49 protein-coding genes and 13 pseudogenes (2 of these 62 cut by a window edge) are annotated in these 57268 nt (G+C 67.5%); 34 read left to right on the top strand and 28 right to left on the bottom strand.

Annotated features, from left to right (window positions below):
• Nucleotides 1-275, top strand: the 3' portion of a protein-coding gene (locus tag OG883_RS42270) for a glycosyltransferase (RefSeq protein WP_266552987.1). Its footprint begins 961 nt before the window's first position; the window shows 275 of its 1236 coding nt (coding positions 962-1236); its start codon lies off the left edge, out of view; the stop codon is at nt 273-275.
• 158 nt (nt 276-433) lie between these two features.
• On the opposite strand, the gene OG883_RS42260 is transcribed toward OG883_RS42270, so the two are convergent.
• Entirely contained in the window at nt 434-2026 is a 1593-nt protein-coding gene (locus tag OG883_RS42260; RefSeq protein ID WP_323181069.1) for a hypothetical protein, read from the bottom strand.
• A gap of 720 nt (nt 2027-2746) precedes the next feature.
• On the opposite strand from OG883_RS42260, the gene OG883_RS42255 reads away from it, so the two are divergent.
• Both OG883_RS42255 and OG883_RS42250 read left to right on the top strand, forming a co-directional pair.
• A complete protein-coding gene (locus OG883_RS42255; RefSeq protein ID WP_266552981.1) occupies nt 2747-3679 on the top strand; it encodes a conjugal transfer protein in 933 nt (310 codons plus the stop codon).
• Nucleotides 3676-3975 (top strand): annotated as a pseudogene (locus OG883_RS42250) (hypothetical protein); the annotation flags it as partial. The gene OG883_RS42255 and the pseudogene OG883_RS42250, both read left to right, overlap by 4 nt.
• Before the next feature lie 193 nt (nt 3976-4168).
• Here OG883_RS42250 and OG883_RS42245 read toward each other — a convergent pair.
• Nucleotides 4169-4405 (bottom strand): annotated as a pseudogene (locus OG883_RS42245) (hypothetical protein); the annotation flags it as partial.
• A 50-nt stretch (nt 4406-4455) separates the two neighbouring features.
• Between OG883_RS42245 and OG883_RS42240 the strand changes: the two are divergent.
• The 3 genes from OG883_RS42240 (at nt 4456) to OG883_RS42230 (ending at nt 6144) form a co-directional block, all read left to right on the top strand.
• On the top strand, nt 4456-4611 hold the full coding sequence (locus OG883_RS42240; RefSeq protein ID WP_266552978.1) for an HNH endonuclease signature motif containing protein: 156 nt from the start codon (nt 4456-4458) through the stop codon (nt 4609-4611).
• A gap of 343 nt (nt 4612-4954) precedes the next feature.
• Entirely contained in the window at nt 4955-5506 is a 552-nt protein-coding gene (locus OG883_RS42235) for a hypothetical protein (RefSeq protein WP_266552975.1), read from the top strand.
• Nucleotides 5503-6144, top strand: coding sequence for an OmpA family protein (locus OG883_RS42230; protein ID WP_266552973.1), 642 nt, complete (start codon nt 5503-5505; stop codon nt 6142-6144). The genes OG883_RS42235 and OG883_RS42230 overlap by 4 nt, the downstream gene beginning before the upstream one ends.
• Nucleotides 6145-6856: 712 nt before the next feature.
• Here the strand turns inward: OG883_RS42230 and OG883_RS42225 are convergent.
• A complete protein-coding gene (locus OG883_RS42225) occupies nt 6857-7948 on the bottom strand; it encodes an alpha/beta fold hydrolase (RefSeq protein ID WP_266552970.1) in 1092 nt (363 codons plus the stop codon).
• A gap of 112 nt (nt 7949-8060) precedes the next feature.
• Between OG883_RS42225 and OG883_RS42220 the strand changes: the two genes are divergently transcribed.
• Nucleotides 8061-8786 carry a TetR/AcrR family transcriptional regulator gene (locus tag OG883_RS42220; RefSeq protein WP_266552967.1) on the top strand — a complete coding sequence of 242 codons (726 nt, stop codon included), beginning with the start codon at nt 8061-8063 and terminating at the stop codon, nt 8784-8786.
• Nucleotides 8787-9027: 241 nt separating this feature from the next.
• Here the strand turns inward: OG883_RS42220 and OG883_RS42215 are convergent, their stop codons facing one another.
• Nucleotides 9028-9441, bottom strand: a complete 414-nt coding sequence (locus OG883_RS42215; protein WP_266552964.1) for a proteinase inhibitor I36 SMPI — start codon at nt 9439-9441, stop codon at nt 9028-9030.
• 278 nt (nt 9442-9719) lie between these two features.
• The gene (locus OG883_RS42210; protein ID WP_266552961.1) at nt 9720-10706 is read right to left on the bottom strand and encodes a hypothetical protein; all 987 of its coding nucleotides are present in this window, start codon (nt 10704-10706) and stop codon (nt 9720-9722) included.
• Between the two features lie 249 nt (nt 10707-10955).
• Between OG883_RS42210 and OG883_RS42205 the strand changes: the two genes are divergently transcribed.
• A complete protein-coding gene (locus tag OG883_RS42205) occupies nt 10956-11837 on the top strand; it encodes a LysR family transcriptional regulator (protein ID WP_266552958.1) in 882 nt (293 codons plus the stop codon).
• A gap of 476 nt (nt 11838-12313) precedes the next feature.
• Here OG883_RS42205 and OG883_RS42200 read toward each other — a convergent pair whose 3' ends face one another.
• Both OG883_RS42200 and OG883_RS42195 read right to left on the bottom strand, forming a co-directional pair.
• Nucleotides 12314-13687 carry a PQQ-binding-like beta-propeller repeat protein gene (locus OG883_RS42200; protein ID WP_266552955.1) on the bottom strand — a complete coding sequence of 458 codons (1374 nt, stop codon included), beginning with the start codon at nt 13685-13687 and terminating at the stop codon, nt 12314-12316.
• 282 nt (nt 13688-13969) lie between these two features.
• Entirely contained in the window at nt 13970-14590 is a 621-nt protein-coding gene (locus OG883_RS42195) for a TetR/AcrR family transcriptional regulator (RefSeq protein ID WP_266552952.1), read from the bottom strand.
• An 85-nt stretch (nt 14591-14675) separates the two neighbouring features.
• Here OG883_RS42195 and OG883_RS42190 point away from each other — a divergent pair, with 85 nt between their 5' ends.
• The 6 genes from OG883_RS42190 to OG883_RS42165 all read left to right on the top strand — a co-directional run bounded on the left by OG883_RS42190 (nt 14676) and on the right by OG883_RS42165 (nt 18707).
• Nucleotides 14676-15110, top strand: coding sequence for a DUF4345 domain-containing protein (locus tag OG883_RS42190; protein WP_266552949.1), 435 nt, complete (start codon nt 14676-14678; stop codon nt 15108-15110).
• Nucleotides 15111-15255: 145 nt separating this feature from the next.
• On the top strand, nt 15256-15432 hold the full coding sequence (locus OG883_RS42185; protein WP_266552946.1) for an ABC transporter permease: 177 nt from the start codon (nt 15256-15258) through the stop codon (nt 15430-15432).
• A gap of 111 nt (nt 15433-15543) precedes the next feature.
• The gene (locus OG883_RS42180; protein WP_266552944.1) at nt 15544-16245 is read left to right on the top strand and encodes a DUF4386 family protein; all 702 of its coding nucleotides are present in this window, start codon (nt 15544-15546) and stop codon (nt 16243-16245) included.
• A gap of 69 nt (nt 16246-16314) precedes the next feature.
• Nucleotides 16315-16584 (top strand): hypothetical protein, encoded by a 270-nt coding sequence (locus tag OG883_RS42175; protein ID WP_266552941.1) that lies wholly within the window; start codon nt 16315-16317, stop codon nt 16582-16584.
• Between the two features lie 66 nt (nt 16585-16650).
• Nucleotides 16651-17007, top strand: a complete 357-nt coding sequence (locus tag OG883_RS42170) for a hypothetical protein (RefSeq protein ID WP_266552939.1) — start codon at nt 16651-16653, stop codon at nt 17005-17007.
• Between the two features lie 416 nt (nt 17008-17423).
• Nucleotides 17424-18707 (top strand): WD40 repeat domain-containing serine/threonine protein kinase, encoded by a 1284-nt coding sequence (locus OG883_RS42165; RefSeq protein WP_266552936.1) that lies wholly within the window; start codon nt 17424-17426, stop codon nt 18705-18707.
• 4 nt (nt 18708-18711) lie between these two features.
• Here the strand turns inward: OG883_RS42165 and OG883_RS42160 are convergent.
• From OG883_RS42160 to OG883_RS42135, 5 genes and pseudogenes are all read right to left on the bottom strand, one after another.
• Nucleotides 18712-18855, bottom strand: a pseudogene (locus OG883_RS42160) (IS5/IS1182 family transposase); the annotation flags it as partial.
• Nucleotides 18856-19008: 153 nt separating this feature from the next.
• Nucleotides 19009-19264: pseudogene (locus OG883_RS42155) on the bottom strand (LexA family protein); the annotation flags it as partial.
• Nucleotides 19265-19496: 232 nt separating this feature from the next.
• Nucleotides 19497-19700, bottom strand: a complete 204-nt coding sequence (locus OG883_RS42150; protein WP_266552933.1) for a hypothetical protein — start codon at nt 19698-19700, stop codon at nt 19497-19499.
• Nucleotides 19701-20658: 958 nt separating this feature from the next.
• Nucleotides 20659-21003, bottom strand: a complete 345-nt coding sequence (locus OG883_RS42145; protein WP_266553305.1) for a hypothetical protein — start codon at nt 21001-21003, stop codon at nt 20659-20661.
• Nucleotides 21004-21673: 670 nt separating this feature from the next.
• Nucleotides 21674-22879: a serine/threonine-protein kinase gene (locus tag OG883_RS42135; protein WP_266552930.1), complete on the bottom strand. Its 1206-nt coding sequence runs from the start codon at nt 22877-22879 to the stop codon at nt 21674-21676.
• A 393-nt stretch (nt 22880-23272) separates the two neighbouring features.
• Here OG883_RS42135 and OG883_RS42130 point away from each other — a divergent pair, with 393 nt between their 5' ends.
• Complete coding sequence (locus OG883_RS42130) at nt 23273-24958, top strand: penicillin-binding transpeptidase domain-containing protein (protein ID WP_266552926.1); 1686 nt, start codon at nt 23273-23275, stop codon at nt 24956-24958.
• Nucleotides 24959-25159: 201 nt separating this feature from the next.
• Here OG883_RS42130 and OG883_RS42125 read toward each other — a convergent pair.
• From OG883_RS42125 to OG883_RS42110, 4 genes and pseudogenes are all read right to left on the bottom strand, one after another.
• A pseudogene (locus tag OG883_RS42125) lies at nt 25160-25446 on the bottom strand (hypothetical protein); the annotation flags it as partial.
• Nucleotides 25426-25524 (bottom strand): annotated as a pseudogene (locus OG883_RS42120) (IS5/IS1182 family transposase); the annotation flags it as partial. The pseudogenes OG883_RS42125 and OG883_RS42120, both read right to left, overlap by 21 nt.
• A 132-nt stretch (nt 25525-25656) precedes the next feature.
• Complete coding sequence (locus tag OG883_RS42115) at nt 25657-26715, bottom strand: integrase core domain-containing protein (protein WP_266540380.1); 1059 nt, start codon at nt 26713-26715, stop codon at nt 25657-25659.
• Nucleotides 26706-27035, bottom strand: a complete 330-nt coding sequence (locus OG883_RS42110; protein ID WP_266540382.1) for a hypothetical protein — start codon at nt 27033-27035, stop codon at nt 26706-26708. The genes OG883_RS42115 and OG883_RS42110 overlap by 10 nt, the downstream gene beginning before the upstream one ends.
• A gap of 138 nt (nt 27036-27173) precedes the next feature.
• On the opposite strand from OG883_RS42110, the pseudogene OG883_RS42105 reads away from it, so the two are divergent.
• A pseudogene (locus tag OG883_RS42105) lies at nt 27174-27533 on the top strand (transposase); the annotation flags it as partial.
• Here the strand turns inward: OG883_RS42105 and OG883_RS42100 are convergent.
• The 4 genes and pseudogenes from OG883_RS42100 to OG883_RS42085 form a co-directional block, all read right to left on the bottom strand.
• Nucleotides 27533-28263: pseudogene (locus tag OG883_RS42100) on the bottom strand (ISAzo13 family transposase); the annotation flags it as partial. The pseudogenes OG883_RS42105 and OG883_RS42100 overlap by 1 nt on opposite strands.
• Nucleotides 28264-28280: 17 nt before the next feature.
• Nucleotides 28281-29558: an IS4 family transposase gene (locus OG883_RS42095; protein WP_266553303.1), complete on the bottom strand. Its 1278-nt coding sequence runs from the start codon at nt 29556-29558 to the stop codon at nt 28281-28283.
• Between the two features lie 140 nt (nt 29559-29698).
• Nucleotides 29699-30658 (bottom strand): annotated as a pseudogene (locus OG883_RS42090) (ISAzo13 family transposase); the annotation flags it as partial.
• Nucleotides 30579-31030: pseudogene (locus tag OG883_RS42085) on the bottom strand (transposase). The pseudogenes OG883_RS42085 and OG883_RS42090, both read right to left, overlap by 80 nt.
• Before the next feature lie 167 nt (nt 31031-31197).
• Between OG883_RS42085 and OG883_RS42080 the strand changes: the two are divergent.
• Nucleotides 31198-31602, top strand: coding sequence for a type II toxin-antitoxin system PemK/MazF family toxin (locus tag OG883_RS42080; RefSeq protein ID WP_266552923.1), 405 nt, complete (start codon nt 31198-31200; stop codon nt 31600-31602).
• 60 nt (nt 31603-31662) lie between these two features.
• On the opposite strand, the pseudogene OG883_RS42075 reads toward OG883_RS42080, so the two are convergent.
• Nucleotides 31663-31911 (bottom strand): annotated as a pseudogene (locus OG883_RS42075) (transposase); the annotation flags it as partial.
• Between the two features lie 1154 nt (nt 31912-33065).
• On the opposite strand from OG883_RS42075, the gene OG883_RS42070 reads away from it, so the two are divergent.
• Nucleotides 33066-33404: a MerR family transcriptional regulator gene (locus OG883_RS42070; RefSeq protein ID WP_266552920.1), complete on the top strand. Its 339-nt coding sequence runs from the start codon at nt 33066-33068 to the stop codon at nt 33402-33404.
• 149 nt (nt 33405-33553) lie between these two features.
• On the opposite strand, the gene OG883_RS42065 is transcribed toward OG883_RS42070, so the two are convergent.
• A complete protein-coding gene (locus OG883_RS42065; protein ID WP_266553338.1) occupies nt 33554-34258 on the bottom strand; it encodes a hypothetical protein in 705 nt (234 codons plus the stop codon).
• Nucleotides 34259-34414: 156 nt separating this feature from the next.
• Nucleotides 34415-35749 (bottom strand): annotated as a pseudogene (locus tag OG883_RS42060) (NF041680 family putative transposase); the annotation flags it as partial.
• A gap of 368 nt (nt 35750-36117) precedes the next feature.
• On the opposite strand from OG883_RS42060, the gene OG883_RS42055 reads away from it, so the two are divergent.
• The 5 genes and pseudogenes from OG883_RS42055 (at nt 36118) to OG883_RS42035 (ending at nt 40795) form a co-directional block, all read left to right on the top strand.
• A complete protein-coding gene (locus OG883_RS42055) occupies nt 36118-36753 on the top strand; it encodes a hypothetical protein (RefSeq protein ID WP_266552917.1) in 636 nt (211 codons plus the stop codon).
• A gap of 14 nt (nt 36754-36767) precedes the next feature.
• The gene (locus OG883_RS42050; protein ID WP_266552914.1) at nt 36768-37841 is read left to right on the top strand and encodes a tyrosine-type recombinase/integrase; all 1074 of its coding nucleotides are present in this window, start codon (nt 36768-36770) and stop codon (nt 37839-37841) included.
• 433 nt (nt 37842-38274) lie between these two features.
• Nucleotides 38275-38475 (top strand): hypothetical protein, encoded by a 201-nt coding sequence (locus OG883_RS42045; RefSeq protein WP_266552911.1) that lies wholly within the window; start codon nt 38275-38277, stop codon nt 38473-38475.
• Nucleotides 38476-38629: 154 nt separating this feature from the next.
• Nucleotides 38630-39010, top strand: a pseudogene (locus tag OG883_RS42040) (hypothetical protein); the annotation flags it as partial.
• Nucleotides 39011-39331: 321 nt separating this feature from the next.
• Complete coding sequence (locus OG883_RS42035; protein ID WP_266552909.1) at nt 39332-40795, top strand: hypothetical protein; 1464 nt, start codon at nt 39332-39334, stop codon at nt 40793-40795.
• A gap of 348 nt (nt 40796-41143) precedes the next feature.
• On the opposite strand, the gene OG883_RS42030 is transcribed toward OG883_RS42035, so the two are convergent.
• Nucleotides 41144-42265: an IS630 family transposase gene (locus OG883_RS42030; RefSeq protein ID WP_266537024.1), complete on the bottom strand. Its 1122-nt coding sequence runs from the start codon at nt 42263-42265 to the stop codon at nt 41144-41146.
• Nucleotides 42266-42344: 79 nt separating this feature from the next.
• Between OG883_RS42030 and OG883_RS42025 the strand changes: the two genes are divergently transcribed.
• The 3 genes from OG883_RS42025 to OG883_RS42015 are packed head-to-tail and all read left to right on the top strand — an operon-like array spanning nt 42345 to nt 46512.
• Nucleotides 42345-43988: a hypothetical protein gene (locus OG883_RS42025; protein ID WP_266552906.1), complete on the top strand. Its 1644-nt coding sequence runs from the start codon at nt 42345-42347 to the stop codon at nt 43986-43988.
• Nucleotides 43985-46069 carry an integrase gene (locus tag OG883_RS42020; protein WP_266552903.1) on the top strand — a complete coding sequence of 695 codons (2085 nt, stop codon included), beginning with the start codon at nt 43985-43987 and terminating at the stop codon, nt 46067-46069. Before OG883_RS42025 ends, OG883_RS42020 begins: the two co-directional genes overlap by 4 nt.
• A complete protein-coding gene (locus OG883_RS42015) occupies nt 46066-46512 on the top strand; it encodes a hypothetical protein (protein WP_266552900.1) in 447 nt (148 codons plus the stop codon). Before OG883_RS42020 ends, OG883_RS42015 begins: the two co-directional genes overlap by 4 nt.
• Before the next feature lie 1207 nt (nt 46513-47719).
• Here the strand turns inward: OG883_RS42015 and OG883_RS42010 are convergent.
• Both OG883_RS42010 and OG883_RS42005 read right to left on the bottom strand, forming a co-directional pair.
• Complete coding sequence (locus tag OG883_RS42010; protein WP_266552897.1) at nt 47720-48166, bottom strand: hypothetical protein; 447 nt, start codon at nt 48164-48166, stop codon at nt 47720-47722.
• A 682-nt stretch (nt 48167-48848) separates the two neighbouring features.
• Nucleotides 48849-49427, bottom strand: coding sequence for a Ku protein (locus tag OG883_RS42005; protein ID WP_266552894.1), 579 nt, complete (start codon nt 49425-49427; stop codon nt 48849-48851).
• Nucleotides 49428-49846: 419 nt separating this feature from the next.
• On the opposite strand from OG883_RS42005, the gene OG883_RS42000 reads away from it, so the two are divergent.
• The 6 genes from OG883_RS42000 (at nt 49847) to OG883_RS41975 (ending at nt 55210) form a co-directional block, all read left to right on the top strand.
• Nucleotides 49847-51130 carry a sensor histidine kinase gene (locus tag OG883_RS42000; protein WP_266552891.1) on the top strand — a complete coding sequence of 428 codons (1284 nt, stop codon included), beginning with the start codon at nt 49847-49849 and terminating at the stop codon, nt 51128-51130.
• A 20-nt stretch (nt 51131-51150) separates the two neighbouring features.
• Nucleotides 51151-51789 carry a response regulator transcription factor gene (locus OG883_RS41995; RefSeq protein WP_266553300.1) on the top strand — a complete coding sequence of 213 codons (639 nt, stop codon included), beginning with the start codon at nt 51151-51153 and terminating at the stop codon, nt 51787-51789.
• A gap of 292 nt (nt 51790-52081) precedes the next feature.
• Nucleotides 52082-52891 (top strand): IS5 family transposase, encoded by an 810-nt coding sequence (locus OG883_RS41990; RefSeq protein ID WP_266552888.1) that lies wholly within the window; start codon nt 52082-52084, stop codon nt 52889-52891.
• A 50-nt stretch (nt 52892-52941) separates the two neighbouring features.
• Nucleotides 52942-53712, top strand: coding sequence for an alpha/beta hydrolase (locus OG883_RS41985; protein WP_266552886.1), 771 nt, complete (start codon nt 52942-52944; stop codon nt 53710-53712).
• Nucleotides 53709-54173, top strand: coding sequence for a prolyl oligopeptidase family serine peptidase (locus OG883_RS41980; RefSeq protein ID WP_266552884.1), 465 nt, complete (start codon nt 53709-53711; stop codon nt 54171-54173). The genes OG883_RS41985 and OG883_RS41980 overlap by 4 nt, the downstream gene beginning before the upstream one ends.
• A 254-nt stretch (nt 54174-54427) precedes the next feature.
• On the top strand, nt 54428-55210 hold the full coding sequence (locus tag OG883_RS41975) for a VOC family protein (RefSeq protein ID WP_266552881.1): 783 nt from the start codon (nt 54428-54430) through the stop codon (nt 55208-55210).
• Between the two features lie 246 nt (nt 55211-55456).
• On the opposite strand, the gene OG883_RS41970 is transcribed toward OG883_RS41975, so the two are convergent.
• Both OG883_RS41970 and OG883_RS41965 read right to left on the bottom strand, forming a co-directional pair.
• Nucleotides 55457-55615: a hypothetical protein gene (locus OG883_RS41970; protein ID WP_266552879.1), complete on the bottom strand. Its 159-nt coding sequence runs from the start codon at nt 55613-55615 to the stop codon at nt 55457-55459.
• Between the two features lie 187 nt (nt 55616-55802).
• Nucleotides 55803-56417 carry a hypothetical protein gene (locus tag OG883_RS41965; RefSeq protein WP_266552876.1) on the bottom strand — a complete coding sequence of 205 codons (615 nt, stop codon included), beginning with the start codon at nt 56415-56417 and terminating at the stop codon, nt 55803-55805.
• Between the two features lie 226 nt (nt 56418-56643).
• Here OG883_RS41965 and OG883_RS41960 point away from each other — a divergent pair, with 226 nt between their 5' ends.
• Nucleotides 56644-56880, top strand: coding sequence for a DUF3732 domain-containing protein (locus tag OG883_RS41960; protein ID WP_266552874.1), 237 nt, complete (start codon nt 56644-56646; stop codon nt 56878-56880).
• 125 nt (nt 56881-57005) lie between these two features.
• Nucleotides 57006-57268 carry the 5' portion of a transposase gene (locus OG883_RS41955; protein ID WP_266553297.1) on the top strand. It continues 76 nt past the right edge of the window, so the window shows 263 of its 339 coding nt (coding positions 1-263); the start codon lies at nt 57006-57008; its stop codon lies off the right edge, out of view.

Here is a 57268-nt window from a genome sequence, read left to right as displayed (position 1 = left end):
CCACCCAGGCCGGCGCACCGCAGGTGGTGGTGCCCCAGATGGCGGACCAGCCCTACTGGGCAGGCCGGGTGGCCGAGTTGGGCATCGGCGTGGCACACGATGGTCCGACCCCGACCCTCGATTCTCTGTCGGCCGCGCTCAGGACGGCGCTGACCCCCGAGACCCGCGCGCGAGCGCAGGCCGTGGTCGGCACGATCCGCTCCGATGGGACGATGGTGGCCGCGAGACTGCTGCTCGACACGGTCAGCCAAGAAGGGCCGCCAGTATCCGTGTGACCCACTTGCAACCGTCGGGCCAAGGACGAGGCCCGGCACCGGGTTGCACCACCAACTGAGCATGCCCGGAATGCTTCACGACAGCAGCCCGACCGACGTCCTACGAACCCGCGACCACCATCTCCTGATCCCGTCGCTGGGGGATGTGAAAGGGCTGGTCATGGCCACTCGTTGATCGCTGCCAGGACCTGTCCGGGGGCCCGGTACCGGCCCTCGGTGTGGGTGCGCTTCAGGATCTGGGCGACTTGGTCGGCGAGCTGGACCATCAGCCGCTCGCGGGCGATGAGAGCGCGGGATCGCTCCGCCTCCCCTCGGCCTGGTTCGAGGGTGAAGGGATGCAGGTGCTGCGGGGGCGCGGACGGTGGTGGGGTGCGGAGCGTTTCCGTCATGAGCTGCTTCCTTCGAGTTGGTCGGTCAGGGCGAAGGCGCACGTCGCGCAGCGGCCGCCGCTGTCGGGGTGAGCGCGCCGGGGGGGTCGGCCCCGGGCAGGTGCCGCACAGCGGCCAGCAGAGGCAGGTCGGGCAGAGGTCTTCGCCGGGGGCGGTTCCGGGCACGCCGCATCCGGCGCATTCGACGAGAGCCCGGTAGGTCAGGGCCTCGCTCACTGTGTGGGCGGCGGACGCCGTCGATGACCGTTCGGTTGTCGACGGCGCGAGCGGCTCGTCCGGCGGGAGCGCGTGGTGGTGGTCTGCCACGGCGGCGGGCGGTGGGTAGGCCTGGGCGGCCCGCAGGCGGGCGGCGATGATCGCGCCGACCGTGGTACGCACCGGGTGCGGCAGGGGCCTGTCGGTGATGACGTGGCGCAGCTGCGCGGTATTCCAGCCGGCGTCCATCATCACGGTCACGACACGGCCCTGATCGGTCAGCGGTTTCCCGGTCAGCAGCAGTTCAGGACGGCTCGCGCCGATCTCGAGCAGCAGCCGGATACCCGGATGCATCTCAACCGCCGGGGGCGCGTCCAGCTGGTCCGTCCGTCCGGGCGCCCGGGCGGCTTCGCCGCGGTCGCACGGAGGGAGGGGTCTGGTGTTCTTAGTGCCGGGATCAGCCAACGCAGGATCAGCCAATCCTGGACAACCCGACTCTGGTTGTGACCTGGCGTTTTGCAGGCTGGGCAGGTCGGTGATGACGTACAGCGCCTGGCCGAGCGTGCCGTCTGCGTTGCGGTCGCGGTCGCGCAGCAGGAATCCGTGCTTCTCCAGCTCCTCCAGCCCGGTTGTCACCGTGTCCACGCTCTCGCGGCCGTGGCGGGCCAGGTTGGCGACGGTTACCTGCCAGCCGTCCCGGTGGGTGCTGATGTAGCCGAAGAGCCCCTTCGCCTTGAAGGAGATCCGGCAGTCACGGAACAACCCGTTGGCGATCTGCGTGAACTGATCAGCCGCCATCACCCCGCGCCGGATCCCCGCCCCGTACCCGGTCTCGCAGCCGGCCTGCGGGATGGACATCGGGGCCGAAGCGATTGCGCCGACGTCTGTGGTGGCAGGGCGGTCGGTGATGGAGTAGACGATTTCGTCGAGCGTGCCGTTCGGGCGGCGCAGGCGATCGCGGACGAGATAGCGGTGCTTCTCCAGTTCGTGCAGCCCGGCGCGCACCGCGTCCCGTCCGTCGGGGCCCAAGGCGACCAGGTTGGCGACGGTTACCTGCCAGCCGTCCCGGTGGGTGCTGATGTAGCCGAAGAGCCCCTTCGCCCTGTACGAGATCCGGCTGTCACGGAACAACCCGTTGGCGATCTGCGTGAACTGATCAGCCGCCATCACCCCACGGCGGACCCCGGCCCCGTAGCCGCTCATCGCGTCCAGCCCGAACAAGACGGCGCGTGGCAGCCGTGGAGGCCCACCGGTCCCACAGAAGTGGGGTGGGCGGTGGTCCCGGATGCGGGGGCGTGCGTGTGTCCCATGCCGTCAGCTCACCCGCCGACCCCGACCAGGCTGACGGCCACCAGCCCCGACCAACGGTCACGATCCGGCAACTGCCCGCCTACCTGCCGTGGTCGGGCGATGGTCGGGCCGAGACCACGCGTGCGCAGCGACGTCCTGCTCGTGCTGCGCAGCCCCGTTGCGCAGCCGCCGTTCCCGGAGTGTGCACGCGATGCGCGACGGGGCGAGGCTCGTGCGCAGTCACTTTGGGGCGAGCGCCTGCGCAACCGGGTGGGTGGCTTCGGCTTGTCCGGCTGCGCAGTCCCGGTGCCGCGTTGCGCAGCCGCCTGCCCCAGCGGCCACTGACGGTGTCTGCGCAACGGTTCCGGGAGCAGGTCGCCGCGATCCGTTAAGCCCGCACGCCGGTCACCGGCTGGGACCTCTCCCCCCGTCATGGACGAGCCGTGGTCGGGCCTGTGGTCGGCCCGACCATGACCCCGACCACGGACCTTGTGTCCCCATCGTGACCGTGGTCGGGGTCTCGTGGTCGGTGGTCGGGTCGGGGTCGCCGGGTGTTCTCAAGGTCAGCAACAGTCGTTCTGACCTGGGAGTTTGAACATGCCTTCTGGCAAGCAGGCCTCGGAGGGCGAGGCCCCCGCTGCGATGGCTGCGGGTGTCGCGCTGGAAGCGATGCGGCGCCGCGTACGCCTTTCGCGTCTGGCGGTCCTGACCGCCATCGCGGCCGGCCCGATCGCCCTGGGCGTCGCCATCACCTCCACCCCGACCGTCGTCGAGGCGGCCACCCCGACCAAGCCCACCGCCGTGCGCACCGCGGGAGTCACCGCCGACCCGGCCGGCTATGCGCAGCTGTTCGTCAGCGCGTGGCTGCGCAGCAGCGCGGATGACGCCAGGAGTGCGCAGGCCCGGCTTGCACAGTCGATGGCGCCGGACGTCGAGCTGCCCGACCCGGCCGCGGGTGCGCAGTCGAAGCCGGAGTCCGTGACGGCGGTGCGCAGTGCGCAGCGCGAGGGCGGCACGTGGTCGGTGACGGTGGCTGCGCAGTACGCCGACGGATCGGTGCGCTACTACGCCGTGCTGGTGGCCGTGGACCGCTCGGGCGGCTCGTTCACGGTGACCGGTGCGCCCGGCGTGGTGGCCGGACCGGCACGGGCTGAGGCGCCGACGTCGTCGTACGGCGTGAGCGTCCCGGAGGGTGATCTGTCCTCCGCGGTCGGGGAGTTCCTTTCCGCGTACCTCACCGGTGCCGGGGAGGTGAGCCGCTACCTCGCGCCCGGCGTGAAGGTGTCGGCCGTCTCTCCCGCCCCGTACACGACGGTCACGGTGCAGCAGGTGCTCGCTGTCGATGAGGCGGCCGCCGCCGAGCAGGTGCCGGCCGACGGCACCGAGGTGCGCACCCTCGCCCAGGTGGAAGCCCGGGACGAGGACGGGCGGTGGCCGCTGGGGTACGAGCTCGTCTTCAAGGCCCGCTCGGGCCGTTGGGAAGTCGCGGCGCTGGAGTCCGGGACGGTCCAGGACGGGGGTGCCCGGTGAACACGGTGCAGAGCCTGATGCTCGCCGGGCAGCTGGACGACCTCGGCGACTCGTGGATCAACATGTTCAAGGACTGGGCGACCAAGGGTCTGCAGGCCGGTCTGGTCTGCCTCGTCGTGGTGATCATGATCCAGAAGTTCAGCCTGAAGGCGGGAATCGGCGCCTTGCTCCTGATGATCATCGCGCTGGGTCTGTACAACTCCCGCAACAGCCTGGCGAACATGTTCGAGGACGAGGTGAAGAACCCGGCCAAGGGCGCACCCGCCGTCCCCGGCATCGTGCGCAGTTCCGATCCAGTCCCTTCCCTGTCAAGTCAGTGTGTTCAGGTTGCGGGCCTCGCGGCAGGGGCTTCTGGAGGTAGTCAACGCGCTGGGCTCGCGCGGGAGGGTGAAGCGGCTGGTTTTCCATTAATGCTCTACCCGGCCCCCATTAATGGAAAACCAATGCCGCTGAGGGCCCTGGAACTTAAGGGCCTGTGTGATGTCGTGATCAGTCGGCGACCTTCAGGAGGTCGTCGATCCAGATCATTGCGGCGCGGAGGTGGAGGCCGGCGAGGTAGCTCTCGGGCACCTTGTCGTAGCGGGTGGCGATTCCTCGCCAGGCCTTCAGCTTGTTGATCAGGCGTTCGGCGGTGTTCCGTTCCTTGTAGAGATCGGCCTCGTGGCTGACGGGCCGGCCGCCTCGTGCGCCTTCCCCCTTTCGGTTCGCGGCCTGATCTCTCTTCTCGACTCCGTGGGCGGATACAGGAGCGCGGTCACGCGTGGTGTGACTGGTGCATGGACGACTTCCTCGCGTCCGCTGTGGATGTGGACCACGTGAAGCCCCTCGCCCTCGGCGGGACGGACACAGACGGCAATGTTCAAGTGCTGTGCCGGGGCTGCCACAAGCTCAAGACGAGTACCGAATTCGGGGCCGCTGTTGCCCCGCACTGACACCGCCTCGCACGGACCCTGACCAGGTCCCTACGAGCGCGGAAGGGATGCAGTGCAGGCGCTCACACTGTGCGACCATGACCGGCTTCCCCCTCTGACCAGTTGCCGAGCTCGGCTCACGGGCAACGCTCGCGGCTGTTGGACACCGGGTCAACTGCCGCACCCCCAGGGCGAGAAGGCTTCTCCCAGGCTTCCGCGGAGGTTCATGTGTGCGATGCTGTCACCGGGGCGCAGGTTCGCATGCGCTACCGTGCAACGCGTTGCAGTGGACGGGGAACGAGGGGGAAGCATGATGCGTGAGATACAGGATCGGACCGGTCTTGGGCGCCGAAGTCGGCATGGTATGGCGCAAGTCGGGGCGAAGGTGGGCGCCGTCGGCCTCGTTGCGGTCGTAACGCTTTCGCTGAGCGGGTGTGGGGGTGGCGACTCGGGCGGTGCGCCGGACGGCAAGAAGAAGCAGGCAGCCGAAAAGCCGGCCGCCGCGGACCCCAAGGGCATGGGTCTGGAGATGAAGGGCGCGAACGGTGCGGTGCTCACCATCGACTCCGTGCAGCGGTTCGAGGGCGGTGTGGTGACCGTCCACGGCGAGATGCGCAACGAAGGCAAGGCGGCCCTGAACCCCGATCACTGGACCGGCGGCAACGATCTGTCGCTGAAGAACGGCTACTCCTCGTCGGGTGCCTCCCTGGCGGACCTCAAGGGTAAGAAGCGCTACTACCCGCTGCGGGACACCCAGGGCAACTGCCTGTGCAACCGGTTCCACACGGTCTTCCAGCCCGGCGACACGGCCCCGGTCTTCGTCCAGTTCCCGGCGCCGCCGGAGGGCACCACGGAGGTCGACTTCGCCATGCCGACCTTCGGCACCGCCCCCGTCAAGATCACGGTCGCGCAGTGAGGCCGGCGACGACGGTACGCACCGCTGCCGCCCGGCTCGCGGCCTGCGCACTCACCGCCGTATGCCTGACGACTTTCCCCGGTCTGTACAACGCCCCTGCGGCCCGTGCCGCCCCCTCGCCCAGCGCCTCGCCCGAGCCGCCGCCCGTTCCGGTCGATCCGCACGCCGAGGTCCTGGAGCTGGAGAAGGGCGCGGAGCTGGCCCCTCCGGTGGTGGTCGACATCCTCTCGGTCTCCGGAGACCTGTCCGGTGACTCGGGGCGCGAGGAATCGAACGAAGACATCAAGCTGACCCTCCAGTCCGAGGTCCTCTTCGCCAAGGACAGCGCGGAGCTGAGCGGCAGCGCCGACACCCGGATCGCCGAGGTCGCCGAGGAGATCAGGGAGAACGGCCCGCAGAAGGTCACGGTCCGCGGGTTCACCGACAACCTGGGGGCGTACGCCCACGGCAAGACCCTCTCCACGAAGCGCGCCGAGGCCGTACACAACGCGCTCGCCGCGAAGTTGGGTGCATCCGGGATCGCCTACGAGGTGGTCGGCAAGAGCGAGGATGACCCCATCGCGGACAACTCCACCGAGGAGGGTCGGAAGAAGAACCGACGGGTGGAGATCTCGTTCGGGCGGGGGACGGCGACGTAGGCGCACCCGGTCGACGGATTGTCCCCGCCGGGGTTTCACCTCGGGACACCAGTGCGCCTAGTGGCATTTATCCTGGGCTACATGGAAACCTGATGAACTGCCCCAGGGTCTGCGTGATGTCCTGATCGGTTGCCGGGTTCTGCCTTCTTCGTGGGGTGGAACCCGGTAGGGCATTGGCCGTGACCCGTAGGCAACTCGCCGAGGCTCAGTGGAGGTTCATCGAGCCCTACTCTGCCGATCGGCTGATTCGGCCCATACCCCGAACGGCTGCGAATGGCGGCGCCCTGGCCGACACCGTGGTCACGGGCAACCCATCTGGGCCAGCTGGAGCCCCTCCGTGGACTTGCCGACATCGTCGGGTGTATCGAGTCCAACGTCGCTGGGCCGCTCCTCCCCGCCGCCCTGCGAACACTGGGCCCAACGCCCGGACGCAGTCCTTGGCAGAGAGGGCCTCAACGGGCGCGCCGTGGGTGCAGGGTCAGGCGGGGAGGACCAGACGACGTCGGCCAGGCGAGACCGTGCTCGTCGACCACACTGACCCGGGTGGCCAGCGGCGGACACCGTTGATGGCGCTCTTTTGAATTGAATCTCCCCAGGAGTCTCTTCAGCTGGCCGAACCTGCTCGGGTGATCTCCCCACACTTCTGATGCTTTCTGGCCTGTCTGGGTGGCTCGATGTGGCCCGGACAGCTGGGTGTCTGACCGGTCCCCGGTCAGACGCCTGTTGCAGCAGCCGACGCGCTGACGACCACCGGACGCACATGGGCCAGCAGAAGTTCCAGGAACCGCTCCGGCTGTCGGAACGCCGCGAAGTGGCTGCAGTCCTCGATCAGCGCGAAGCCCTTGACCGGCGCCTGGACGTCATCAAAGAAGCGGCGGGCGAGCTCCGGCGACGTAAGCACGTCCTTCTCGCCCTGAACGATGAAGAAGGGGAGTTCGAACTTCGTCCCGTCCGCCCAGTCGTCGGACCCGGCGGTGGCGTGAGTGATCTGCTCCGAGAGGGTCATGCCCTTGACGAAAAGCCCCAGTTCGCGCAGCGAGTGCAGCGGCGAGACCCACAGGGACCCCATGACGACCTTTTTCATCGTGTCCAGGGTCAGCGGGTCGCTGGTGGCCAGCAGCTTGGCGTGCATCGCGCGTTCGCGGGCTGTCCACTGCTGCTCATCGGGGTGGAGCGCCTCGACTGCCGCCAGTTCCTTGCGCTTTCCGGCCCTACGCAGGCGGGTGAGCAGGGCCTGGTGCACGGAGCCGTCGCGGCCGGCGTCGTGGATGTTCTGGTCGGTACCGACATATGCGGAGTAGCGCTCGGGGAACTCGCGGGCGAGCCGCAGGCCGAAGGCGCTTCCGTAGGACTGGCCGAGCAGGACGACCTTGTCGACGGCCAGGCGGGTGCGTATGTGGTCGGTGACCTCGATCGCATCCGCGTAGATCTGGTCGAAGGTCATCTCGCCCTGCGCTTTCGGACCGCTGCGGCCGAGGGTCTTGAGGGCACCGCGCATGTCCCAGCGGACGATCGTGAAGTGCTTCTCCCAGGATCGGGTGCGCGGCCCGAAGATCCCGGTCGAGGCTCCGGGGCCGCCGTGCAGTTCCAGGACGACCGGGTTGGCCAGATCCTCGCCGCGGATCGAGATCCACTGGTCGATGCCGCCGATGCGGACGAAGCTCTGCTCGTCGATGCCGTTCGGGGTGTCGATCTTCATCAGGGAGGCGTTGCGGGATCGCTTGAGGGCGCGGTGGCCGAGGACACCGGCCGCAGGTGCGGCGAGGAGGGCGGCTGCGGTCGTGGCGGCGATGGTGGCGATCATGACGACTCCCTGGGTGTCCGGTTCAAGTGAACTGTATATGCCGTAAGCGGTTAGCTATACGCTATAAACAGTTAGGGTGAGGTGTCAACGGGGATCGGCAGAGGAGGCGCGGGTGGCCGCGAAGAAGGTCGGGAAGCAGGCTGGCGTGAAGGCGAGCTTTGCGCTGCTCTGGGGCGAGCAGGAGCTGCCGAGCAGGGGCCCGAAGCCCTCGCTCAGCGCGGGCCGGATCGCGGAGGCGGCTATTGGGATCGCCGACAGGGAGGGTTTGGACGCGGTCTCGCTGGCGCGGGTCGCCAAGGAATTCGGCGTCACCGCGATGGCGCTCTACCGGTACGTTCCGGGCAAGACGGAACTCCTCGACCTGATGGTCGACCTCGCGATCGGCCTCCCGGCCCCGGTCGCCGACGTCCCCGGCGGCTGGCGCCCGCAGCTGACCGAGTGGGCCCGGCAGTGCCTGGCGATGTACCGCCGCCACCCATGGGTCCTGACGGCGACGGGCATGCGCCGTCAGATCATGGGCCCACATCAACTCGGCTGGCTCGACTCAGCCTTGGCCGCACTGGCCGGAACGGGGCTGCCGGCCACCCAGCGGCATGACACGTTCCTGCTGCTAGTAGGCCATGTTCGCAATATCGCCCAGCAGCACGTCGACCACGACGAGGCGGCGAATGAAGAGTGGGCGCACCTGACGGCCGAGGTCTTGCAGCGGCACGAGGAGCGCTTCCCCGCCCTGACGGAGGCGATCGCGGCGGGCGCGTTCGCTCCGCAAGGTGGGAACCCGCTGGACTTCGGCCTGGAGCGGATCCTCGATGGGGTGGCAGCCCTGATCCCCTCGTGAGTTGGTCTGGAACTGCCAATACTTGAGCACTCACCGACCAAGCGATCGTGAGCAGCACTGGGGAGAATCCGAGATCGGCATCAACGTCGCCGGGCCGCTCCTCTCCGCCGCCCTGCGAACACTGGGCTCAACGCCCGGACGCCGTCCTCGGCAGAGAGGGCCTCAATGGGCGCGCCGCTTCACCGCCGGGTGGTAGCCCGGCCTGCCCCGACGATCATTGGCGGCAGGCCGGGCAGCCGGCCTAGAGCACGGTGTTCGGGTTAAGGCCGCCGGTGCACACCGCGCCACGCCATCCGAAGCGGATCACCGCTGAGGTGTCGCTGCTGAAACCCCCGGGACGGATCGTGGCCTCGTGGGTGTACGGATTGTCCGAGGACCTGTTGTAGTAGTAGACCTCGACGGGTACGGAGAGGTTGTTCACGTAGGAGCCGATCCCCTCGTAGAAGCCGGATTCTCCGTAGTGGCCGAGAGGGAAGCACGCCTTGGTGCTGGACGACGACAAGTCCATGTCGACGTAGAACCGGTCCTCGTAGAGGCAGAGCTTGCCCGATGCGCAGCCGCCCACTGCTGCGGCCGGGGTCGCGGTGGCTGCCAGGCCGGCGGTTGTCAGCGCGACGGCCGACAGAGCGAGTGCCGTTTTCCGTATGAAGTTCACTGGTTTCTCCTGTGGTTGACGGTGTGCCATGTGGCGGCGCCCGTGCTGGGCACCGTCGTTGCCCGGCTGTAGTCCGGGCACGTTCAAGGGGGGCTCGGCCGCGAGGGCGCGCCATGGGGTGCCGCATGCCGACATTCGGGGGTGACCCAGTGGCGAGCGGAGCCGCGATCGGAGAGAGCAAGTCGAAGCGCGGGAGAGGCGAGGGGCCGGTGCTTCGCTGTAGCGCAACAGTTTTCTGCTGCGCTGGCGCGGACCGGCGCGCGTCATATCCGGGCTGCTTATGGTGTGGTGAAGGCGAGTCCGTGGGTGGCGGCGATCTGGCCGGGGGCGTAGCCGGTGTGCAGGTTGACGGGGTTTCCGTCGACGTTCTTGATCTCCAGGGTGGTGCGGATCTGGGTGCAGCCGCCGAGCTGGGACTTCGTGAGGCGCAGTGTGTTCGTGGCGGTCTGGTGGTGCTTGGCGTTGGAGATGGTCCACTTGCCGACCGCCGACTTGATCGGTTCGCCGCACTTGGCTCCGTCGGGGTTCTGTGGCTGCGCCTCGATCCAGGTCTCGGCCTGTGTGCCGGTGTTGGCGGTCGACCCGCCCTGACAGATCGATGAGCCGGCCACGCAGGTGGTCAGGGCGGCGTCCTGGACGACGGTGATGGTGTCGCCGCCGCTGGGGGTGTACGGGTAGCCGAGCGTGGTGTGCGTCGTTCCACGCGCGATCACGGTGGTGTTGGCGGGAAGCGTCCAGCGGGCTGCCGACGGATACACGGCGCGCGCCAGCTCCGCCCCCGCCGGGACCCGCATGGTCACGCTGCGCCCGTTCTGAATGATGCTGGAGTAACTGGTCACCGAAAGACGGCAGTTGTACGTCCCGGCCGTCGGCGCTGTGAACGCCCAGCGCAGCGCGGGCGCCACCGACTTCTCACCCGGCGGCACCTGGTTCGTAGCCCAGTACGCACCTGCCTCCGCGGAAGCAGGCAGGGTGGTGCCGTCGGAGTTCTTGCAGCGCACGGCAACGGTGGAGCCGATGTTGTCCCCGCTGCCCAGGGGGGTGAAGCTAGCGACCGAAAGGTTCCGGGACCACAGGTAGGACTTCTCACCCGCCGCGGCGGCGAACACCACGTCCGTACCGGGAATGTCCCGATAGCCTTCCGCCCTCCGGGTCACCTCATACGTGAACTCCGCAGAGGCCGCCGAGGCACCCGACGCGAACGTCAGCGAACCCCCGGTCCCCACAGCAAGCGCCGCCACCAGCAGCGATCCCGTACGCGTCAACCCCACAACATCCCCCTGTGTCGATGATCTTCAAAGGCAAGTGAATCCCTCAGGCTTCGGACGCCCCTCCCGATGGTGATCGCGCCCGGATTGGGCGGCCACTTCAGGGTGTCAGCGCCGGAAAGGTGGATCAACAGCCGTCTGCGAAGGCCGTCGATTACCTTTCGCTTATCGATCCGGGCGCCGAGCGCGGATCGGGTCCGGTGTCTGACCAGGCGGCGGGCGCAGGAAGCACCGGGATGGGGACACATGGAGCTGCGAGACATCGAGATCTTCTTAGCCCTGGCTGAGGAGTTGCATTTCGGGCGGTCCGCCGAGCGCCTTCATGTGACCCAGGCCCGGGTGAGTCAGTCGATCGCCAAGCAGGAGCGGCGAATCGGCGGCGCGCTGTTTCGACGCACCAGCCGCCGGGTGGAGTTGACCTCGATCGGAGCGCGCCTGTACGCGGAACTCAAACCCGCCTACCAGCAGATCCTGGACGGCACCCGATCCGCGGCGGCCGAGGCGGCACGCGGCATTCACGGCACACTCAAGATCGGCACGATGGGGGCGCTGGCCCAGATCCTCACCGCCGCCAACGCCCGTTTCCGCGGCCACCATCCCGGCGCGGAACTCGACTTCGTCGAGGTCCAGCCCACGACGCCCTTCGCCGGGCTGCGCTCCGGTGAGGTCGACCTGGCCCTGCTCTGGCTCCCCGTCCGCGAAAGCGACCTCACCGTGGGCCCGGTCCTGAGTGAGCGCCCTCTGGTCTGCCTCGTCGGATCCGAGCATCCGTTGGCGAAGCGGGACTCGGTATGCATGGAAGATTTCGGCGACTACGAGGTCCCCTCGTCCCAGCATCCTATTCCGGCGTACTGGGAAGAGGCGCTGATTCCCTTCCATACGCCCAGCGGACGCCCCATCAGACGAGGCGCCAAGGTCGCCACCTGGCAGGAGACACTGAACGCCGTCAGTGCCGGACGAGTAGTCCAAGCGATCCAGGCCGAGGCTGCCGACTACTACCCGTGGCCCGGTGTCAAGTATCTCCCCATCGACGACGCGCCGATAGGCCGCTGGGCCCTTGTCTGGCGCACCAACGCCGAGAGCCCTCTCGTGCGCGCCTACGTCGAATCCGTGGAGGGCCACGTGTAGTCCAGCGGCACGACGCAGCTTGAGCCGCTGCCCTTCGACCGCAAGAGGAGTCTCGTGTGAGCTCCAGGGTGGCGTCCTCGATGTACACGGTGTCCTTGCGCGGTCGGCGCGCGGCCGCGTGCTGTCGGCTGTGGCGGCTCGGAGGCTCATCGCGGATGGTGTGGAGAGCCTGGCAAGCCCCGGGTTGCTGCGGCGGTGAAGTGAGTTGGGTGCAGATCCTTTGAGGGTCTTGCTCACCTGCGATTTCGTTCGAATTGAGTCCGCCGTCGGCACCGAGCCGTCGCCGACGACCTGCCCATCTGTGCGCCACGGCACCCGCTCGGTCGCGTCCGCGCCGACTGGCCGGGCGTTACTGCTGCGGCGTAGCCGTGGTGAATCATGAACCCGCAGGTCAGGCTCGTGCCAGACACCCTCAAAAGATCTGCATCCAATTCAAACCCGTGTACGGGGACTTGCCGCTGCGCCTGACGGAGACCTCACGCCGGCACCGCGTCGACCCCCGCGTCCGTGAGCACGTACAACCTGTTGCCGGCGACCAGGGGGACTCGATCCGCACCCGGTTCGCCTTTCACTCGCCAGCGCGCCGCTCCCGTACGGGCGTCATAGGCCCACAACTCCGAGGTGTGGGCCACCAGTACGGACTGCCCCTCGGCCAACGCCGGTGCGGAGGTGCAGCTGTTGGATTTTGTACGCCACAGCTGCTTCCCGTCGGAGGCGGCTCTTGCGGTGACATAGCCGTCGGCCTTCTTCGCTCCGTCGGCGAAGGGGTTCTGGAAGCCGGAGTCTATGGATTGCGCGGCCCGGCAGCTGTCACTGGTAGCCAGAAAGACTGCGGACCCGCCCGGCGCCGCTTCGGGAGCCATCGTTGAATCGACCGTGGCGCGCCAGCGCCTGTCGCCCGTCGCGGCGTCGTAGGAGTACACGGCTCCGGTCCCGCTCTCGCAGGCGTAGACCGTACGCCCGTCGGCGGAGAGGGTGATCTGCGCGCCGATGCCCTCCGCCGACTCCTTCGGTGGCGCGGGTGACTTCCAGCGCCGCTCCCCGGTGGAAAGGTCGTACGCGGCCAGTTCGTTCGCCTTCCCCGCCCCGGTCGCGTACAGCAGCTTCGTCCCCAGCACCACGCTGTCCTGCTTCGGCAGCGACCAGCGCTCGTCCCCCGAATCCGCGTCGAGTGCGACGAGCCCTTCGCCGCCCCGGGACTCCGCGATCAGCTGTCCGTGGGAGCGGTCCCCGAGCAGCACCCGGTTCCCCTCGGCCCGCCACGTGACGCGCCCCGTGTCCGTGGCAAGACCGCACAGCACGCCCTCGATCAGGGTGCGGGTGCCACCGGCCTCGTCCGCCGACTTCTCCGTCTTCATCAGCACGCACACCGTGGAGCCGATCACCACGGGCGCCGCCGGATAACCGCCGCCCAGCGGCTCACTCGCCCAGCGCCGGCTACCGTCGTCGTCCGCGAAGGCGTTGACGTGTCCGCCCCTGGCCGCGACATAGACGGTCCCTTCGGCGACCGTGACCGGCCCGAGCGCCGCCTCCCCCTGCTTGCCGCCGGTCACTTCGGCCACCCACCGCTCGCGTCCGCTTCCGGCGTTCACCGCGTGCACGTACAGCGGGCCGTCGGAGGTGACGTAGAGAGAGGTGCCCGAAATACTCAGCCAAGTCACCCCGGTGGCGGCCCCGTCCATCGCGTACGTCCAGGTCGCCTGTCGCTCGGGCGGCGCCGGAATGGCCTCCTCCTCCCCGCCGAAGACCTTCCAGGCCACAAAGGCCCCGGCGCCTACGACCCCGGCCCCGAGCACTGCCCGGCGGCTGACGTGCCGTCCCTGTCGTCTGGCGTGACCCTGTGCGTTCACTGCTTCACCTTTCGCGTCCAGCGGCTTCCTGGCTTCCTCGCGTATGTGCGACGCGAACCCGGCAGATCACCCCCTCGAACTGTTCCCGCAGCCGTTCGGGGTACGGGCTGAACCTGCCGATCGGCAGGTAGAGCTCGATGAACTTCCACTGAGATCGGTGACTTGCCGACGAGTCACCACCAATGTCCTACCGGATTCCACCCCACAGAGAGGACAGAACCCAGCAACTGATCACGACATCGCACAGGCCCCAGGCCCGCCGGTCTTGCCGGTCGGGCCGGGTCAGGCGGGCAGGGCGGGCGGCCAGTCCGGGGCGGGGTCCTCGGAGAGCAGGGGGCGCAGGGCGCCGACCGCCGCGCCGATGCAGGTGTTCCGTAGCTCGGTGCGGGTGCAGGTTTCGCGCGTGAGCCAGTCCACGCACAGGACTTGGACGAACACGAGCCAGGCCTTCAGTGCCGCGGAGACGGCGGCGTGCGTGCGTTCGTCGGCGAGCGGGAGTCCACGGAGCAGGCGTGAGCGCAGGGCGTCGAGTTCGTCCGTCATGATCGTCTGGATGACGGGGTCGCCCGCCAGGACCCGGTTCGCGGCCAGGACGGCGTGGCGGTTCGTGATGAAGTAGTCGAGGTGGGCGTCCAGGCCCTGGGTGAGCTGCTCGACGAGCGTGGCGCTGGGATCGAAGGTGGTCGCCTCCAGCAGTCGGTCGGTCGCCTGTTGGTAGACCGCGGCGAAGAGGGCGTGTTTGCTCGGGAAGTGCTGGTAGAGCAGGGCGCGGGATACGCCGGCCTGCCGGGCGACGTCCTCCATCAGCACGTCGTCGTAGGGGGCGGCGGAGAACAACTGGGCTCCGACGGTGAGCAGTTGGGCGCGGCGGTCGGCGGGGATCAAACGTCGGCGGGGCGGCATGCACCCAGATTACTACTTGACATGCATCTACTAAGGAGGGCTACCCTCGAGCTAAGTAGACACACGTCAACTAAGGGGTGGAATCGTGGCCAAGACGCTCCGGGGGTTCGCATGGGTGATGGGCCTCGCCTGCACGGCGATCGGGCTGTTCCACGTGGTCGGCGGCAATGCCGCGATTCCGGGCGAGGCTGACGCCGGACCCACTCTGGACAGCCTGGGCCGGTTCTTCGGCGCGATCTTCGCCGGGTACGGGCTGGCCTGGCTGTGGGCGGCGCGGCAGGACCCCGTCCCGGCGAAGGTGGTGCGGTGGCTTGCGGCGGTGTTCCTGCTGGGCGGTGTGGGGCGGCTGATGTCCCTGGCGGTGCACGGCTGGCCGCACTGGTTCCAGGTGGCGCTGACCGCGATCGAGCTGGTTTTCCCGCCAGTCTGGTTCTGGCTGGCGGATGCCGACGAGCGGGCGTCCCGGGAGCGGCGGCCTTCGGGTGCGCCAGCCAAGGCGTCCCTTCCGGATCTTGCCTGACCCGCGCCACTGGGCACCGCACCCCGCCGTGTTGTGGAGACACCCGAGTCCGTCCAGTAATCGGGCGCCTCTCTGCCTTGCGATGCACGGCACCGGCCGACGCGGGCTCAACCGGAAAGATCCGGACGAGATGGCCTAGATCCTGGTGCGGGCCTCGGACACCGATGGCGCCAGCGCCTTCGCCCTCCCGGCCCTGAGGCTCGGGCTGATCCTGGCGGTGGGCCTCCTCGCCGGTGTGCTGGCGGGCCTGCGCCCGGCTCGGCACGCGGCCCGGCTCAATGCCCTGCGGGCCATCACCCAGGAGCAAGGGACCCCCATATGACCGAACCCGTTTACCCGGCCCAGGACCCGCACACCCGAACCGCACTCAGAACCCCAGTCCGTACCGCGATCCGCCCCATCCCCGTCCGAAATGCCGTTGGAGGCACGTGAGATGTCAGCTCAGACCACCCCATCTTTAGGTGAGCGCGAGAGGGCGGGGCTGTCCGCTCCGGCAGCCACCGGCGGCGTCATCACCATCGCGCTGTTCATCGTCCTGTTCTTCGTCAGCGCCTTCCTCAACGCCGAGATCCCCAAGCCCGACGCACCGCTGAAGGAGATCACCGACTGGCGCGGGGACAACGGCTCCGCCATCCGGCTCGCGGGTGCCCTCTTCATCACCTCCGCCCTGGCCTTCACCGCGTTCAGCGCCTGGCTCGCCTCGGTGGTGCGCAGCGTCGGCCGCGCCCAGGACTCCCTGGTGATCTTCGCCGGCGGTCTGTTCTCCGCGCTCGGCCTGTTCCTCAACGGTGCCCTGCAGTGGGTCGCCGAGCGGCCGGAAACGCTCACCAACGACCAGGCGGCGCAGCTGCTGCACCAGATGCTCTTCGTGCTCGGCGGCCCCGTCGTGGTCATCGGCAGCGCGCTGCTCGTCATCGTCGGCGCCGCCTCCCTCCTACGGGCGAAGCTGCTGCCCACCTGGCTCGGCGGCCTCGGCGTCGTCATCGGCCTCATCGACTTGACCGCCCTGGGCTCGGTGCTGCCCGAGAGCGTCGACATGATGATCCTGCTGCCCATCGGCCGGTTCACCTCGATGGCCTGGCTGCTCACGGCCGCCATCGTGGTCACGCGCAAGCTCGGCAAAGCCCGCACCTGATGTTCCGCGGCCCCGGGCACTTTTCCCGGGGCCGCCGGGACCGGGACGAAGTTCTGGCTGACCCTCGCCATGATCGTCGGAACGTTCCTCGGGTTCCGTGACGCCATTGTCAATGCGTACACCGACGTGACCGCCGGCCACCCGCTGGCCGACGCCGGCGACGTGCTGCTCGGCCCGATGGTTTCCCTGACCTCGTACGTCTTCATGGTGACGCTTTCGATCCTCAAGCCCTGGGGTCTGACGAAACGTGGCCGGAAGCAACGCGCCGTGTCCCGTGGAGCGGTGGACGACACAGCTGTCCTGTCTCACCGATTGTTGACCGATCTCACCGAAGTTTGACCACGGGGCGGTTCGCCTCATCGAATCTCGATGGATGGAACGATGCAGGCCGGATACGGTGCAGGCATGCCTGAGGTACTCCCTGCCGACGTGGCCGACGTGCTCGGTTTCCTTCTCGGCGGGGAGGACCCCATCCACGTGGCGCTCCGAGCTCACATCCCCCATCTGCGGGTCCGGGATCGGTGCACGTGCGGGTGCGGCACCGCGTACTTCGATCTCGACAGGAACCTGGTTTCGCCGGCACCGTCCGGGTCGGGCACGGTGGTGGCGGCGGAGGCCCAGATCGTCACGGAGGACGGGGAATGCCCCGGTGAGGTCTTGGTGTTCGCTCAGTCCGGCTACCTGGCATGGCTGGAGATCTGTTCCTGGAGCGACGACATCGAGGTAACGCTGGCCCTGGCCCGGCAGATGCTGCAGCGCTGACGAAGTCACCGTGCGCCGGGGTCCGGACTGCACCACGGTCAAACTTCGGTGAGATCTGTCAAAGATCGGTGAGACGGGACAACAGCGGTACGTCAGCTGGTCTGACTGCTGCTGACCGCTCTCGTCCAATCGAGGCGTTTACTCAGCGAACCCAGTCGTTCGGCCTTCTGTCTCAGTGAACCTAGTCGTGAGCGTGGTCGCACTGGGGGTGCACGAACGTCCCTGCCACGGTCGCCGTGCGTGAAGCCTGGCCACTCGACGTGCTGAAGGCGACACGCTTGGATAGCTCTCCCAGGAGGGTGTGAGCCCTCATAACGTCCGGAGAAGCGGAGCTACTGGTGGATTCTGGGTTGGCGTCGGCCGGGGTCACCTTTGGCGGCCGGTACACGCTTCAGCGGGTATTGGGGCGCGGTGCCATGGGGGAGGTGTGGCTGGGCCGGGACCCGGTGCTGAGGCGTGAGGTCGCGGTGAAGGTGATGCTTGCTGTGTCGGGCACCGAGTCGGTGCGGCGCTTCGAGCGGGAAGCGGCCATCCTCGCCGGGTTGCAGCACCCGGGGATCACGGTGGTGCACGACGCCGGCCGCCACGAGGCGTATCACTTCATCGTCATGGAACTGCTGCACGGCCACGACCTCGCCCAACTCCTGGCCCAGAACCCCGAGGGCCTGCCCTTCCCCCGCGTGCTGAACCTGACGAGCCAGACCGTCGACGCCCTCGCAGTCGCCCACCACCATGGGGTGATCCACCGTGACCTGAAGCCAGCCAACCTGTTCGTGCAGGCAAACGACCGGGTGAAGGTGTGTGACTTCGGCATCGCCCGCAGCGCCGACATCTCCGAGGTCGTGACCTCAACTGGTCTGGTGATCGGCACACCGGCGTACATGTCACCGGAGCAGTGCCAGGGGCAGGAGGTCGATGCTCGGAGTGATCTGTATGCCTTGGGCGTTGTCATGTTCGAACTACTGACGGGGAGGCACCCGTTCCCCGCGTCCCAGCCCCTCTACTCGCTGATGCGCCAGCACGTGGAACAAGTCCCGCCGCGCCCCAGCACACTGCGCCACGGCATCCCGCGCGAGCTGGAGGATCTGGTGATGGGGCTGTTGTCAAAGGAGCCCGGTCATCGGCCGGACGCCCAGGTGCTGGCCACGGGCCTAGCGGCGCTGGCCGCCCAGGACTCCGCGCCACCGAAGCCACCCAATCCCGTTGATCTCGTGCCGGTCCCCAGTCATGACCGCGGACCGACGTCCCTGGCGCCCACCGTCCCGTCGACACGGGTGATGCCCGGCCCCACGGGGCCGGCCTGCACGCTGCTCCGCACGTTGATAGGTCAAACCGATGGGGGGTCTGTGGACGCAATGGGGTTCAGCCCGGACGGCCGCGCCCTCGCCACGAGCTACAGCAGATTGGGCGTCCACATTTGGGACCCCCACACCGGCGAGCAGCTCCGTCTCCTGGCCGGGCGCACTGACCGCGTCTACTCCCTTGCGGAAGCGCCTGCTGGTGGGGAGCGCCATTCGATGGGTGCGGTATTCCTCGACGGCTTGGCAACCAGCTGCTACGCCAAGACGGCTTGGGCGTCCACAGCTGGCTGCACGTCCGGGGCCGGACCCGGGCTGACCTGGAGGCGATCTGTGCGACCGTCCCCGGCATGGGCCCTGGGATACGCCGAGTCACTGACCGCCGAACCGCTGCCCTTCTGAACCCTCACGATTCAGGCTTGTTGAGGCGTCGCCAGCAGATGAGGCTGCAGGCCAGGGATATGAACGCGTCGTGGAGTTCGGTGCGGCGTTCCCATCGGATGGCGAGTCTTTTGAAGTGGTGGAGCAGGGCGAAGGTCTGCTCGACGACCTGGGCCCGGTCGCCCGCCCCGTAGTCCTTCAGCGTGCTCTCGTCCAGCAAGGAGGTAGCCAGGTAGGGCCCCAGTCACACAGCGGCGGCGCGGCATCATCGTCTCCTCGTCGAGGAAGACCGGCGGCCGTCCCCCCTTCCGGGGCGCGTGCGTCAGAGGGCACGCATCACTGCGACGACCTTGCCCAAAATGATGGCTTCATCGGCGGCGAGCGCGCGGAACCGGTAGCTGTGGGGGACGAGCCAGGCGTGGCCGGTCGCATCACGCTGGAACCGCTTTTACGGTGGCCTCGTCGTCGAGCATGGCGGCAACGATGTCCCCCGGGTGAGCAACCTGCTGACGCCGGACGGTGACTACGTCGCCATCGCAGATGGCTGCTTCGATCACGCTCTCTCCGACTGCTTGAACCCGACGGGTTCCCAGAATCCTGGCGTAGTTCAGTGACGCACCCCCGAGAGTCAGTGTGCCCGAATGGCGGGGACCACCCGGCGAGTTCGTAAGACTCGGGTTCATGTGCCGAGGCGGCCGGGCAGCGGTGGCGGTCGACGCCAGTCTCGACAACTGCGTCGGCGAGGTCGGCTCGACCGGCGACGTTGTCGGCAAAAGGTTCACAACCGATGTGCCTGCAGCGCCGGGGCGTTCAGTGGAAGCAGGCGCGGTCGTCTTTGGGGCCGGCGCGTCGGCGTTGCCAACGTGCGTCCCCTTGGCTGACTCGGGTGCGGTGGACGCTGTCGCGCTCGGGGTCGCAGGGGGTTGGGTCGTGGCGGCGGATTTCGGCTGACGTCTCGTCGTCGCAGTAGTGAGGTATGGCGACGGCGGTGCTCTGCTGTCGGCTGGCTGTCATGGGTGGGAGAGTGCTGGGATGCCGTGAACCCCGGGTGTCCGGTTGCTCCGACATCGAGTCGGTGGTCGCTGTCCGGGGCGTGGACGTCGTCACCGGTTCCGATGGTGAGACTGCGTGTGTGTGGCTGCTGGAAGGACTGCTGGTCGGCAGCGCAGCAATAGTCAGGCCGCCGCCGACAAGGGCAACAGCCGTTGCGGCCACGGCCCGACGCTTGTTCTTCTTCCAACGCGCCAGCTGCCGACGCCTGGCCGCCCGGCCCTGCCCGGTGGAGGCGGTGCCTCCGTGGCCGCTGGACAAAGCAGTGCCCGACGCATCCACCATTGCGTCTTCGGATTCGCCACTACCGATCGGTGCGGCATCGGAGTGATCAGCGCCGGGACAGGTCTCCGGAGCGGGAACCTGCTCCGGCCGCCATGCCTCCAGCGCCGTTGCGGTGGAGGCGTACGTGCTGTGGAGTCGATGGGCAGGCGGGGCAATGTCCGGAGCGTATGTGCCGCACCCTGGACACGCGAGTGCCCCATTGAGATTCCGGCGGCACGAGGAGCAGTAGTCCATCTGGGGTCTTTCTGTGCTGGCTGCGCTTCCAGGGACGCCGACGACCTGTTTCAAGTTCGCACGCGGGATCGAGCGGCCAGTAACGCTAATGGCACCCGTCGAAGGCGGTGCGCAGCCCTTGTGACGCTGCTGCAAAGATTTACCGGCGGTGATGTCTCGCACTCTGGGACATGTCGCCACGAATACCGAGGTAAGACACTGGGCTTGGCATCGTGCCATTCGTAGGCGCATCGCGTGTGACCATGACGCCGGGCAGGTCGGCTGGGACAGCGGCGGTCACCTCAGAGCATCCGGCGCGCGGCAGGAACGACCGACGGCGCCGCGTCGGTGAGGCCCGCAACATTCCTTCATTACCTGATCACGGGCCTCACCGATGTAAATGACGCGCTCTACCTGAATTCGGTCAGAGGCGGCGTACTCTTGCGGCGATCCCATGGCCGAGCAGAAGGTAGATCATGGCCGGTAGGCCGTAATTGAGGAAAACCCGGAGACCTTCGGCCTCCATGGTGAAGATGTCCTGGGACCAGCCGGCGAGCCAGTCGGCCATGGCATGCACAAAGCCGACGAAGACGTTCCCCTGATTGGCGTCGAGCAGGTACAGCAGGATCCACAGGCCCAGAAAGCCTGCAGCGATGTCCGCGATTGTGTGGATGGCCAAGGCTGCCCGATATGTTCCGGCGCCGTCCCGGCTGCGCCCCTGGGCGTCCCGGCTACGGTCATAGGGGTTGTAGGGGTCGTTTACCGGCATGGGTTCATGGGGATTGCTCATGTCTTCCCTACTTGCCTGGCGCGAGTGCACGAAACCCTTTTCAAACCTGCGATTGCATATCAGTTCCCGTCTCTCGACCAGCACTCCGATCTGTGCCGCGAACGCCGGTGTCCCAATTCCTACTTGGGGTTCCGGGCTCGGGCCGGACAGGTCGCCGACGGCTGTCCGCTCGCAGCCGGTCGTCTCTGGCCTTCTCCCAGGAGACGTTTCGCTAAATGCTGTGATTATCCGCAGGATTGACTCTGTTGTCGCATGGTGGTCAGAACGGGGCGCTGCTGCATGCGATCACCTGGGCCGGGACGTGGGTGGATTTCGGACCGGAGCAGCGGGATCTGTTCGGTCGGCAGCTGGGGATCCGGATGCCCGACGGGCGTGTGTGGAATCCACTCGGGAAGACGGTCAACCGCTTTGAGCCGGTTGGTCCGGAGGAATCGGTGCAGCGAACTTCTATCTGTTGCTGCACGGTCGGCCGCGCGAGGCTGTCGCGCCTGTCCCCTGTGGTGGGTGAGTTCAGTGACTTCGGTGTGACATGCCCCGGCCTCCGCACGCTGCGATAAGGGGGCGTGGCTCCGAGAGACATGGGCACGGTAGGTGCCGAGTCGGCACGAAGAGAGGTAGATCACCAGTATTCAAGCGTCGGCCGCGCCCCTCAGTGCTTCCCGCCCTTTTCTCCGCCTCTCTTCCGCTGCCTCTCGGGCTTTTCCTTCTCTTCGTCCTTGTCGTCATCAAACGCGGATGACGACAGATCGGGAGAGGCCGTGGCCGACGGAGCGCCCGACAGAGGAGCCTCACTGGGGGGCGTAGAGGTGGAGGGCGCCGTGCTGCCCGGAGGAGGAGAGGAGGGATCGCCGTCGCCGGAAGTCACAGAAGCGCCAATGACGGCTGCCACGGCGAACGCGACCGCTCCGGCGACACCGATCACGGCTTTGGACGGCGTCCTGCTGCCGGTGGGCCGGGAACGCGCCGGTCGAAGCATGTGCGCCGGGGCTGTGGGGACCGGAGGGCCGCCTGGGGAGACCGTGCCGGACGGCGGCGCCTGGTCCGAGTGCGCTTCCACGGCGGCGAGCCAGCCCGCTGCCTGCTCGGCGGTCGGGCGTTGCGCCGGGTCCTTGGCCAGCAGGAGCAGGAGGTGGTCAGCCAGTGATCGCGGTATCTCGGGGCGCAGATGGTCGGGCGGGACGGGGGCGGCGCTGGCGTGCTGCTGGACGACGGCCGGTGTGTTCTCACCGAGGAACGGGGGGCGGCCGGTGAGCAGTTCGTACAGCACGCAGCCCAGTGCGTAGACGTCCGAGGCGGGCACGGCAGGGCGCCCCACGGCACGTTCGGGTGCCAGGTAGGAGCTGGTGCCCAGGATCTTGCCGGTTGCGGTGAGGGTATGGGAAGCGTCGTCGGCGAAGCACGCGATCCCGAAGTCAGTGATCTTCACGATGCGGTCGGTGGTGAGCATGATGTTGCCGGGCTTGATGTCGCGGTGGATCACGCCTTGAACATGCGCCGCGGACAGGCCTGCCGCCATCTGAGCGCCGATCGCGCCGGCCTCCTGGGGATCCAGGAGCCCGTGCACGGCCAGTTCCTGGGCCAGGCTCCAGCCATCGACCAGCTCCATCACCAGGTAGAACCGGCCATCGTGGCAGCCGGAGTCGTACATGCTGACCACGTGGGGGTGGTCGAGGCGGGCCGCAGTCCGCGCCTCCATCCGCAACCGCTCGGACGCCGCGTCTCCATCGTCCGCGCGGAGCAGCTTCACCGCCACCGGCCGGCTCAGCGCCTGGTCGGTGGCCCGCCACACCTCGCCCATGGCACCGCGCCCCAGAGGCTCGTCCAGCCGATACCGCTCCGCAACCAGCACACCCACACTCGCCCTCCGACCGCGGCGACGCCGACAGGCGTAGCCAACCGATGTGACATGGGAGCTTCCGGCGGTGTAGCGGGCCCCGCGCTCCTGCCACACCACGTAGAAGAGCAAGGGGCAGGCGGACGACGGGGGGACGCCCGGCCTGCCCCTTGCTTGGGTGCCCGTACGGGGGGAACGGGCAACACACCCGACCTTGCGCAATCGGGTCCCTTCATAACTGCGCGGGGAGCGCCGGTAACGTCACACCTTCCACGCCGCCGGGGCAGATGATGGGGCGGCTGCCAGCGCGAAGCCGACCGTGCTGCCGGCAGGGGCTGAGTGGTCCCTGCCCCCGCCGCCCCTAGGGTGGGGCCTCGGTGAGGAGCCTGGGGAGCGGAGAACAGCGGAGGACTTGTGGGCAAGAGAAAGCGCGCCGCGCGCAGCAGAACGAACCCCGCCGTGATCGGCGGGGTGGTCGCCGTGGTCGTGGGCGGGGCGGGGTTCGCCGCGTACAGCATGTACAGCGGCGACGCGCCGGGCGAGGAAGGCACGGCCGACGGCACTGCGAAGACACTCAAAGCACGCCCGGTGACGGCCGCGGAGGTCCGGGCCACGGCCGACGGGTTCCTCACCGCCTGGCAGCGGGGGGACGCCGCGAACGCCGCCGCGTTCACGGACCGGACAGCGGCAGCACAGGCCACGCTGTCCCAGTACCGCAAGGACGCGCACATCGACGAGGTGACGCTGACCCGCGGCAAGGCGTCCGGGCCGAAGGTGATGTTCAGGGTCTCGGCCACGGTCTCGTACAAGGGGAAGAGCAAGCCCCTCACCTACGACTCCGAGCTCACGGTCGTACGGGCCGAGGACGGCAAGCCGCTGGTCGGCTGGCAGCCGTCCGTCGTGCACCCGGACCTGAAAGAGGACGACACGCTGGTCACGGGCGAGGCCGGGGACCCGCCGGTCAAGGCAGTGGACCGGAACGGCGCGGAGCTCACCACGGCGAAGTACCCCTCGCTCGGCACCGTCCTGGACGGCCTGCGGAAGAAGTACGGCAGAAAGGCCGGGGGTACGGCGGGGGTCGAGCTGCGAGTGGTCCGCGGGGACAGCGCGAAGAAGAGTGAGCAGAGCGCGCAGGAGAGCGAGGACCAGCCCCCCGGCAAGACGCTGCTGATGGTGTCCCAAGGCATACCCGGAACGCTGCGGACCACGCTCAGCGCGACCGCGCAAGCGGCCGCCGAGCGCGAGGTGGGCGAACGGGAGCGGGCGTCCGTCGTCGTCATGAAGCCGTCGACGGGCGAGATCCTCGCCGCGGCCAATTCGAGCCATGGCCTCAACACGGCGCTCCGGGGATCCCTGGCGCCCGGCTCCGCGATGAAGATCGTGACCGCGTCGATGCTGCTGGAGAAGGACCTCGCGTCGATCGACAAGCAGCATCCGTGCCCCAAGTACGCGTCGTACGGCGGCTGGAAGTTCCAGAACGTGGAAAAGTTCGAGATCAAGGACGGTACGTTCCGTTCGAGCTTCGCGGCGTCCTGCAACACCGCCTTCATCACGCAGGCCGAGAAGCTCGACGACGACGATCTGACCAAGCAGGCCCAGCAGGTCTTCGGGCTGAGCCTGAACAACTGGTCGACAGGGGTGTCGAGCTTCGACGGCGCGGTGCCGGTGCAGAGCAATGCGCAGATGGCGGCATCGCTCATCGGGCAGGGCGGGGTACGGATGAACCCGCTCAATGTCGCGTCCATCATCTCCACCGCCAAGACGGGCGTCTTCCGGCAGCCGTATCTGGTCTCGCCGGACGTCGACGACCGATCGCTCGCGACGGCCCAGCGCAAGCTGGACGCGTCCGCGCAGACGCAGCTGCACGAACTGCTGAACTACACCGCGACGTCGGGCTCCGCCGCCGAAGCCATGGCGGGCCTGGGCGCGGACATCGGAGGCAAGACGGGCTCGGCCGAGGTCGACGGCCAGAAGAAACCCAACGGTTGGTTCACCGCGTGGCGCGGCGACCTGGCCGCGGCGGCGGTGGTGCAACAGGGCGGGCGCGGAGGCAAGTCGGCGGGGCCGCTGGTGGCAGCGGTGCTACGGGCGGGCAGCTGACGCCCGCGGCGCCGGTACCGCACCGGCCGCCCGGCACGCCGCCCCGATGGCCCTCCAGACGCTGATCGCCCATGCGGGGCAACACCCTGGTGGCGGTCCCGAACAGCGTGCGTGACGCAGGATGTGGCGGGCGGCCGTGCGGCGGCCGCCCGCCTGCTGCAGGCACCTACTGACGATAGACCTGCTCCGCCTGCAGCCCCGGAGGTCGGGTGCGTACGGCAAGTAGTAGATGGTCAGCCAGTCCCGTGAGTCGGCGAACTCCCGTAACTGGAATACGTTATGGACGTTCATACTGTCCCAGATGAGCACGATCGGGCCGCCAGCTGCTGATGTGCGGCGATCAGCAGGTCCCGGTAGTCGCGCCAGGAGAAGCCTTTATGTCCGTCGCGCCGGCCGTCGTCCCTGCGCAGCCGGTAGATCAGCCGGGACCTGTGGCCGGATTTATAATCGTCATCGATGTTCGCGACCCCACCGCCTTGCGGCCGCACACAAGCCGGCGGCAACAACGGCCTGGCGATCCCCCACAGGCCGTCCGGAACGATCCACCCCCGCCGTCCACTCCCCATGCCCAGGACAACTGTCAACTGGCCATGTAGGACACGGTCTAATACTCCAGTGAGATTTCGAGGTGTGTCTGAGTCTTTGAGCCAAGGTCAGGGTTAAATACCCAACCAGGACGTGACGGATATTGAGGATTCTCAGTTCTGTTTCCGACGGTAGGCGATGCGGTGTTCGCGTGCCTGCTGGAGACCGTGGGCGCGGGCCGTTCGGATGGCGTCGGCGCGTCCGGTGTGCTCGTCGTCGGGGGTGACGTAGCCGAGCCCGGCGTGCAGGCGCACGGTGTTGTACTCGGTGTGGACCGCGTCGAGTTCGGCCTCGAGTTCGAAGGGGTCGCGGATCTTGGTCAGGTGTGGCCACTCGCCCTTGACGTGGCTGAACAGTGATTCGATCCAGGCCTGGTCGTTGGGGGTGTGAGGGCGTCCGAAGTGCTGGCCGATCAGGCAGGCGGCCATGAAGGTGCGGGTATCCGCGGAGCGCATCTGGGGGCCGTTGTCCGAGACCGCCAGCAGGACGGGCTGTTCGTCGGGCGGTGGCCCGGGGGCGGTGAGTTCGGCACGCATCCGGCGCTCGGCGAGGTGCCCGAGGTCCTCGGAATGCAGCGCGGACAGGAACGCGGTCTCGACCTGGAGGGAGGACTCCTGGGCGGAGACCAACGTGGTGATCCACTTGCGGCTCACCAGGTCCATGATTGCGAGAGCGCACCTGCGTGCTGCCGTGAAGTGCGTGAAGTCGTAGATCCAGATTGATCTCGGGCGCCAGAGCGCCCAGTCGGGAAACGGTTTCTTCTCGCGGTGTTCGCGTACCGGGCCGCCGGGCAGGCGGATGCCCTGGTCGTCCAGGACCCGCAGCACGGTGGATTCCGAGACGTGGACCCAGCCCAGGCGGGAGCCGCGGTGGGCGAGTTTGCGGTGCGAGCGGTCCGTGCCGCCCCACTCCTCGGCGAGTTTGACGATTGCCTCGCGCTCGAAGTCCAGCAGCGCGTGCACCGCAACGTTCGGGCCGGCCGGGCTGTCCTCGAGCCGTCCCGCCACGCGGCGCTGCTGCCAGCGCAGCACCCGCATATGGTCGACGCCCAGTGTGTCGGCGGCATGGCGCACCGACCAGCCGGCCCGCCCTGCATGGTCGACCAGCTCCAGAAGCCCGGCCTTGATCTCCGCGTGCACGCGTGGCGCGACGGGGCCGGCGCTCAGGCCCATCGTGCTTTTCCCTGCTGCAGATGGAGCGCGACTGCCTGCTCCGTGATGGTGGCCCGCAGCCGTTCCACCTCCGCGCGGGCCTCGGCCAGCGCGGCTTGCTCGACGGTCATGCCGGGCCGGCCCGGCACCGCGGCGGCGAACCCGTCGAGCACGCTCTGCTTCGCACACCGCAGCACTGCGATCACGGTGGAGCGGTCCACGCCCCAGCGTTCCGCGGCCTCGCGCTGCGTGTGCTGACCGGTGAGCACCGCCACGAACATCTCGTACTTCTCCGACGGGGCCAGCCGCTTACGCGGCTTCCGGGGAGTAACTCCTGCCATGATCGAAAACCTTCCAGATCAAGGCCCGAAGGCCAGAGACCTGGCTGGGTGTTTCCTCACGATCTTGGCTCATTCACTCAGACGCATACCGATTTCGTGTCCTGAGCTGGTTGTTGTCGTTGTCAGGGCATGGTGGGGATGGTTGAGGCTGAGGTGTGGGCGGCGGAGTTGGATGCTCTGCTGGTGCGTGTTGGGGGCCGGTTCGGGCGGGTGGATCTGCGGTGGCGGATGCGGGACTACGTGCGGGGGCTGCTGGCTCCGGTGGGGCGGAAGAACGGCTGGCAGCTGGCCGAATGGGCTGGTCACCGGGACCCTGCCGGCATGCAGCACTTGCTCGGCGGTGCCCGCTGGGACGCCGATGCCTTGCGGGATGACGTCCGTGACTACGTCGGCGAGCGACTCGGTCCGGAGGGTGTGCTGATCATCGATGACACCGGCTTCATCAAGAAGGGCATCACGTCGGCGGGGGTGGGCCGGCAGTACACAGGCACTTCGGGGGCCCGTATTTCAATAACTGTCAGCGACGGGGTTCCGCAGGGGTTGTTCGGGCGTGTAGCTGTTCCAATGTGCGGGCGGGCGATCCGGGTATCGGCGTGACGTGGATCCGGTGCAGGTCCAGGAGCCGTTTTGCATCCTGGTACTGGATGGACAGGTTGGTGCGGTTGACGCCCAGTAGTTGGGCCAGGAACGTCATGGTCACCGCTCTGCGGCGGTGCAGGATGGCTGCCAGGAGCCGGTGGGTGTGGTCCACGCTGCTGGTCTGTGGGTGGCGGTAGCTGCGCGGGCGGTGGAAGCGTCGCTGGAATGCTGCCTCGGCCAAGGCGTCCCAGAAAGGCTCCGAGACCGCCACCAAATACTCGAAGGCGGTTCGTGACATGCCGGTCAGGGCCGGATCGGTGAGCATCGCGGTCAGGGCCGGGTCGGTCCGGTGTGTCGTTGCCGGCGCGTCTGGCGCTCGCGGTGGAACGGGAGACAGTGTGTAGTTCCAGTCACCGTGGAAGGCGTTGGGCGTGATCGGAAGGGCGTGGAACTCGGCGGGTGTGACGCTGATGCCGAGGTCGTAGCTGCCTGTGTCCAGTTCGGCCCCGATGGTCAGGCCGGTCTTGGTTGTTGTGGCGGCGATGGTCTCGAGGACGACCTGGTAGCTGGTCAGCGGCCTCCCCCGCCAGTTCGCTGTGATGTGACAGAACATCCGGTGCTCTATCTTGTTCCACTTCGAAGTACCCGGCCAATGCCGTTGCTTAACTACTGGACCATCGTCGCGTGGAGCGTGATGGCTTTGGTGGGCACCTGGCGCACGGGGACGCGTGGCTGGTCCTTTGGTCGGTAGGAGTAGAGCGAGTTGGGCCGTTTGAGGAACCGGTCCGCTTCTCGGAGCCGGCGAGTGCCGTTGTCGAGTTTCCGGCGAACCTTCGCCGCCAGCGAGGCCAAGAACCCTTGGATCTTTGTCGGAGTATCGGTGTGGTGTCGAACCACGCTGCGGCGGGTGTGCTTGAGGACCTTGACGAACGAGATGCGGTCCGGGTCGATGCCGTGTCCGTCGGCAAGTCGCATGATGATCTGGGTCAGGCAGTGGTGGACGATCAGGTGCGCCCATACTTCCTGGCGTACCAGCTGCGGGTCGGCCGATCGCAGGACCTCCTGCCGGCCTCGCTGGAAGGTCTTGATCTGCCGGTAGGAGGACTCCACCTCCCACCTCTCGTGATAGAGGGCCGCCAACTCGGCAGCGGGGTAAGCGTCTTGGTCGAAGAGGTCGGTCAGCAGACGGATCACCTCGCCCCCGTCCACGCGGTACTCGATCACGCGGACCAGGACACCGCCCGGATGAGCCCCCTTCTGTCCGCCAAGGTTCATCCGGGCCAGGTAGGTGCCGTCGGGCAAGTGCCGGACCGGCCGGCGGGCGACACACGAGCGGGCCCGCAGCAGCAGGTGGGAGCCAGCGCCGGCGTACGCCTTCCACAGCTCAACCCCGGGGAACCCGCGGTCCATGATCACGAGCATCCCTGCGGCCGAGGCGGCCATCTCCACGGCCGGGTCGCGCTCACCGCTGTTGTAGCCACCCACCCGCGCGTCAATCGAGGCGTGCGTGCCGGTCTCGGTCAGCGTCACTACCCGCACCTGCGGAAACCCGCCCGGCTTCCCGCTGGAGTCTTTCGGCCCGCCGAAGGCGCGTCGGTTGGCGTCGTTATCCGGAACGTCGAGCAGGAAACCATCGACCGCCGCGAGACGCATCCCCTGGTAGAAGGACCCCGCCAGGCCGGTCGGGGCCAGTGGGCCGGCCAGGCGATGGAAGAGCCGTTGCAGAACCTCCGGGCCCAGACGCTCACGGGCCCGGGTGAACGAGGCCTTGTGCGGGATGCACCCACTCAACTCCGGCATGCCGCCCACCACATGCTCGGCCACATCATCGCAGGAATCCTGGTGAAAGAGCGCCAGCGCGAGCGTGAAATACACCATGAACCTGGCCGGCAGCGCACCCGGCCGACAGTCCCGCTTACGACACTCCGACAGGACCTCGTCCACCAGCTCCGGCGTCACCCACCGCGTAACCACGCCCAGCCGCACTCGCTCAGATACCCCAGCCCACGGATGCACACTAGACACAACGGCCCAACGGTCGGCCCGTCACGCAAAACCGCAAGAAACTTCAAGCAACGGCATTGAGTACCCGGCGGTAGGTGACAGACCGTGATCTCCAGGCCGCTCTCTCGTGCGAAGGTGGCAAGGTTGCTTTTCCAGGTCCAGCGGCGGGGGTCGTTGGAGCCGCCGGAGTCGGCGGTGATCAGGAGCCTGCCGGCATTCGGGTGGTCCGCCCGTCCGCGGTGCTGCCACCAGCGGCGGATGGACTCCACCGCGAACTGGGCGGTGTCGTGGTCGGTGCCGACGTTGACCCATCCGCTGTTGTTGGCAATGTCGTAGATCCCGTAGGGGATCGCCATGGGCTGCTCGTTGGTGGTGAACGTGTGGCAGTCCACCTTGATCGCGTTCTTGCCCGGCCGCCAGGTGCGACCGGGCCGGTCCCGGTTGCCGAGCCATTCCTTGGCCTTGGTGTCGACGCTGATCACCGGCTGGGCATCGTTGAGGAACGCGGCGGCGGTGGCATTCAGGTGGGTGAACTGGGCATCGCGGTCCGGATGGCTGATGCCCTCTGTTGTCTTCGCGGTTCCCTGCAGGCTGTAGCCCAGGGTGTGCAGCAGGTGTCCGACGGTTGAAGCGCTGATCGGGTGGCCCTGTGTGGTGAGGGTTGAGGCCAGGGCCCGTAACGACAGCGTGGTCCACCGCAACGGGGAGACGGGGTCGCCTCGGGTGTGCGGCTCGATCAGCGACTCCAGCGCGGGCAGCAGACCAGGGTCGGTGTCTGTCAGCCGCTTGCGGCCCGCACCTGGAGCCCGGACCCGCAGGGTCGGTGAGAAGCAACCGGCCAACTCGGCCATACCTCGCGCGATGGTTGCAGTGCTGGTGCCGGAGGCGGCGGCGACCCGGACGATCCCGCCGCGGCCGAGGGCCGTCGCCTCACTGGCCAGGTGCAACCGACGGCGGCGCTCATCGAAGTGCGGCAGGATCTGATCGAACTTGGCCCGCATAGCACGAGCGGCAACGCGTCCTGACAGACACGGGGTCATATCTCAGACTCCCACCAACACCCTTCTGCCGAGCACTTATTGAAGTACAGCTCCCGGCAGTACCGGTGTATTGGCGCTGGACGCCGACCGTGCCAGTGCCCTTCTTCACATCGCCGGTCTCGTCGACGACCAGCACCGCCCGGTCGTCGTGCAGGTGCTCCACCACGTAGCCGCACACGTCGTCGCGGACCTGATCGGCATCCCACTTGGCCCTGCCCACAGGTGCTGCATGCCGTCCGGAGTGGTCTCGCCAGCCCACTCGGCGATGGTCCAGCAGTTCTTGCGCGGCAGGTCGGCCAATAGACCGAGCACCAACCGCGCCGCCCTGCGCCGGGGTTCGACCCGGGCGAAGCGCCCCGCGATCCGGCCCATCAGGCCCTCGAACGCGTCCCGCCAACGGGTGGGTTCTATGCTGTGACCTGCGGCCACCGTCTCTTCGTCAGTCCACACAACTCACGATGATCAACGGTGGCCGCACCCGTCTCCACAACGCGTCAGGGTCGCGCAGTTCCGCCTGCCGTCCTGAGTCAGGAGGACATGTGCAACGTGGCGAAGTCTGGTGGGTGGAGTTCGACGAGCGGCGGCTGGTCGTACTGCTGGCGGCAGACGACGCGTCCAGGATCCGGGCGATGCAGGTCGTCACTCCTGCGGGCGTCGACATCAGCGGTCTGGGCGTCGAAGTGCAAGTAGGTGCCGTGGAAGGACTGCCCTTTGAAGGCGTGCTGCGGTTCGCGTTCCCGCGCCCGGGATTTACCCCCTGCACGTGGCTGACCACCGTGTCCCAGGACGACCTGATCGAGCGGGCGGGCGTCCTGTCCTCCGCGAAGCTCAGCGAGATTGAGGACGCCCTCCGTCTCGGCGAACAGGCGAGGGAACGGACCCCGGCGACAACCGCGAAGCTCAGCGAGATAAGGGACGCCCTCCGTCTCGGTGAACTCGGGTAGGCGGAGAGGCGCCACTCACCATCGAGATCACGATCTACGGCTGGAGTATTAGACGTCGTTTCATTTGGTGAGCCGGCGGTAGCCAATGAGGGCTGCGGCTATGCCGACGAAGGCGAGGAAGTGGTCGGCCTTGCGTTCGTAGCGGCGGTGCAGGCGTCGGCAGCCTGCCAGCCAGGACACGGTCCTCTCCACCACCCAGCGATGGCGGCCCAGCCGCTGGGAGGACTCGATTCCCTTGCGGGCGATGCGGTGCCGGATGCCGCGCTTGCGGAGCCATCGGCGCAGGTGGTCGTAGTCGTAGCCCTTGTCGGTTCGGGGCGGGATTTTGGGGGCCCGAGTGTCGGAGGCGGCCAGCTCAGCCACGGATACCGGCGCCAGCTCATGGGCTACGCCGCAGCCAACCTTGATGCCGCCGCGTGGATCGGCATAGACGGTGAAGAGGGACGTACCCGTCTAGCCGCGTCCCTTGACTACCTGACCAGGGCGCAAGACCTTCCCCAGCCCTGATCGTCGAGCAGCTGACGGCGCCCGGCGAGGGGCCGCGGCACGTGCCCCGGCCTCAGGCGACGCCCAGCCCGGTCGACGCCTACGAGGCTCACGGCCGGCGGCTGGGCGCAGCGCTACGCGCCATGGCGCACCCGGCCATCGCCGCGCGCCACGAGCCATGCGCCTGCTGTTTCGAGGTGGATTACCTCACCGTTGAACACGCGGAAATCTATGTCAGCCGGAGTAGACATTGGGTGGTGGTGTGGTTATGGTTTCTCTCGTAGCCGAGATCAGCAGGGCCTGGCAGAGACGAACTGCCGGGCAGTAGTACAGGTAGTTGCAGTTCGCAGGACGGTGCGGTGGTGGAGTTTCGAAGCCAGGGTTGTTGCAGGACGGCGACGGGACTGACGACCGGACCGGGTGGCCCGCAGTGATCAGGGGCTGCCGTGAGCAGGACCGCAGTTCACGCAGTGGCAGTACCCGCAAGTGCAGTTCGCAGTACCCAGCAGTGAAGTTAAGTGAGCAGCACCTCGGTGAAGGCGTCGGCTGCGGACGCGCGCACCGGGAAGTTCGGCAGTGGGGTTCTAAGCCAGAGCAGACGCAGGACGGGCGACGGGGCTGGCTGCCGAAGAGTGGCGCTGTCACAGGCCATAGAGCAGTTCGCATCACCAGCAGTACGCAGGACAGCAGTACCAGCAGTAGGTAAGTGATTGATCCCAGAGGGAAGAACGGAGGAGCCGAGCGCCATCAGGATCGCCCGGGCGGACGTCTTGAGCCCGGGTACCGCAGGACATCGATAGTGAGGTGGTCTCCGGTCAAGCAACCGCGATCCCCGCACTCCCGACAACTTCCAGGTCGGGTGGGCGGATACAGAAGGCCGGCGCAGTACCAGGGCCGGCAGATGGTGTAGCAGTTCCTTCGGGGCCCTGGTGCCATTGGCACCAGGGCCCCTCCACGCGTTTTACAGAGAGGTGCAAGTGACAGCAGACGACTCGTTCGGCCGTCTCGATGACGACGACTACCCCGCCTACACCATGGGCCGGGCCGCCGAAATGCTCGGCACCACCAAGGGCTTCCTACGCGCCCTCGGCGAAGCCCGCCTCATCACCCCGCTCCGCTCCGCAGGCGGACACCGCCGCTACTCCCGCTACCAGCTGCGCATCGCCGCCCGCGCACGGGAACTCGTCGACCAAGGCACCCCCATCGAGGCCGCCTGCCGCATCGTCATCCTCGAAGACCAACTCGAAGAAGCCCAACGCATCAACACCGAACACCGCCGCACCGCCGAATCAGCGAACCCCACGGCCGCAGCCTGAGACGGCTGAGACCTGCGGCTTTCCCGGCAACTTCGTCGCTGCTGTTCACGCACGTTGCCCGGAACGAGCGTCCCGGGCAATATCGCCACCAGGCCTCCGACCAGGGCCCGAAGCCCGGGTGTCACGACGGTGCCAACTGCTCGGGTGGCTTACGGGGTACGGGCCACGGCCCCGGAGGCGAACCACTGCACGAGGGCGGCGGCAAGGTGCACGCTGGCCCGCGCGGCGTCCAGGGTCTCCGGCACGGTGCCGGTCTGCTTGCCATGGCGGGAGGTCTGTCCGTCCCACAGCGCGCGCATCATCGCCTCCACCGGTGCGATCGGGTCCTTGCCGGCCGAGGTGGAGATGGCGGTGGTGAACTTGGCCCGCGCGTTGCCGATCTCGCCGAGCATGGTGCCGAGCGTCGCTCGGGCGTGGTTCGGCTGGATGACCGCGTGCGCGGCGGACTCGACCGCCTTGATGGCCTCGCCGTACGCCTTCCCCGGATCGGGGTGCAGCCCGTACGCGGCCTGCCACGCGATGGCGAGGTGCTCGGCTGCCGAGCCTGCCGTCGGTCTGGCGTCGGCCTCCGCAACGGTGTGACGGACCGCATCACGAATCGTCGGCGTGATGCGCTCCTCCAGGCCGTCTCCGGTGTCGTTGACGCGGTAGACGGAACCGGCGTGGTCCAGGAGGCGGGCGAGCCTGCCTTCAAAGTCGCCGCCCATGCCCTCGGTGTCTTCCCAGCCGAGGATCGTGTCGACCACATCGAGCAAGGCCATGTCGTCGAGGCTGAGCAGGGCGGACTTGGCGGACTCGTATGGGCCCGGTACGAGGCGCAGCCGCAGGCACACGTCGACCGCTTCTTCATCCATGCCGGGTCGGTCGGAGAAGTGACTGCCCACCCAAGCCCTCAGCTTGGCGTTTATGCAGCGTTGCTGTTCGTGATGGCTGCCGCGAGGTTCGGTTTGCCCTGTTTCCCGACGGGGTGCTGGCGTGCGCGGTGCTTGTTCTTCATGCCGGTTGGTCGGGCCGGGGCCTGCGGTGCTCGTTTTCGGTGCACCGGCCGGCTGAGGGGTTTTCCCGTGGAGGCGGCGAAATCCTCGACGGACACGCGCAGGTGTGAGGCGCCCTGAGCGTGCGGGCCGTTCCCAGGGTTTGCGGAGGTCTTCTGCGAGGGGCCGGGCGAGGCAGAGTTGTGTGTGGGCGCAATGACCAGCCAGGTCCAGCGGTCGGCGGCGGCCGGATCACGGAGTTTGGGAACAGTCCATCCCAACGTCTGCTTCATCACTCTGAAGGTGTGTTCAAGATCGAATCTGCGCAGGAATGCCTGCCAGAGCCGGTCCACATCCCCGGCGGTGGCGCCGGTGACTGACCACCACAGCCAGACTGGCCTGGGGCTGCGGTCGCCACGCAGGTGGTCGACCTGAAGACGGATGACCGTGCCTTCGATGACCGGCAGCTGTCCTTCGGGGTAGTTGGCCCACGCCGAGCGCCGGACCAGCAGCGGGTGCAGACGGTCCCAGGCAGTGGCGACGGCCTTCCCGTAGTGGGTGGTGTCGGTCAGCGTGGTGACGGACGGGACAGGCTGGGTGGCCGGATCCTCGAACTTGAACTCCGCCCCGCGCTTGGGCTTGCGCCCGCGTTTGCCCGCCGGCTGAGGCGGGGGCGGGAAGTACAGGACGCGGTCCGAACACATCCGGCCCAGCAGCTCCACGGGCAGCTCCGCGAGCAGGAAAGCCAGGCGGGTCACGTCATAGCCAGCATCGACGACGACCAGGACGGGCGGGTCGCCGATCTGCCACTGGCCTGCCACATACAGCCGCTGGAACACTTCCCTGACCTGGACGGCGGTGACGGCGATCTCGTCGTCCCACGGACACAGCCGGGCCACGTCCAGCATGGCAGTCCACGAAGTCCGCCCCGGGCTCCAGGGCGGCAACGAAGGAGTAGGGCCACCCGGGGATCATCTGGGCCGAGCCCCTGCCCCGACCGTATGTGTGGCAGAACAGCCGATCCGGGCTGGTATTCGCATCCGGCCGCAGCCAGTTGCTGACATCGACCGCCAGGACCAACCGCCCCTCAGCCGTCCGGGGAAGCGGCAGTCCCGCCAGCGCCCTGCGCAGCCGTGCCACATCCAGATGCCCGCGGTTCAGCCCCCCGTACAACGCACCATGCCCGCGGCGGTGCTCAGGCGCCAGGGACAACTCGACCAACGTCTTCACCGGACCGTCCACACACAACAAGGCGTCACCCAGCTCGAACAACGCGTCGCGCCGCTCGGTCAGGCACGCATAGAACTCCGTCCGGAACCACGACAGTTCGGCAAACGCATCCCGCGGGACACCCCGCTGCAGCAGACTCATCGCTCCGGCCTTCGTACTGGTCAAGCGCCTCTGTGACGGAGCACAGAATCAGGCGAAGGCCGCTCTCACGTCTGGCACTCAGCCGAAAACTCCAGCAAGTTCGAGGCCATGTTCGACCACAGACGATAAACGCCAAGCTCAGAGGCTGCAGGAGATGGCGTGGCACGCCGTCGTACGGAGCGTCGTCAAAGGGTTCGGCGTGGCCAAGGCGGACCGAGAACGGCTGGCGCGGCGTGGTGGCCATGGCGGGCCATCGTACCGGCCGGAGGTCCAACTGAGGGAAGGATAATGAACCTTATCCTTCCCTTGCTCCGGGTAGGCTGCCAATCCCGATCCGCGGGCGCGGACCGGGCGCCGGGGAGGGGCACATGGACGGGGAACTCATCACCGCGAGTGCGGCGGTCGTCGTCAGCGTCATCGGCACCGGGTACGCCGGCTGGCAGGCCCACATCGCCAGGAGGGCCGCCCGATCAGCGGAAGCGCAGGCACGGTCAGCAGAGGCGCAGGCGCACTCGGCAGAGGAGCAGGCGAGATCCGCCGAAACCCAGGCGCGGGCAGCCGAGGAACAGGTCGCCCTGATGCGCCGACAACTCGAAGCCGACGAAGCAGCGCGGCACGAGGCCGGCGGCCCGAACTTCTCCCTGTCGTTGGACCGGAGCAGACACCATCCAGGGCTGCAGCGAAGAGTGGCGGTGCTCAAGCTGAAGCAGGAGGACGGGCCAGCACTGGAGTCCGTGCGAATAAGCGTGAGCGGGCCCGGCGTCGCCGGGCTCCTCATCACGCGGGGCACCATCGGCGAGCCCGATGCCGAAGAGGACCTGGGGTCGATGGCACAAGGAGCCGTCAAGGACGTCCACGTCGCGCTCGAACCCTCCGCGGTCAACGACGGAGCAACCGCCAGGCTCAGCATTCGCTGTGACGACGGGACCGGTGTGTCCTGGCGCCGCGACTACTCGTGCGAGATCGTCCGGCGGCCACACGCGTACGGCTTCCACGGCCTCTAGGGAAGGGTGACCGAATGACCCTGCTGCAGAACCGTCCCGCCGGTGAGCTGGCCACGGTCCTGGCCGACCCGCGGGACGACTGGCCGCTCGAGGCCCGCGCACTGCGCCAGGAACTGCTGCAGTTCTACGGCGAACACGACGCGCTGCCCGACGTCGCCGGCGGCTGGATCGCCCGCTGGCCCTCCGCCAACACCCGGCGCACGTACGCCCGCGGCTTCCGGGTCTGGGAGGCGTACGTTCGGGAGCGTGGCGGTCACGTGCTCGCCGCTGGCTTCCCGCTCGCCGATGCCTTCGCCCGCCACCTGGAGACCGCCCCGACCTTGCGCCGAGTCAAGAGCGGTCGGTACGGCGAGATGGCGCCGACCGGCAAACCCCGCACCGACGCGTCCCGGGCGAACCTGCTGTCGGCCTGCTCCAGCTTCTACAGCTACGCCGTACGCGCCCGCGCCGCCGAGGCCGACCCGTTCGAGGCCGTCCTGCGTCCGATCGTCGACCCCGACGAATCCCCCACCGAGGGCCTGACCGAGGACGAGACGGCCAAGCTCATCGCGACCGCCACCGCCTGGTCCCCGCGCGCCGAAGCGCTCGTGAAGCTTCTGTACCTGATGGGCCCGCGCATCGACGAGCTCCTGGCACTCGACGCCGACCAGCTCGGCTACGACCGCGGCCACCGCACCCTGCCGCTGCGCATCAAGGGCGGCAAGATCCGCCCCAAGCCCGTCGTCCCGCTCGCCCTCGACGCACTCGAGCGCTACCTCGACGGCCGCACCGACGGACCGCTGTTCACCACCCGCACCGGAGCCCGGCTGCGCGAACCCGAAGTGTGGAAGCTGCTGCGCCGCCTCGCCGCGAAGGCCGGCCTCCCGCAGGCCGGCACCATCAAGCCGCACGTCCTGCGGCACGCCTTCATCACCGACTCCCTTGACGCCGGCGTCCCGCTCCAGGACGTCCAGGACGCGGTCAACCACAAGGACCCACGCACCACCCAGCGCTACAACCGGCGCCGCCGACGCCACGACACCCACCCGGGGCACACCCTCGCCGCCCGCATTTCCGGGCGCCTCGACGGGATCAAACCAAACAGCTAGACACGAGCTGGCGAAGTCCTCACCGGCTACAGCACCGGCGCTCTGCTCGCCGGTCTGGGCGCGGCTGGACTCACGTGCTCGTGCTGCACAACCTGATCGGCCTCTTGGGCTGGAGGCTTGCGCCCATACGACATGAGTGAGGCAGCTCACATGGAACACGCAGAGCATCCATCAGTGCCGCCCAGGGTCACGCCCTTCTACTTTCCCCGACGAAAGTAGAAGGGTGGCTACGCACAGCGACGCCACTGGGGTCGGGGCGCGCGCTGAGCGCACACAACTTGTGGTCCCCGGGCCGGATTTGTCGCGCAGCATCCGTAGACTCCTGCTCAACGCGCAAAAGGAGCCCTGCACCTCGGCGGGTTTCGTAGGCCACAAGCCGAGAGGACTCCTTGCGCGGTGTCCCAAGACGTCGGCATGACGAAAGGAACTCCGTATGGAAGAGAGTAGCCGCAAACGCTGTTCTAAGCCCAGGGCTCACCTGGACAGGTGGCGTGCCTCCACTCACCGCCACCTGCGGAAATGGATCGCCGTACATGGACAGAGTGTCCAGCATCAGCTCATCCACGGTGCGGCGTACACCCTCGGCAGCGGCGCGGTGAGCCTGATCATCGTGTGGGTTCAGAGCCGCTACTGATCATTTCGCCCCGTCGGAGATTCATGCGGCGGGGCGAAGTACTGCCAGGTGGGAGGTGCGGGTGCAGGCTCTGGACCTGTTGCGCGTCCTCTGTCGAGACCACCCCGGCGTGCATCCGTACGACGAGGTGGCCTGGGAGCGCCGTGACGTCGTCATGACCAACTGGCGTGACAGCTCGGTGAACTTCGAGCAGCGTGGCGTCGCGTTCCCCGACTTCTGGTCGGTGAACACGGTCAACATCGTCACCAGCAAGTACTTCCGCGGTGCGGCGTACACCCCGCAGTGCGAGACCGGTCTCAAGTAGCTGATCGACCGGATCGTGAAGACCTACCGGAAGGCCGGCAAGGACCACGGCTACTTCGCCTCGCCCGCCGACGTCGAGGGCTTCATCAAGACCAAGATGAAGGAAGAGGAGGAGATCCGCGCGCTGCGCGACGCGGGCTTCGACATGGACCTGGGCGGCAACGACATCACGTCCGTCCAGTACCAGAACGCCAACAACTTCGTCCGGGTGAACGACGAGTTCATGAAGGCCGCCACATCAGTCCCGTCGCCCTGACCGCCTTCTTCACTCGCCGCGCTTAGATCGCGCCGCTCGTACGCTCGCCTCCAGCGCGGCCATCAGGTCCACCGCCGGCACCGCCTCCACCGGCGACTCGGTCAGCTCGCCGCCGCTCGCCTTCGCCGCGATCAGCTGCTCGAGGGCGTGTCCGTACTCGTCGTCCAGCTCGCGCGGCTCTTCTTTCCGCTGTTCAAATCTGTCTCATGAGATGTGTGGTTCAGTCTCGATGCGTTGTGGTGGTACGAGACAGGTGAGCTGACGGGAGTTCCTCTCAGGTCCCTGGGAGGAGCGAGCGTGGATCTTGCTTTTGTGCAGTCTGGGCTGCTGGAGAGGTTCCTGGACACTGATGTCATCTCCGCAGCGGAGGTCGCTGCTCTGCTGAAGCGGCGGGGTGTGCTCGATGGGACGCCGGTGTTTCTCGACGAGGAGACGCAGATGCCGGTCCCGCCCCTGTGCGAGTTCGGCCGGTACCTGTCGACGGCCTTGCTGGACGAGAGCACGCTGAAGGACTACGGGCGGGCGGTCGGCCGGCTGGACGACTACCTGGCTGGCCTGGGCAGCGATGTGCTGTCGGCGGTGGAGTCGGATCTCGTTTCGTACCGCGACCAGCGGACCCGGTGGCAGGAGAAGCCGATCGGCGGGTCGGCGTGGGGCAAGGAGTCGTTTGTCCAGGACGACCTCTATGGGTTCCTCGTCAACAGGGGGCTCTTGTCGCACCGGCCGGCGAGGTTGGCGGCGCGGGGACGCAACGCGCTGGCGCCGCGGGTCCGGTCCAGCATGGACATCCGGCACCTGACATTTGAGCAGTACCGGTACTTGCGGGACGTGGGGTTGGGCGGCCAGCTGCCCAACGCCCAGGTTGACCAGAGCTTTCGCGGGTGGTCGCCGCTACGCAACCGGGCTGGCTCGGACATAGCTCTGGGGTCGGGGTCACGATGGCGGGAGTGGTCGACGGTGCTGCTTCCCGAGATCGGGCTTTGGCCGGGCATGCCGGGCGGGGCGGCCGAGTACACAGTGCAGGCTTGCGCGAAGTACGGCAAAGCCCGCACCGTCTACGTCCCCGAGGATGCCGTCGCCTCCGCGGACCTGTTCTGCTTGCTGGAGCGTCCGGAGATCGTCCGCCGGGCTGCCCGGACTCTGGAGCGCAAGGCCCGCGACCTGTTCGTGGTGGGCGAGGTCGACGTGGCCGGCGGCCGGGTGCGGGGCATCCTGGACGGCGTTGTGCGTGAGTTCCAGATGTCGGCCATGCCTGCCAAGCTGCGGCGGATCACCGTCTATGAGGGCGCGTTCGGCCTGGAGGCGTTGTCCCTGTTCGTCTGCCGCGGCGGGCTGATGCCGGGGGCGGACGCCTGGAAGAACTACCGCCACCGGGCCTGGACGCGCACGAACGCGCTCGCCGACGAGACCACTCCGCATCTGCCCGCTCGACGCTGGAGATGGCACGACCTAAGGCACACCTACGCTCTGCAGCTGCTGACTTACCTGGAGAACATCATGGACGGCCGGGAGCCAGACCTGCAGGCCCGCCGCCGTCGGCATCGCTCCTACCTGACCGGACACATCCGGCACAACCCCCTGCTGATCGTCAGCCGCCGACTCGGTCACGCCAGTCCGGAAACCACGTACCAATATCTCCAGTACACCGACGACTTGATCGACGAGTTCGAGGCCGCGTTCGCCAGCTGGGTCGGGGACGACGAGGCGACCTACGCTCAGATCGCCGCGCACGCCCTGTCCGACACCAAGGGCCGCCGCTGATGCCGGCGGCACGCAAGTCGGGCCGCAGTAAGCAGGAGCGCGAACGGCTTCTGGCAGCTCTGGCGAACCCGGTTCCGGCGGGCGGCGCCGGACCCCGAGTCGTCGCGGGCCCCGGGTATCTACTGGCCGTGGATCCATCGCGTTACCGCTGTTCGCTACTGGCCATGCAGTTAGCGGACGAGTGGGTCGAGTATGTGGCAGCCACAGGCATCACGATCCATGCCAAGGTCTACGACCAGGCGATCGACCGGTTCTGCCGATACGTGGACGAGCACCTGGGGCCGCCGGCGGCGAAGGCGTCGCTCGCTGAACCTAGTGCTGTGGCCGGGATGGTTCACCGTTGGCTGTTCACGCGGCGGTCACGAGGGGGTGTCCGCCCCAGCGGATGCCTTTCTCGCTGCGGATGCGTGCGCGCTCCTTTCGTTGGGCGGCCAGGACGTCGGGGTGGCGGGCGTTGGTGTTGCGCCAGCGCAGGTAGGCGTGCAGGGCGCGGGTCTGGACGGTGTGGTTGGGGTGGTGGGAGTTGGCGAGGGTGAACTGCCGCAGCGGCCCGAAGTGCGCCTCGACGGGGTTGGCCCAGGAGGCGTTGGTCGGGGTGAAGCACAGCTCCACCCTGTTCTTCTTCGCCCAGACGCGGATCTTGGTGCCCTTGTGTGCGGAGAGGTTGTCCATGATCACGTAGATCGGGGCGCCGTCCGGGCGGGCGGCACGGATCGACTTCAGCGCGGCCAGGGAGTTCGCGGCACCTTTGTGGCGGCGGTTGACGCCCCACAGAGTGTCGTCGCCGACCGAGTAGCAGCCGTGGAAGTAGGTGACCCCGTGGGTGCGGTGGTAGGTCGCCGGGACCCGTTCGGGACGGTTCTGCTTCGCCCAGCAGGACCCGCCGGTGGGGCGGATGCCCAGCGGGCCGAACTCGTCGAAGGCGAAAACGCGGTCGGGGAAGTTGTCCAGGATGTGCTCGATGCGGTCGAGCTTGGTGTCGCGCTCGGGGTCGGTGGATTCCTTCCAGGTCTTGGTCCGCTGGAAGGTGACCCCACGGCGGGCGAGCAGGCAGCGCAGGGCCTCGCGGCCGATGCGGATCACCCGGCCGTGGACCTTGCGCAGGTAGGCGGCGAGTTTGCGGATGGACCAGCGGGTGAAGGGCTGGCCGAGTTTGGCCGGGCGGGTAGTGGCCGTCGCCACGACGAAGTCCTCGTCATCACGGCTGAGCAGGCGGGGACGGCCTCCCGCCCACCGAGGGTCCAGGCAGGCCAGGCCGATCTCGTTGAACCGGTGGATCACATCGCGCACCGTGTCCTCATCGGCCTGCACCAGCTGGGCGATGACCGGCACCCGGTTCCCGCCGGCCGAGGCCAGCAGCATCATCGCCCGCCGGTAGCGCACCGTGCTGGTGCTGCCCCGGCGCACGATCTGCTGCAGCCGCTGCCCCTCCTGGTCGGTCAGCCTGCGGACTCGAACGGGCTCTGCCACTACGCGCCTCCACGGTGCCGGATCGGATATGTCCTCACATCCAACCGGCCCAGCACCTACCAACGCGACCAGCAACCCGGTGAACCATCCCGGTCACAGCACTAGCCTCTTCAAAACGCTGGCCGACTGGGAGCTGTCCCTGCCCGAGGACTACGCCGAGGGCTCGACCAGACCACGTCTGACGGCAAGCGTCCTGCGCACTCTGATCGTGCGCCGAGACGACCACCCTGAGCGCCCGGTCGCTCCGGATCTGGCCCGGCTGGCCCGCGGCCCCGCCCTCCTCGGCTGGGGCGAGTGGACGGAGCGGGACGAGTTCACCCGCCAGGAGAAGCGGGCACTGGTCCGCGCGGCCTGGCAGAGCGCTCACACCACCCGCAAGCGTCTACACGAAGGCTGGGCCCTGGCTGAGCGGGGACGCCATCCCTCGCGAGGCAGCTGGACCAGCATTCCTGACCTGCTCTGGGGCCTGGCCCGCGATGAGATCACGCCGGACGACATCCGTCACAACACGCCGCCTCCCGGCCAATGGCCGACGGAACTGCAAGCTTTCACTGCCGGGGACGGACGCTTCATCCCACGACAAGCGCGGATCCGGCTCGGTCGGCGGCTGCTCCGTGAGCTCTATCCGGTTACCGGCGAACTGCACGCCTTCCGGGTCCTGCTGATGGACGCCACCGGCTACGCCTCCGAGGAGGTCACCGGCTTCGGTGAGTCCGAGGTGGAGTTCCTGCCCAAGGGCGTCCGTCTCACCCTGCTCAAGAGCCGTGCCGGGCTGCTGCGGCACCGAGCCTTCCGCGACAGAACCGCTGCCGATACGCCGACGGCAGAGGAGAGCGACGGGCGGCTCACCGTGAACTGGCCACGACGCGAGGCCAGCGAGGTGGTCCGCCAACTGTTGGATGTCACTGCGCGGGTCCGCGCCAAGGCCCCGCACGTCACCCAAACGCTCTTCGTCAGCGCAGTCGTCCGCAACAACTTCGAACCGTTCTTCGGCCAATGGCTCACCGACTCCCCAGGCGGCTCGTTCGGCGAGTGGCTGGACACCATGGGCGTCGAGATCAAGGGCGACCGCCACATTGGGCGTCTGCGCAAGTCCGTCAAGGTCGAGAAGGCCATCGTCACCGAAGGGCGCGTCGGCGCCGCCGCCGACGATCACACTGAGCAGACCTTCGCCGGTCACTACGCACAGGGCACCACGCTGCGGATCATGTCCGGCCGGACGATCACCACGGCCCAGCAGCACTGGTTCGACCAGGCCCTTGCCCGCGTCGACGGCCCCATTGTCATTACCCCCGACGTCGCCGAGGACATCGATCAGCCCCAGCTGCGGGATGCGGGCCTGTCCGCTGACGAAGCCGAGGCCATCATGGCAGGCCAGCTCGACATGGGCGTCTCGCACTGCAGGAACCCCTACGAGTCGCCGTTCAGCCCGCCCGGCGAGCTTTGCGCCGTGGCACCGCTGCGCTGCCTGGAGTGCCGCAATGCCTGGATCCTGCCTTCCAATCTCCCTCAACTTCTCCTCTTCGAAGACCACCTGAAGAGGCTTCGCACACGATTGGCCCCGCAGGTCTTCACCCGGCTTTGGGGGCAGAGCTGGGTGAACCTGCGAGCTGTTCTGACCGACCGCACAGACGAGGAAAACGCCGCGGCCCGCAAACACATCGACGCCGGTGATGCCGTCCTGGACCTGCCCCTGACCGCGACTACGGAGTTCGACGCATGATCCTGGTGCTGCCCCAGCAGCGGCGACCGTCTCTCTTCCGCGACGACGAACCCGTCGTCCAAGGCCGCGCTCTGCTGCCCGGAGCCCGCGTTCCCCGGTTCGGCGACACACGCAGCTGGGACTTCAACGGTGTCCTCAAACGCCCCGCCAACGTCAACCGGGGCACCTGGAAAATGAGCTTCAGCAAAGAGCTGGAGGACCCCTACTGGAACCTGCTGGCACGCGAGTTTCTGATGTTCACGTTCAACCAGCGCCACCTGGCGGCCCTCAAGGCCGGCGTCGCCCTGAACGGCTGCTCCGACCCACGGACCTTGATCCAGTCGGCCTCGCACCTGCGGACGATCGCACGCTGGGCGCAGGAGGCGGGGCACCCTCCGCGTCCAGATACCTGGACAGTCGAAGACCTCCGGCAGCGCATCACCGACCTGGTCTCGGGCGGCGCTGTCCCGGGCACCGTCCTGGGGCATGTGACCACCTTGAAGAGACTGGCGGCGGCCGAGCCACTCCTGAGCTTGCCCTGGCCGGCCGGAGACCCGTGGCCTGAGCAGAGTGGATCCAGCGTCGCCCAGCGCAGTGCTGAGCAGGGGCTCTCGACGCCTGCCGTTCCACCGGAGACCTGGTTTCCACTGATTCGTGCCGCCTGGGCCTACATCCACAAGTTCACCCCGGACGTTCTTCGCGCCGACCGTCGGCTGCGTGAGCTCCATGCCGCCGCACAGGTCTCCAGGCGCGGCATCGACGCACGACTCAAGGAGTGGTTCGCCGACGACCGGAACAAGGTCCCCGTCCATCCCCCGTCGTCCAAATGGCCAGCTGGGCAGGTGAATTGGAAGCTGCTGACGCTCGTCCTCGGCTACGACCCTTTGAACAGCAATGCCTTCGCCATCCGAGCCGACATCCGTCACAAGCGCCGTGAGATGGTCCTGGACGCCGTGGCCATGGGGCGGACGACGACGGACACGTTGGCCGGGGAACTGGTACAGGTCCTCCGGGAAGACGGCAGCACCGGCCCCTGGCACCCCGGGATCGACTCGCAAGCGCTGTTCGACCTGAAGAAGGCTCTTCGCGAAGCGGCATTCGTGCTGGTCGTCGGGCTCTCCATGATGCGTGACTCAGAGATCCACGAAATCATGCGGGGATCCGTCGTCGAGCACTACAACGCTCCCTCCATCTCCTCCACGAAGATCAAGGGAACCGCCAACCGGCCTGGAAAACACTGGTGGATCGCCGCCCCCGTCGTTGAGGCCCTTGCGGTCGCAGAAGCGGTCTCCGTCCACCCCGAACGCGTCTTCGCACCCGTTTACACCCATCGGTGCCGGCAGGACGACAGCGTCGTGGGTGTCTCCATGCTCGCCGCTTTCGTGCAGTTCTCGAATGCCGGCCGGGCCTGGTCGGGCCTCGACGAGATCCCCACCACCTACATCCGTCCCCACATGTTCCGCCGCACGATGGCGATGCTCACCGACCAGTTCCCTGGCTCCGAGATCGCCACTGGCATCCAGCTCAAGCACGTCGCCGCTCGGGCCCTGGCCAACGCCACGACCCGCGGCTACGCGGCGTCCGACTCCGACTGGGCCAATTACCTCACCGATGCCCTCGACAACGTCAAGTTCCGCAAGATCAAAGACCTTTACCAGCGCCACACTGCAGGCGAGGAGATCGGATTCGGTCCCGGCGCCGAGCGCGTCAAGGACGCATTCGATCAGATCACGGCGAGCGTTAAGGCTCGCAACGGCGATGCCCGCACCGCCGACTCCCTCCTGCGAACCACCAGAATCCACATCCGTTTCGGCATGCTCAACAACTGCACCGCAGACCACACCAACCCAGTCGGAGCCGTCTGCCTCGAAAACGCGATCATTCCCGACGGCCACGTCGGACCCCTCGACTGGCGATGCCGACCCGACCGCTGCGGGAACAGCATGATCGGCCCCGAGCACCTCCCGATCTACGACTCTCACCAGCGCAAACAGCTGGAGATCATCAACAACCCGGCCATCCCTGCCGTTCGCCGGGACCTCGCCGAGCGCGAACTGGACATCACCCGCAACGTCTTCACGATGGCGAGGGAAGCCCAGTGACCCATCCCACCAATGCCCTCCGAGATGAGGTCAGCCCCAAGACCGCTGCCGCTGTGCGGGCAGCCATGACCCGCCTCTTCGAAGGGCGCCCCCAACGGACCGACGGCCGCCTCACGAAAGAAAACCTCTACAAAGAAGCGCAGGTCAGCCGCGCAACGATGAATCGGGCGCACACCATCCTGGCCGAGTGGGACGCCCACGTCGCCGCCCACGGCAAGACGACCCCCGGCGAGGCACAGCGCGACGCGACCATCACGGAACTAAAGCGGCGCCTGGCCAAGAAGACCCAGGAGTGCTGTCTCCTGCAGAACAAGCTGAAGGCAACAGCCACCGCTATCGCCGCTCTCTACCACGACAACGAAGCCCTGCGACAACAGCTTGCCCGGCAGGTCTCAGCCTCCGTCACGCCCATCCGTCCCCGCGGCCCTCGCCAGCGCCGCTAACGCCCTGCTCAAGGACCGGCGATCGATAAGCGCTACCTCAAACGCGCGATTTGGCCCAATTCTCGACAGTCTCTGCGAACTGCGCATAGCTTGAGGGGCCGTCACACGCTGTGACCATTCCGACCCAGGAATGACCCTCGGGCTCAGCACGGAGCACCCAACTCCCGGAATCACCACCCTTTGTCGGACTCGAGATGCTTCCCTTCCAACCCCAGTCCCTGCCGGCGTGGCGAATCTCAATGAGGTCTTCAAAGCAATAGTCGATCCCACCAATCGCAATACTCCGGCGAAGAGCCAAAGCGCCGATTTCGAGGCGGCGATTTCCTGATCGCGACGACACTTCAACCGCCTCCCCTTCAGTAACTTCCGAGATTGGGACCGTGCGCACGATCGGGCCAATCTTTCGCACGGACGCCGTCACCGCGATGGCGGGATCAAGCCACACCAGGGCAGCATCCACAGTATTTGCCGGGCCAACACCGCGACATAGATTTCCGGGGCCAATCAGGCTGCCATGGGTGGAGTGACAGCAGCGCCCGATAACAGACCCGCCGTCAGGATCGCTAGGCTGAACGGCATCCGATGGCGCTTCAATTACATGTCCACAGGTAACGGCATAGGGCACGCCGTCAATAGTGAGAATTCCGCCGAGGGTACCGTTAGATCGCTTCCCCGCCTCCCCAATTGAAATCCCGCCAATCAGTGGACGGTGGGACTTTCGGGGCCCCAAGTTGGCAGTTGCTACAGGCCGCGCTGCCAGACGCACACGCCACGGGAGCTGACTCGTCGCACCCCAAAGGTCTTCAAGGATGCCGCGCTCAGCCGAGGGATCATGAAGCACTGTGAAGACGACGCCCGGCCCCTCCTGGCCTTGCGCTCGCCACGGAGATTGGCGGATTGCCTCAAAGGCACGACAGGTCCAGTTTGGGTCACAGCGCGGCACGCGATACTGATCCGGAATATCATCGAGCAAGTTGCGAAAAATATCCGAATCCGGCGGCCATGGCCCCCGGCGCATCCATAGCCCCAGGTCCGCTAGAAAGTGGTCGAGCGAATTCCATTCCGCTGTCGTCATAGTGGTACGGAGCCGCCACAGGCGACGAAGTATCGGATCGCTCTCAATGAGCAGACCGGTGACGTTTCGGAAGCCAAGGATTTGATTGAAAGAATCAATCGCCTCTCGGCCGATAGAGCGAAGGGCCTCCACTTACTCCCCATTCTCTGCAATGCGCCTCTTTTCTGGCACATATAGACTTGCCACCACTGCATACAAGGCCGGGAGGCCCAGTGCAAGCCCGGCATTATAGAGGTCGATCTCTTGCGCTAACCCTCCTGAAGCATAAGCCCAAATAGTGAAAGCGCCGATACCAATGGTGATTGGCACCCACCGATGCTTGTACTCTGCGTCCGGGTATAGCTTGAGCAGAAATACAAATGTTGCAACCAGCAGAACCCCAAAGGTTACCCAAAGCTCCACGGTGCGCGAGATCGTATGAGCATTCGTGCCCTGGATAAATACGGTCGAGATAGCTAGATACGGACCGCTAGTCTCGATCGGAAAGAACTTCGCCAGTTGCTCGAGGGCAGGATCTCGCTCACCCGACTGCGCCCTCGCCCCGCGCCCGCCACTTACTGCCGTCACGGCACGTGCCATACCAGTGGCCTCCAGGTCGGTTCCGCGCTGTCGGAAAGAAGCCAAAAGTTGCGTTGAATACATCGCAAGAGAGGGCCAGCGGGTCGGTCACACCGCTGGGGCCGCTATTGCACCAGCGGCCAAGCAGCGGCAGGCGGGGTCCGGCGACTGCCTCCTCTGTCGCACCGGCACAACTGGCCGCAGCGTGCGAGGCATGAGAAGGCCCCCGACAGCCCTCAGCACCTCGATACGCCGGATTCGCATCTTGTGCGGTCCTCTCCTTGCTCGGGGCTACCTGGCCACAGTGCTGGTCGGCCTGTCTATGCATCACTGATTGCGCCGATCAGCGGCGCGTCGATGGCTGGCCGAGCCATACGGCCCGGGAGCGATGCCGAGCTATCGGCGCTCAAGCACCAGGTGGTCGCGATGCCCGCGGCTGAGGGACGAATACAGAGGGTTTCGAATGCGTGACGGGGCACCAGCTGCCCGCAGTGACATGGCGGTTCAAAGCTTCAGGGCCTGCCGCCAGGACCATGACCTCTTGGAGTCAGCGAATCGAGGGCAGGGCCTTGTCGGGGTGGGCGGCGCAACGCCTGACGCAGAAGGGCCTCGACTTCCGCCACCGAGGCGGTCGCTCAGAAGTTCCATGTCTCATGAGACATACGCAGTCTGGAGAACTTCTCGATGCCGGTCAGCTCCCGGATCAGCACCTCGGCGAGCTCCAGCTCCCGGTCCGTGACCGGTGCCGACGGGCCAAATCCCCAGGCTCGCGAAGCTCGTCCTCCCACAGCAGAGTCTGCAGGACGAGCACGCCGCGGCGGGGACGCAGCAGGGCCAGGCGCTCGCGGCTCCTGATGGCGACCTTGGCCACGCCCACCATTCCGGTGCGCGCGAGGGCTTCCACGAGCAGGGCGTACGGCCTCTCGGCGCCCGGACCGTCGGGGCCTGCGTAGTACGGCTTGCTGTAGCTGATCGGGTCGATGCCCGCTCCCGGTACGAAGCCGAGTACCTCGCAGGTGTGCTTGGTCGGCAGCGGCAGGCGGGCCAGGTCCTCCTCGGTGAGCGGCACCATGCTGCCGTCGGGCAGCGCGAAGCCGCGCCCGACCTCGTCGTACGGGATCTCCCGGCCCTCGGCACGGCAGAAGCGCCGGTGCTCGACCCGGCTGCCGTCGGAGGAGTGGATCTCGTGGAGGCGCACGGCGTGCTCCTCGGTGGCCCCGTACAGCCGGACAGGCAGCGCGACCATCCCGAACTGGATCAGGCCGGACCAGATGGCCCTCATGACTCCAGCCTCGGCCGCTGCCAGTCAGGGCGCATCCCGCGGCGTGTCTCCGAATGCGCCGAGACGGTACGGGGGCCAGGCCCCCGATACGTCGCCGTGTCACCCTCGTCCCCCTGGGGAGCTACATCGGATACGGCTCTCCAGCAGGATGCTGACCAGGAAGTTCCGCCGTAGCGTCGCTCTGGCGACCATCTGGAAGGGAAGTGTCATGGGCGAGCAGAAACCGATCTGCCCAGCCGCGCCGGGGTCTGCTGGCCATCCGGCTCGCACGCTCCTGTGGATGCCGCTTGCGCCTGCCCCGGAGCGGCACGCACCTGTTCGGCCTTCGGCCGTGCACCGTGAGCCCGGGCCCGGCACGATTGCTGCACGCCTGACTTGCGGACCCCACCGAAGTACTCACGATGTCCGACAATGATCGCGTGCCTGAGACGACCGTCCCCACGGCGGACCGCCCCACCCTCCCTTACACGGTCAACACGGCTACTGGCCTGCGCATCTTGCGAGCCGACCTGGTCACCACATGCGCCCGTCCCATGCCACCGCTGGCCTGGCCCCGCTGGCTGCGCTGGCTGCCCCACATCCTGGTGTGCCTCACCGCCACCCTGATGGCCGCGGCGGCCGACATGACGGCCCCGGTCATGGGAATCGCGGATGCGGCCACGCTGGTGGTCGCACTGCGGTGGCCGGCACCCGCCTGGTGGCTGTCGATGGCAGTCCTCACCGGCATCACGCTGGAGTATCCGCCTGCCCAAGACGGGCAGCTTTACGTGTGGATGGTGCACGCGGGCGTCCTCTTCCTCCTCACGCTGCGGGTGTACTTGTTGTCCGCAGTCACCGCGGCGGTACTGAGCGCCCTGCTGGCTGTGATCCTGAAGCTGTCCGGCTGCGCTGTCGACTCATGGAAGGTGATCGTCGGGGCGCTTTCGTTGTTCGGTCTGGCCGTGCTCATCGGTGCCGTGGCCCGCGGCCGCCGCCAGGACCATTCACGCCTCACCAAGCAGATCGCCGCCACCGCCCAAGAACGGGCGCTGCGCACCGTCCTGGAGGAACGCACCCGGATCGCGCGCGAGTTGCATGACGTCGTGGCCCACCACATGTCGCTCATCTCCATCCAGGCCGATGCCGCGCCCTACCGGGTGCAGAACCCCCCACCGGAGCTGGTCACCGAGCTGGCCTCGATCCGCACCACCGCGCTGGAGGGGCTGGCTGAACTGAGTCACTTGCTTGGCCTGCTGCGATCGGATGCCGACGACAGCACGACCGGCACCAGCCCGCAGCCCTCCCTCGCACAGCTCGATGCGCTCCTCGGCAGCGTGCGCGCCGCCGGTCTGCACGCCACCATCCGGATCGAAGGCACGGTCCGCCCGCTGTCGCCGGGCGTGGAACTGTCGGCCTACCGCATCATTCAGGAAGCCCTCAGCAACGTCCTGCGCCATGCCCCCGGAGCCGGGACAAGCATCGAACTCACCTATACGCGGGACGCTCTGTGCCTGCGCGTCCTCAACGGCCCTGCCACGCTTCCGGCCGGCACCTCGCCCGGATCCGGGCACGGCCTCACCGGCATGCGGGAGCGCACCGCGATGCTCGGCGGCGACTTGGCCATCGGCCCCACCCCCGACGGCGGATACGAGGTCACCGCCACCCTGCCCGACCCCGCCTCGCCCGCCACCAGCAAGGAGATCGACCAGTGGCCATCCGCGTAGTCATCGCCGACGACCAGGCCATGGTCCGGGAAGCCTTCTCCATCCTGCTCGGCGCCCAGCCCGACATCGAAGTCGTCGCCACCGCCGAAGACGGCGCTCAGGCCGTCGAGCGGGCCGGAGAACTGACACCCGACGTGATCGTGATGGACATCCGGATGCCGGGCATGGACGGCATCGAGGCCACCCGCCAGATCGCCTCCCGCCCTGGCACAGCAACGAAGATCCTCATCCTGACCACCTTCAACCTCGACGAATATGTGTACGAGGCGCTGCGCTCTGGGGCTTCCGGGTTTCTCCTCAAAAGCGCCTCCGGAGTCCAGCTCGCGGAAGCCGTACGAGTACTGGCCCGGGGCGAAGCCCTTCTGGCCCCGGACATCACCAAACGGCTCATCGCGGAGTTCTCCCGTGTGAGCCCCGCCGCCAAGCGGCCGACCGGGGTGCGCATCGACGCCCTCACCAACCGCGAGACCGAAGTCCTCGCACACGTGGCCCAGGGCCTGTCCAACGCCGAAATCGCCCAGAAACTGGTCGTTTCCGAAGAGACGGTCAAGACCCACTTCGGCCGCATCCTACGCAAACTGCAACTACGCGACCGCACCCAGGCCGCCATCTTCGCCTACGAAACCGGCCTGATCACCCCCGGCAACGCCGCCCGCTGAAAACGCCGCATTGCCCCGTGCGCACCCCTACACGCCCACGCCATCCCGGATCCAGGCCCCACCCGCGCATGGGCGATGGGAACCGGCGGAATTTCAGGGATTTCCATCATGCTGCTCCCGGACCCGCGTAGCTCTGGAGGGCTACGCCGCAGGATGGCTCCTGCGGGGGACGCAGAGGACTGCCCCGGAACGCCAATCTCGTGGTGTCCAGTACGGAGGCTTACTGATCGTTTCAGAATGAAGTTCGGTGTGGGGCTTGGCAGTTGGGTGTGGTGGCGGCAGGATCTGTTGGGTGTCTGCTGATCTTGTGCCTGATGACCTGTGGGAACGTGTGGCGTCGCTCTTGCCTGCTCGTCCGCCTCGGCGGCATCGGTATCCCGGGCGGTTGCCGGCGGATGACCGGGCTGCGTTGCGGGGCATCGTTTATGTGCTGTGCAAGAGCGTGAGCTGGCGGGACGTTCCCGCAGAGCAGGTCGGCTGCAGCGGGGTGACGGCCTGGCGGCGGCTGCGGGACTGGACCGAGGCCGGGGTATGGCCCCGCCTGCACGAGGTTCTTCTGGCGGAACTACGCAGAGAAGGCCTGCTGGAGATGGATGACGCCGCGATCGACGGCTCTCACGTCAGGGCCCTCAAAGGGGGGCTCACACCGGACCTTCGCCGGTCGACCGTGCCTCGGCCCGGCAGCAAACACCACCTCATCGTCGACCGGCACGGCACACCGCTCGTCGTCACGCTGACCAGCGGAAACCGCCACGACGTCACCCAACTCATGCCGCTTCTGGACGCCATCCCGCCGGTCCGCGGGTTACGCGGCCGACCCCGAAGCCACCCTCGACGGCTCTTCGCCGACCGGGGCTACGACTTCGACAAATACCGCCGCCTCGTCCGGGCTCGAGGGATCACACCCAAGATCGCCCGCCGCGGCACCACCCACGGCTCCGGGCTCGGCAGGACCCGCTGGGTCGTCGAGCGCACCTTCGCCTGGCTCCACCAGTTCAAGCGACTCCGCATCCGCTACGAGATACGCGCCGACCTGCACCTCGCCCTGCTCCAACTCGCTTGCAGCATCATCTGCTTGAGACGACTCCGAACCTCATTCTGAAACGATCAGTTAGTCCGCCTCCCGCACACCCATTCCCAAGGAACACCATCATGTTCACAAACCGACGCCCGGCCGCTTTGCCGGCGGCCATCCCTCCCGGCAGGGTCAAGAGGACGCTGCGCGTCGTGGTCGCTCTGATCGCCTCCGTCGTGGCCTTCCTGACCACCACGATCATGCTGGGTGCATACTTTCCGGCGATCCCCAAGGCCGGTGTGATCGGTCCAGTGCTCGGCGGCCAGTACCCCTTCCACATAGCCATCCTCGCTCTAGTCGGCGTCCTCCTGGGAGCCTTGGCCTGGCGCAGCGGCCTGGCGCGCTGGGGCCGCGTCCTCACCGCGGTCACCACGCTGTCCATCGTGGCCGCGCTGGCCATCGGCGGCATCCAGTTCAGTGCCGCACAGAAGGCGGGTACGAAGGTGTCCTTCGGCGAGATCTTCAGTCAGCTCGCCTACCCCAACGCCACCCCGGACACGACCCAGGTGTACGCCGCCCGCGACGGCCAGGCGCTCAAGGCTGACCTGTACCTGGCCAAGCACAGCCGGAACAGCAAGGTGCCGGCCATCCTCCTTGCCCATGCCGGAGGCTTCCGCACCTTCGACAAGAGCGACCTGCGCGGTACGGGACGCTGGCTGGCCGACCACGGTGTGGCGGCCATCGCCGTCGACTACAGCCTGGCCACCCCCAGCCGACCCACCTGGAACGCCGCCCCGCAAGACCTGCTATCCGCCCTGAGGTGGGTGCAGGACCACGCCGACGAGTACAGCGTCGACCTCTCCCGCATCTCCATGGGCGGCATGTCCGCCGGTGCACTCTCGCCATGAACACCGCCTACCGCCTCCAGAACGGCACGATCCATGCCACCGACGGCCCCACCCCCAAGCCCCCGTCCTCCGTCGTCGGCTTCTACCCCGGCACAGACGTCACCCAGATGTGGAAAGACAACGTTTCAGGCTCCCGCGAGGCCGCAGAACTCTTCACCGGCGGTACCCCTGACCAGTACCCCGAGCGCTACCGCGAAGTCTCCCCGACCACCGACATCCGAAAAGGCCTGCAACGCACGCTGCTCGTCGTGGGCGACCGCGACCGCAGCGCCCGTCCCGAAACCATCAAGGGCTTTGCCGCATCACTCCGAGCCGACGGCCTAGACACCACATTCAAGGAACTGCCCTTCGCCGAACACGCCTTCGACGACGCCTACGGCAGCCTCACTTCGCAAACCAGCCGCCAGATCCTCCTCGACTTCCTCACCAAGGGCAACCTGCAGACCCGCCCCTCTTTGTGAACCGTTCCGGGTTCAGTAGAGACTCGATTCCATGAAAGTATCGAGTCATGGCTCGCCCTTCCTCCTATCCCCTTGAGCTGCGCAAACGAGCGGTCCGACGCCCCAGATACCCGGTCCCGCCGCCCGATCTCCCCGCGGTCCGACCGGGGTTCCACGCCCAGATCTCCCGCACCGGCGCGCGAACACCCTGAACTCCTCGCCGACGTTCACCGGTTCGCGTCCGTGATGCTTCCCCACACCGACGAGGAGCCGCGATGCCGCGCCGCCTTTCCTATCGCCAGGGCACGCCCAATTGGGTGGAACTGCTGACCACCGACCCGGAGGGGGCTCGGTCCTTCTACGGCCGGCTGTTTCACTGGGAGTTCGAAGAGCGACCGATGTACGGGGGCTCGGCCTGCTCGGTGGCGGTCATGAACGATGGCGTGGTCGCCGCCCTGGTCTCTCCAGCCCCTGGCACGGCGACGCAGGAAACCTCTGCGACCTGGCGGACCCACCTCGCCGTCGATGACGTCGACGCCACGGCGACCGGCTTCGAGGCGGCCGGCGGCCGACTGCTGACGCCGCCGGTCGATGCCCTGGAATCCGGCCGGGTCGCGTTCGGGGAGGATGTCATCGGAGTGGGGGTCGGCCTGTGGCAGGCGAAGGACCACATCGGCGCCACGGTGGTCAACGAGCCCGGCGCCTTCATCTGGAGTGAGCTCATGACCCCCCGCACGGAGGCGGCGGCGGCGTTCTACGAGCAGGTTTTCGGCCTCACCACGACGACCGTCGATCTGGCCGGCACCCCCTTCACGGGCTTCACGGTGGGCGGGGAGATGATCGGCGGGCTCATCCCTCCGCAGCGCGAGGGCGTCCAGCCTCGCTGGATCGTCTACTTCTGCGTCGCGGACGTCGACGAGGCCGTCGAGCGCGTCGGGAAACTCGGCGGAGCCGTCGTTCACGGTCCGATCGACACCCCCGTCGGGCCGTTGGCTGCGCTGCACGACCCGCAGGGAGCAGCGTTCAGCATCTGGGCCTTCAACGGGGAGACGCAGTAACAACGACCCCGCAAGGTGTCGATCTCCGCACGGGGGGTGAAGGCATCGCCGGGAGGTTGCCGTCAGTGAGCAGCGGGCGTGTCCAGCCAACGGGACAGACCCATAGTCCGAAGCGATGGAAGAGCTGGAATTGCTGCTCCTTCGGGCAGGGAGCCTGCGGTCCAGGGCGTTCGAGTGCGCCAGGAGTTCGTGGTCCGTGCACCAACGAGGCTCCCCGGCGGAAGAGTCGAGAGTCAGACGTCTCGCTCAACCGCCGGGGAGCCTTATCCGTTCTGCATCGAAAACGGGCGTGGCAGCCGCGGCCGGCCGCGCGTCCAGGGCGTGGGAGGCGGGAGCGGCGCCGAGCACAGACAGGACAGCGAGGACGAACGCGGGCAGGCCGCGCCGCATCAGGTTCTTGATCACATGAGTGGGTCTAGCGCGGCCCTCGTGGTCTGCGACAGGGCGTGAGCAGCCAACTCACCCGTGTGGGCGGCTGGATTCACCGCGGAAACGATCACTTCGCCCACACCAGCGCCGAACGCGACAGGACATTCACGCCAGGCAGGGACTGGAACCGCAGCATCAACCACCGCGCCGGTCCCCGGTCCGGTCAGTGGAACACGACGGCGCGACCGGTGGCGATGCTCGTGCGGCACACCTGGTACAGCTGGTGCCAGGCGGACCTCTCCATGTCGAAGAGGTCGTCGGATGCGGTGTCCAGGCGGGCCCTCTCCTCGTCTGAGAGGTGCCGGTCCCGGTCGAGCCGGACTCCGATGGCGGGAGCGAAGCCGCACAGTTCGGCGAGCAGCTGCTGACTGGAACCGACCATCCCGCCGCCCTCCACCTGCTTCTCCGCCGGCAGGAAGAGTGGATCGTCAAAGTCGACCGGCACGTAGAAGCCCGCACTGTCCGAGTGGCACAGCAGGTGGGAGCTCATCATCGTTGACTCGTCGAAGACCTTGTCCTCGTCGCGTTCGTACTGCTCAGCGCTGGTGGCCGATGCGGGCGTGACGGACTCGCCCCGGGCCGCCAGCACGAAGACGCGGCGCAGGTGGTGCAGGTGGCTGGTGGGGAAACTTATGAAACGCAGACGTGACGTTTCGTCCAACGCCGGCTCCTGCCAGACGATTCCCTCATCGGCCAAGGCCCGGCTGAGAAGGTCGAATCTCTCCTGCCAGCGTACGAGCGCCTCGTGCTCCTCGACGCCGGCCATGTTCTGAAGCATGCCAACCGAAATATGAAGTCCCATGGCCGGAAGGCTAGACGCCGGCTCTGACAGTCACGGCAGCAACCGTCGAGCGGCGGTCTCGGCGCCGTCACTCGCACCGCTTCGACGACGAGCGCGGCACGAGCCGTCACGGCGGGCCGGAGGGTGACTAGCCGACCCAGCCCTACTACCCCTCCGACATGGCCAAAGCACGGGGACGGCTGGAGCACTGGACGAAGACCGCGTGACCGTCACCCGCCTCTTCCAGCCCATGCACCAGGTCGTTACCGGACTCTCCCCCGACCTCCAGATCACCGTCAGCGACCACGCCGACCTGCCACATGCCTGGTACCAGGAAGCCCTCCGCTACAACTGGCGCAACGGCGAGAAACTCATCCCCACCACCTGGCTCGACAACCAGCCCACCCCCGAGACCACACCACATACCGGCGATCAGAAGCCGTTGACCTATCGATCTTGAGTGCGATGTGATCGAAAGTGGCTGCCGGGGCGAGTGAACCTGGTCGTGACCGTGCATGAGGACAGGGCCCCTGGCGCAGTTCGGAGTTGCTGAGACGCCGATCGCACCTGGAGGCCCTGTTGTCTATGTTGTACGCGGTCGAGGGCGAGGATCTCAACTCGTCCGTCGTGTCGTGCGATTGCCTCGCTCACCGGTTCGGGAACGCGGCCGATCAGCCCGACCGGGCGCCGGCGTACGGCACGGATCTGACGAATGCCGAGTGGCAGGAGATCCGTCCGCTGCTGCCGGTGCCGGCATGGCTGGAGGGCCGGGGCGGACGTCCGGAGGGCTACTGCCACCGCCAGATGCTCGACGCCGTCTTCTACGTCCTGGACAACGGGATCAAGTG

The organism is Streptomyces sp. NBC_01142 (assembly GCF_026341125.1).
Classification (GTDB): domain Bacteria; phylum Actinomycetota; class Actinomycetes; order Streptomycetales; family Streptomycetaceae; genus Streptomyces.
Note: the sequence above shows the minus strand (reverse complement) of the source record. Positions and strands in the feature narration are given on the sequence as shown.

Coding starts and splice junctions, on each gene's coding strand:
- OG883_RS42260 (WP_323181069.1), bottom strand. CDS start 2,026: ATGGCGGCTGATCAGTTCACGCAGATCGCCAACGGGTTGTTCCGTGAC.
- OG883_RS42255 (WP_266552981.1), top strand. CDS start 2,747: ATGCCTTCTGGCAAGCAGGCCTCGGAGGGCGAGGCCCCCGCTGCGATG.
- OG883_RS42240 (WP_266552978.1), top strand. CDS start 4,456: ATGGACGACTTCCTCGCGTCCGCTGTGGATGTGGACCACGTGAAGCCC.
- OG883_RS42235 (WP_266552975.1), top strand. CDS start 4,955: ATGGCGCAAGTCGGGGCGAAGGTGGGCGCCGTCGGCCTCGTTGCGGTC.
- OG883_RS42225 (WP_266552970.1), bottom strand. CDS start 7,948: ATGATCGCCACCATCGCCGCCACGACCGCAGCCGCCCTCCTCGCCGCA.
- OG883_RS42205 (WP_266552958.1), top strand. CDS start 10,956: ATGGAGCTGCGAGACATCGAGATCTTCTTAGCCCTGGCTGAGGAGTTG.
- OG883_RS42195 (WP_266552952.1), bottom strand. CDS start 14,590: ATGCCGCCCCGCCGACGTTTGATCCCCGCCGACCGCCGCGCCCAACTG.
- OG883_RS42180 (WP_266552944.1), top strand. CDS start 15,544: ATGTCAGCTCAGACCACCCCATCTTTAGGTGAGCGCGAGAGGGCGGGG.
- OG883_RS42175 (WP_266552941.1), top strand. CDS start 16,315: ATGATCGTCGGAACGTTCCTCGGGTTCCGTGACGCCATTGTCAATGCG.
- OG883_RS42170 (WP_266552939.1), top strand. CDS start 16,651: ATGCCTGAGGTACTCCCTGCCGACGTGGCCGACGTGCTCGGTTTCCTT.
- OG883_RS42165 (WP_266552936.1), top strand. CDS start 17,424: ATGGGGGAGGTGTGGCTGGGCCGGGACCCGGTGCTGAGGCGTGAGGTC.
- OG883_RS42150 (WP_266552933.1), bottom strand. CDS start 19,700: ATGACAGCCAGCCGACAGCAGAGCACCGCCGTCGCCATACCTCACTAC.
- OG883_RS42145 (WP_266553305.1), bottom strand. CDS start 21,003: ATGCCGGTAAACGACCCCTACAACCCCTATGACCGTAGCCGGGACGCC.
- OG883_RS42115 (WP_266540380.1), bottom strand. CDS start 26,715: ATGGGCCTGAGCGCCGGCCCCGTCGCGCCACGCGTGCACGCGGAGATC.
- OG883_RS42110 (WP_266540382.1), bottom strand. CDS start 27,035: ATGGCAGGAGTTACTCCCCGGAAGCCGCGTAAGCGGCTGGCCCCGTCG.
- OG883_RS42065 (WP_266553338.1), bottom strand. CDS start 34,258: ATGGATGAAGAAGCGGTCGACGTGTGCCTGCGGCTGCGCCTCGTACCG.
- OG883_RS42055 (WP_266552917.1), top strand. CDS start 36,118: ATGGACGGGGAACTCATCACCGCGAGTGCGGCGGTCGTCGTCAGCGTC.
- OG883_RS42050 (WP_266552914.1), top strand. CDS start 36,768: ATGACCCTGCTGCAGAACCGTCCCGCCGGTGAGCTGGCCACGGTCCTG.
- OG883_RS42045 (WP_266552911.1), top strand. CDS start 38,275: ATGGAAGAGAGTAGCCGCAAACGCTGTTCTAAGCCCAGGGCTCACCTG.
- OG883_RS42020 (WP_266552903.1), top strand. CDS start 43,985: ATGATCCTGGTGCTGCCCCAGCAGCGGCGACCGTCTCTCTTCCGCGAC.
- OG883_RS42010 (WP_266552897.1), bottom strand. CDS start 48,166: ATGGCACGTGCCGTGACGGCAGTAAGTGGCGGGCGCGGGGCGAGGGCG.
- OG883_RS42005 (WP_266552894.1), bottom strand. CDS start 49,427: ATGAGGGCCATCTGGTCCGGCCTGATCCAGTTCGGGATGGTCGCGCTG.
- OG883_RS41995 (WP_266553300.1), top strand. CDS start 51,151: ATGGTCCGGGAAGCCTTCTCCATCCTGCTCGGCGCCCAGCCCGACATC.
- OG883_RS41985 (WP_266552886.1), top strand. CDS start 52,942: ATGTTCACAAACCGACGCCCGGCCGCTTTGCCGGCGGCCATCCCTCCC.
- OG883_RS41980 (WP_266552884.1), top strand. CDS start 53,709: ATGAACACCGCCTACCGCCTCCAGAACGGCACGATCCATGCCACCGAC.
- OG883_RS41975 (WP_266552881.1), top strand. CDS start 54,428: ATGCCGCGCCGCCTTTCCTATCGCCAGGGCACGCCCAATTGGGTGGAA.
- OG883_RS41965 (WP_266552876.1), bottom strand. CDS start 56,417: ATGCTTCAGAACATGGCCGGCGTCGAGGAGCACGAGGCGCTCGTACGC.